Raw genomic sequence first — 55719 nt, 5'->3', positions numbered from 1 at the left:
TCGTCCTCTGATGCCATCCTCGGCGAAACCCCAATGCATCCCGTGTCGAATTACCCGTCCTCGGCCGTGCGGCTAACCACGGTGGCCGCCGTCGATTTTCTGAGAAGTTCGTCTGCGATGTCCTGGATTTTCGTGTCGTGATGCCGGGAGGCCACCTGCAGCAACGTCATTGCGGCCTCCCGGCTCAGACGGTTCTGGACCATCACCAGCGCAATGGCGGCATCCACCACAGCCCGTGACTTCATGACCGCGCGCAGGTCATCGGGATAGTGGTCGGCCGGGTGAACGCGCAGGGCCAACCTCAGGATCCTCGATAGCGAGACCGCGTGCTTCTCGATGGACGCAACCATGTTCACCGTGAAAACAGTGGTGTCAGGGGCATAACAGTTGAGTGCTGCCTTCGCTGTGCTGTCCGTGGGGATCGGCACGGCGAGGACGGCCCCGATTCCTTCGCCCGTCACAGCTTGCGCATACCGGCGCCAGCGTTGATCCCCGCCGAGGTCTGGAATCAGGACAGTATGTTGCCCGCGCAGAGCAGTGAGGCAGGGGCCGTCGTCGAACGCGTACTGCTGTTCATCCAGCCGCTGGGCTGTGGTGCTGCTGCTTGCGACGGTAGTGGGGCCCCCGTTACGTTCGACGGTGATGGCGCAGTGGACCGAACCGTCTGTGCTGAACAGAGACGCCGAGATGGTGCTGAGGCTCAGCAGGAACTCAGTGAAGCCGGGGCTTTTCAGGAGCAGATCCTGCAATTCCTCAGGTCCGGGTGCTGGATCGTTGGCGGCCAAGACGGCCTCGATTCTGTACAACGCCAGAGCATGGACCCCGACTGGCGGCCGTGCACTCGCTTCGCGCGCGGCCCGTGGTGGAAACCTGGAGTATCTCTGCCGAGCGGCTTCCTACTATCGAGCCTACGCTCGATGGTCCGCACTGGGCCGGTTTCGGCAGCACCAATACGGCTGTCAGTCCATAGAGGGCGGCAGCCGACGTGCGGCTACCGCCCCGAAATGTGAAAGCGTTGGTACTCGGCGGCGATCCGGTTACGGTGCAGGAACCAGTGCGGGATCGACCTCGCGAGCCGGTTCAGTGCCCGTGGCCCCAGCCGCAGTGGAAGCGGATGCTGATGCGGTTGCAGAGGCAGATGCGCACAGCTCTGAAGCCTTGATGGGTTTACCGGTCACCGGGTCGAGGACCGGCTCACCGGTGACCGGGTCCACCACAATGGCCTCGGGGTCAACCGCGGGATCGCAGGCCTCAAGCGGGTTCGTGACCGAGATTGTCGGTACCGGGGCCGGAACGGCGGGCGTGGGATCGGTAACTCCAGGCGCCGGTGTCGGATCGGGTACCACCACCACGGGCGCGGGTTCCGGTGCCGTTACCACCGGCGGAGGCGCGGGCGTGGTGTCGGTGACCGGGGGCGTGGGCTCGTTGACCGGCGGCGTAGGGGTGGTGTCGGTGACCGGTGGCGTCGGCGTGGGATCCGCTACCGGCGGTGCCGGTGCCGGATCGGTGGCTGTCAACGCCGGCGGAGTTGGAGTGGAAGGGGCGGACTCCGTGTCCCCGGAAGCCTTTGGTGGCGGTGGCGTAGTACTGGTTGTCGGAGTGGGTGAGCTGGTCCCCGGAGCTGGCGTCTTGGGTTTCGGAGACGTGGTGGTGGACTTCGTCCCGGACGGCGAGGGCGACGGGGTGGCGGCCACGGAGATGGATGAGGACGGCTTGCCCGGGCCCGTCGACTGGTTTCCACCGGCGGTGGTGGTCCGCGTGGATGACCGCGGGCCCTGGGCGGCCATGTCCGCATCGACCCGCGGAGGTGAGTTCACGGCCACCGGGTGGATAGCTTCGGCAGAAGCGAGGTAGGCGACCCAGGCGGTGTTACCGTCTTTGCTGCCATTTGTCCCGGGGGTGTAGTTCACCAGGGCGGGCATGTCGGCCGGGCCGCTGTTCTCAACCGGAATCAGCTTCCATGCAGCGGGGTCGGTGTGCTCGCCATCGAGTATGGTCTCGAAGTGCAGGTGGCAGCCCGTGGACAACCCGGAGGTGCCGATGGTGGCGATGACCTGACCCGCACCAACGCGGTCGCCGGTCTTCACAGCGATGCCCTCGAGGTGGTTGTAGGTGGTGACCAGGCCGTTGCCGTGGTCAACTTCCACGCGGTTTCCACCACCCCAGGGGTGCCAGCCGACAGCCCGCACAATACCGGCGTCGGCCGAGAAGACTCGGGTGCCGCAGGGCGCCGCGAAATCCTGTCCGGAGTGGAACTCGTTATTTTGCCCTGTGATGGGGCTGGTACGTACGCCGAAGGGGGAACTCGGCGAGAGGAACTGCAAGGGAGAGATGAGCATTCCCTTGTCGGGACGCTCCGCGCCGCCGTTCATCCCGGCAATACTGGTGCCACTTCCTTCCGTCGACCTGCCTGACGCGGCCTGGCCGGGGAGCTCGCGCCCGGGAACGAGGGAATCGGTTGTGCCGAACGGGAACGTTTGCGACGGCTGTCCGAGTACCTGCGCGCCGACGTATCCGGTATGCGGGAGACCTGCCTCCATTGTCAGGCCGCTGCCCTGCGCGAGGATGGTTCCGCTGGAGCTATCCAGGCCCGATGTCACGGCGCCGGTGACGCCCACGCCGGAGGTCAGTGGGGTGGATCCGGGATGGCCGAAGGAATAGATCACAGCCAGCGCAAGACACACGCTCATACCGGACCGGACCGCGCGCGGCCGGTTCTTCACAGCGCGGCGGCGGCCGGATACCGGCTTGACATCACTCACAAATCACTCCCCATTTGGTTCCCCTATCGAAGGTCGTCACGACCCGCCCAAGGGAAGGAACTTGAATAATCAGCCTCCGCTAGGTGCCCGCGAGGGGCACGTCATTGCTGTAGCTGACACTCAGCCTACGTGGCTGATTGCCATGGAAACAGAGTCCTCTCACTCTCTTGTGGAAACCTTGAGTGATTCCGGACTTGCCTGCAGAAACAGCGGAAAATCCGTGCCGATTACTGCGGCGCGATGACCTGCCAGGCATTACATTGCACTTCCCAGCGGCGGTGGGTGAAAGGGCCTAAAAGTTCGCCGTCATTGCTGATCCGGAAGCCGCAGCCGTCCACCGCCTTGATCTCCACGGTCCGTCCGCGGCCGATCCGCACGTCACTTCGGCGCGCATGGTCACCGTTCTTGAGCCCGAGGGCGTAGCCCACCCGCGCTGCCCTGCCCACCGATTCCCACAGCACGACGTCGACAAGCCCGTCATGCGGGTTGGCGTCCGGTATGAGGCGCGCACCTCCGCCAACGGTGCCGCCGAGGCCGAGCGCCGCCATCAGCAGGGGGCTGGAACCGTCATGGAGAACCTCACCATCCACCTGGACAGTGAGGTTCAGCCCGGGAGAACTGATGCCGGCTGCGAGGGCGCCCAGCGGATAGCCCAGCTTTCCGGCCTTCACCTTCCGCAGTTGCTTCTTCACCTCGGCACCCTTGTCAGCGGCATCCGCGCCGATTCCCATGTGAACGGCATTGACAGCGACGCGGTCCCCGCTCAGCAGCAGCTCCATGGACCGCGGCCGGCCGGACAGCACACAGTCCGCGGCCTGCAACGGCTCAAGCGGGATCTCCAGCGACCGGGCGAGGTCATTTCCGGTGCCCACGGGAATGATGCCGATCGGCCCCGCCGAGCCGAGGGTCCCTGCCTGATGGAGGCACTGGACCGCCGCGTGGATGGAGCCGTCACCGCCGAGCAGTATCAGCTGCCGCCCCTCGAGGCTTCGCAGTACGGCGTCGAGCCCGTCAAGGTCCTCGGTGTGGGCAAGATCGAAGGACGTGCGCCGCCTGACCGCCGCCGAGGCAAGGAAGGAGGCGACGGCGTCAACACTGCGCCGGTTCGCTGTTCCGGCGGACGCGTTAACGACCGCCAACATGCCTTGGTGATGCACGGGTGCTCTCGTCTGCCGGACGGATTAGGACAACTGGGCCTCACAATAGTACGTACGCTCAAGGAACGGCGAGGGGCGCCGTCGTACCGTCGGTGACGCGGAGGAGATCAGCCGGCGCCAACTCGATTTCAAGGCCCCTCCGCCCGCCGGAGACGAGGATGGTCCCGAAGGCCAGAGCGGACTCATCAAGAACCAGCGGGCTGGGGTGCCGCTGCCCGAGCGGTGAGATGCCGCCCAGGACGTAACCGGTCCTGCGCTCCGCGGCGGCGCGGTCGGCCAGAGCCACCCGCTTGCTTCCGCACGCGGCGCCCATCGCCTTCAGATTCAGTGACCGGTTGACGGGTACGACGGCGACGGCCAGGTGGGTGCCGGCGTCGACCATCAGTGTCTTGAAGACCCGCGCAGGATCCGTGGCCAGTTTTTCCGCGGCTTCGGTTCCGTAGGATTCGGACGCGGGATCAAGCACATAGCTGAAGGTTCGGAAGGGAATCCCGAGCTGTGCCAGCAGAACTGTGGCCGGAGTCCCGGTCGACGCTTCGCGCTTTCCCATCCGGCCCAGTATCCCATCCGTGCTTCCCCGCCGCCACGAAGTGCACGTGCCCCGAGTATCTTTAGGCAGGACCAATTTGGTGAGAGGCAACTGACGTGCTCAAGCTTTTCGAGGGACCGAGCATCATCTATACGGTTCTCGGCATCATCGTTTTTGCGGCAGCGCTCCTGCCGCGCCTGCTGCGGCGGGCGCCCGTTTCCATGCCCATGGTGTTCCTTTCCGCGGGAATCGTGGCGTTCGCCCTGATCAAGTACCTTCCGGACCCAGACCCGGTGAAGTACGACGTCGTCACCACGCACCTCACCGAGGTCTGCGTGATCATCTCGCTCATGGGCGCGGGGCTGGCCCTCGACCGGCCGCTCGGCTGGCGCTCGTGGTCCACCACCTGGCGGCTGCTGGGGATCGTGATGCCGCTCTGCATCCTGGCGTTCACTCTCATGGGGTATTTCTTCCTCGGTCTCGGGCTGGCGAGCGCCGTTCTCGTCGCCGCGGCACTGGCCCCCACCGACCCGGTGCTTGCCTCGGAAGTCCAGGTCGGTGAACCGGCTGACGGCGAGGAGGGCTTCGACCGTGAGGACGAGGTCCGCTTCGGGCTGACGAGCGAGGCGGGCCTCAATGACGGGCTCGCGTTCCCGTTCGTCTACCTCGCCATCACCATGAGCCTCCTCGGCACTTCGCCGGAGTGGTTTCCGCAGTGGTTTGCGGTGGACGTCCTGTGGCGGATCGGCTTCGGGGTGCTGATCGGTTACGGGACGGGCCGGCTGCTGGGCCGGCTCTTCTTCTCGTCGAGGAAGGACTCGTTCCGGCTCTCGAACCACTCGGAAGGCTTCGTCGCGCTGGCAGCGACCTTCCTGGCCTACGGGCTGGCCGAAACCTTCGAAGGGTATGGCTTCATCGCCGTCTTTGTCTGTGCCATCACGGTCCGGAACGAGGAACGCGACCACGGTTACCACCGCGTGCTCCACAGTTACGTTGAACAGCTTGAACGGCTTCTCTCGGTGGTCATCCTGGTGCTGCTCGGTGGAGCGATCGCGAGGGGACTGTTTGAAACGATCGGTTGGACCGACGTCGTTCTGGCCCTCGCCTTCCTGCTGCTGGTCCGCCCGCTGGCAGGCTTGCTCGGCTTGCTCGGGGGAGATACCGGTCTCAGGGAGAAAGTGGCGCTCGCCTTCTTCGGGGTCCGTGGAATCGGCTGTCTCTATTACATCGGGTACGGGCTCAGCAACGGTGAATTCGACGCCGAGGCGACCGAGGTCTGGGCGTTCGTGGGGCTCGTGGTCGCGCTCTCCATCCTGCTGCACGGCATCACCGCCACGCCGGTCATGGACGCGCTGGACCGCATCCGGAAACGGGAGACCGACGTCGAGGGCGGCGAAGAGGTGCCGAAGACCCATGTCTGATCCGGGACCGCAAGTGTCCTGGCCCCAGCCGCCACCCCTGCGCGGGCCGGCGCTCATGGACCAGTTCTGGGGCGACGCCGTCTTCCTGCACTGGCGGATCAGTACTGCCCAGGCGGCCCGCTTCATGCCGCCGGGCACTGGCCCGGACGAGTACGACGGCGATTCCTGGGTGGGACTCATCGGTTTCCGGATGCGCGGAGCAGGGTTTGGGCGCGGCGTGCCGGTCCGGTATTTCGGCACGTTCACGGAAGTCAACGTGCGGTTGTACTCACGGGGCAGGGACGGAGAGCGCGGCGTCGTGTTTCTCACCCTTGATGCGTCCCGCCTCGCCGTGGTGCTCGGTGCACGTGCCGCGGGCATTCCCTACGTCTGGTCCAGGTGCCGGACCTGGAACCGTCCGGACGGAATCGGGTACTCGGTCAACCGGTTCCGGGGCGCGTCGTCATCCTTCGCTGTCATCCCCGAGGACCGTGCGGCCGCTGATCCGCTCTCGGTTTTCCTGACCGCGCGGTTCGGTCTCCATTCCACCTTGGCAGGCCGGACCCTCTACATCCCCAACACCCACTCGCCCTGGCCGCTCCAGGCCGCCGCGCTGCAGCATTGCCACGACGGCCTCGTGCGTGCAGCGGGCCTCGACGTGGACGGCCCGCCCGAGTCCGTGCTCTACTCGCCGGGCGTCCAGACCCAGTTCGGGAAGCCGCGCGCGGTGGAGCCGGCCCGCTAGTCGGTGACGAAACCGCTCAGACCGCCGGCACCGTCGTCGTGCATTTCCGCCTCGACATTCTCAACGCGCCCTGGAGCATCTCCCGAGCGCAGCCAGCGCAGGAACTGCTGGACGGACGACGGCGGTCCGGCGGCCACCACGAGCACCGAGCCGTCGGAGCGGTTGGTGGCGGACCCCACCAGGCCGAGCTGTTCAGCCTGCTGACGTGTGCGGTACCGGAACCCGACGCCCTGGACCTCGCCGGTGACCCTGGCAACCAGGCGGACGGCGTTCATGCCATTCCCGAGGGCCGGATGCTGAGGGACTCCACTGTGGAATCACGGGGCGCGTCCACGGCGAGACGAACCGTCCTGGCGACCTGCTCGGGCTGGATCCAGGCGGTGGGGGAGTAGTCCTTGCCCTCGAACTCGTGCAGCTCAGCCTGCATGTCGGTGGCTACCCGGCCGGGGTGGATCGAGGAGACCCGGACGCCGTGGGGCCGCTCCTCCTCGCGGAGCGCGTCGGTGAGGGCCCGGAGCGCAAACTTGGTGCCGCTGTAGACCGCTGATCCTGCCCCGGAACTGTAGCCCGAGCCCGAGTTGATCGCGACCACCTGCCCCCGGGCGGCGCGCAGGGCGGGCAGCAGCAGCCGGGTCAGCTTTGCGACGGCGAAGACGTTGATCTCGAAGCTGGTCCGCCAGGCCTCGTCCTCAAGGTCGGCGATGGCGCCCATCTTGAGCACACCGGCGGAGTGCACCAGCACGTCCAGCCGGTCAATCCCCGCCACGTCAGTTCCGGACACCTCCCGCACATCCACCGCGAAGGGCTCGGCTGATGGGTACGACGAGGCCAGGGCCTCCAGCGCCGCCCGGTCCCGACCGCCGAGGAGGAGGTGATGGGTGGACGCGAGCTCATCGGCAATGGCACGGCCGATGCCCCGGGAGGCTCCGGTGATCAGCGCCACGGGCAGGGCGGAGGGAGAAGTCATGGATGAAATCCTAGGCGTCCGGCAACGTTTGTGCAGGTCTGGTGGGTTCTCCGCGGCCGGAGTCACCAGAGGTGTACAAAAAGTCACCTCTGGCGCTGGAGCCCCGGGCTTGGCAGGATGGAAAGCGAATTCCAGCTCGTCCCCGCACAAACCCGTTAGGAACTTCGCTGATGCAGTACACGCACCTCGGCCGCTCCGGCCTGACTGTTTCCCGGCTGTGCCTCGGCACCATGAACTTCGGACCCAAGACGGAGGAGGCTGACGCCCACTCGATCATGGATTCGGCCCACGCCTCGGGCATCAACTTCTTCGACACCGCGAACGTCTACGGCTGGGGAGTGAACAAGGGCCGCACCGAGGCGATTGTCGGCCGCTGGTTCGCCAAGGGAGGCGGGCGGCGCGAGAAGACGGTGCTGGCCACCAAGCTTTACGGCGACATGGACGAGTGGCCCAATAACGGCAAGCTGTCCGCGCTGAACGTCCGCCGCGCCCTCGATGCCAGCCTCCGCCGCCTCCAGACCGACTACATCGACCTCTACCAGTTCCACCACGTTGACCGGAACACACCCTGGGATGAGATCTGGCAGGCCATCGAGGTGGCCGTCCGGCAGGGCAAGATCCTCTACTCCGGCAGCAGCAACTTCGCCGGCTGGCATATCGCCCAGGCACAGGCCGCAGCGGCCCGCCGTAACTACACCGGTCTTATCAGCGAGCAGTCCATCTACAACCTGCTGACCCGGACGGTGGAACTCGAAGTCCTCCCCGCCGCGCAGGAGTACGGTCTCGGCATCCTCCCCTGGTCCCCGCTGCACGGCGGGCTGCTCAGTGGTGTCCTGAAGAAGGAAAACGAGGGCGTGCGCCGTCTCGAGGGACGTGCTGCGGACACGCTTCAGAAGCACCGCGACCAGATCCAGCGCTACGAGGACCTCGCGGACTCGCTCGGCCAAACACCGGCCGACCTCGGGCTGGCCTGGCTCCTCGCGCAGCCCGCAGTCACCGCGCCGATCATCGGACCGCGCACCCGGGAACAGCTCGACGGCGGCTTGCACGCCCTCGACATAAAGCTCGACGACGACACCCTGGCAGCGCTCGACGACATCTTCCCGGGCCACAAGACGGCGCCCGAGGATTACGCCTGGTGAGCACGCCGTGAGGATTCTGTGCATCGGCGGGACCGGAGTGATCAGCACCGCCGTCGTCGACCGGGCGCTCGCCTCCGGCCATTCGGTCACCCTGATGAACCGGGGGAGCAGTACCGGGCGCCCGGCAGCGCCGCGCGCAGAACTGGTGCAGGCGGATATCCGGAAGCCGGAGGACGTCCGGGCAGCCCTGGGCAACGGCACCTTTGACGTCGTCGTCGACTTCGTGGCGTTTACGCCCGACCATGTGGCGACCGATATCGAACTGTTCACCGGGCGCACCGGACAGTATGTGTTCATCAGTTCGGCCTCGGCCTACCAGAAGCCGCCGGCCGCACTGCCCATCCGTGAATCCACCCCGCTGCGCAACCCGTTCTGGCAGTACTCGCGGGACAAGATCGCCTGCGAGGACCTGCTCGTCGCCGAGTACCGGGAGCGGGGCTTCCCAATCACGATCGTCCGCCCCTCCCACACCTATGACCACACCAAGATCGCTCTGGCGGGAGGCTGGACGGATATTGCCCGGATGCGGGCCGGACGCCCGGTGTTGGTTCACGGTGACGGCACGTCCCTGTGGACGCTGACGCACAGCACCGACTTCGCGAAGGCCTTCGTGGGGCTGCTCGGGCTGCCTCAGGCGATCGGGGACAGTTTCACCATCACCTCTGACGAGGTGCTGCCCTGGAACCGTATCTACCAGCTGTTCGCCGAGGCCGCGGGAGCGCCGGAACCCGACCTGGTGCATGTTGCCTCCGAGGCGATCGCCGAATACCTTCCGGACCTCGGCCCGCAGCTCCTCGGCGACAAATCGCACTCCGTGATCTTCGACAACACCAAGGTGAAGGCCCTCGTCCCGGAGTTTGTCTGCACAACACCCTTTGCGCTCGGTGCGCGGGAGATTCTCGCCTGGTATGACGCGGATCCAGGCCGCCAACAGATCGACTCCGAACTGGATGGGGAATTCGACAGGATCATCGCCGCAGCGAGGAGGCCTTCTACCGGTAGCTGAATTGCTTGCGGGTGCGCTGACCGTCGAACTACCGTGAAAGCCACGCCCGCTGCCGAGGAGATACCGCATGGAAGTACCCACTACTGTCTGGATGTTCACGATCGTCGGCATTGTGGGGCTGCTGCTGTTCGACTTCTTCTTCCACGTACGGAAGGCGCACACACCCTCGCTGAAGGAAGCAGCGGTCTGGTCCTCCATCTATGTGGGCATCGCAATACTGTTCGGCTTCGGTGTGCTGATTTTCGGCGGCGGAGACATGGGGGCGGAGTACTTCGCCGGGTACATCACCGAGAAGGCCCTCTCCGTGGACAACCTCTTTGTCTTCCTCATCATCATGACCACGTTCAAGGTTCCGCGGGCCGATCAGCAGAAGGTGCTCCTGTTCGGCATCGTGTTCTCGCTGATTGCGCGGACCGGCTTCATCTTCCTGGGCGCGGCGCTGATCAACTCCTTCGCCTGGGTGTTCTACATCTTCGGACTCATCCTCCTGCTCACCGCAGGCAACATCCTGAAGCCGAAGAACGTCGAGGAGGAAGAGACCCTGGTAGTCCGCCTCGCTCGGCGCTTCCTTCCGGCCACGGAACACTACGACGGCGACAAGCTCTTCACCATCGAGGACGGCAAGAAGGTCCTCACGCCCATGCTCCTGGTGATGGTGGCGATCGGCGGCACGGACATCCTCTTTGCCCTGGACTCCATCCCGGCAATCTTCGGACTGACGCAGAGCGTCTTCATTGTCTTCACGGCCACGGCGTTCTCCCTGATGGGCCTGCGGCAGCTGTACTTCCTTATTGACGGCCTGCTCGACAGGCTCATCTACCTCTCCTACGGGCTGGCGGCGATCCTCGGCTTCATCGGAGTAAAGCTGATCCTCCACGCGCTGCATGAGAACACTGTTCCGTTCATCAACAACGGCGAGCACGTCGAGGTGGTGGAGATCCCCACCCTGCTGTCGCTCGGCGTGATCGTGGCCATCCTGTTCATCACCATCCTTGCGTCCCTCCTCAGCCCGAAGGGCAAGGTCAAGAACCTCGTCTCCGGTGCCCGCCGCCACGCCGTCCAGTACCTCGACCTCAACTACGAGACCGACATCAACGAGCGCGAGCGCATCTTCGACAAGATGTGCGCCGAGGAGAAGATGCTGCGGAGCCAGCCCGAGAAGTACAAGCGGCTCATCCGGAATGAAACCGAGTTCATGGCACTGCTCAAGCAGGCCCACGAGGAGCACGAGGCCGCGCTGGAACGCGAGCCCACCCGCTAGGCCGGCAGGCACCCCACAGCAGTACGACGGCGGTTCCCTCCCCGTAAGCGGGAGGGAACCGCCGTCGTCGTCGTGGCTTGATTCTTGTGGGCGCGGTTACGCGGCGATACCGGTCCGGGCTGGCGCCGTGCGAATCTGCCAGATGGCGTATTCCTCGGCGTGGAGGATGGCGCGGGTGCCATCGGAGGAATCACGGATCCACACCACGCCGATGCCGGGAGCGGTGTCCTCCACCCGGCCGCGGTAGTGGACTTCGTGACGGAGGTGGGCTTCGATCTCGTCCCCGCGGCGCAGGGCTGCGAGGTCGCGGATGCGGATTATTTCGGTGTGGGTGAGCAGAGACATTGCGGCTCCTGGAGTGCGGTGGAGACCCGGCTTTCCCGCCGGTGATTCAAGCGTCCCTCCCCGGTGTTGCCGTGCAGTTACGGCGGCGTTATTTCTGCGGGTACACCATGTTGCCTGTCAAGGGGGAAACGCGTTTATTACCCCGGGTTGCCTCGATCTCCTCCCGGCGGGGATTGGTTGCCTAAGCTACCCAGATGACCGAACCAACCGTGCCGGACCCGGCCTTCCTCCACGCCATCGCAGCCGAGACCCGGGTGCGCATGCAGACCGCAGAACCTGCACCCTCCCCGTACCGCGGCGCGCCGCAGGAGCTCACCGACGCCGTCAACCATCGCATAGCCGCCCTGGAGGGCGATCTCGCGCACATCGTCCACACGCTCCACGCCCATCCGGAAACGGCCTACCAGGAGCACGCCAGCGCCCGGGTCCTCGCCGACGTGATCGGCGCCCACGGTCCTGACGCGACGGTGGGGGCGCACGGCGTTGCCACAGCCATCCGCGCCGAGATCACCGGAAACGCGCCCGGACCCACCATCGCCGTCCTCAGCGAGTACGACGCCCTGCCGGGCATCGGCCACGCCTGCGGGCACAACGTCATCGCGGCCACCGGCGTCGGTGCCTTCCTCGCGCTGGCATCCGTTCGGGACCGCCTGCCGGGACGGGTGGTGTTCCTGGGGACCCCTGCCGAGGAGGGCCACTCCGGCAAGGAAGTGATGGCGCGCAACGGCGCTTTCGACGGCGTGGACGCCGCCATCATGGTCCATCCCTACGGCTATGACCTCGCGGACCAGGCCTGGCTCGGCCGCCGCCTGCTGACCATCACCTTCACGGGCGTCCCCGCCCACGCATCCGCCCAACCGTTCATGGGCCGCAACGCCCTCGACGCCGCCAGCCTCGCGTACCAGGGAATCGGCCTGCTGCGGCAGCAGCTTCCGCCGTCGGACCGCGTGCACGCCAACATCGTGGAGGGCGGACGAAGCCCAAACATCATCCCCGACCGCGCTGTCCTGAAACTGTATGCACGTTCGCGGCTTCCGGAGACGCTGAAGGACCTGAGCAGGCGCCTTGATGACATTGCCCGCGGCGCGGCGCTCATGACGGGCACCGCCGTCGAACTGTCCTGGGATGAGCATCCGCCGTCGCTGCCCATCCGCACCAACAGCGCCCTCACCGGACGATGGGTCCGCGCACAGCAGGGCCGCGGACGCGCGCCGCTGCCGGCCGGCGTTGTCTCCGACACCCTTGCCGCCTCCACGGACTTCGGCAACGTCAGCTACCGGATCCCCGGAATCCACCCGCTCATCAGCATCGCGTCCCCGGACACCGCCCTCCATACCAGCGGGTTTGCCGCCGCCGCCAACACGGAGGCCGCCGAGCAGGGCGCGTACGACGGCGCCGCCGGACTTGCGCTGACCGCACTGGATTACCTGTGTGACCCGGACCTGCAGCGCGCCGTCGCGGACGAGTTCGCCGCGCAGGGCGGGCCGATCGACGTACCCGCCTACTTCGACTGACACCCACCTGAACTTCCGCACTCCTAGGAGCACCCGTGTCAACAGCAACCACCGACTCCCGGCGCAGCCTCACCGACCGTTTCCTCAACGGCGTGGAGCGCGTAGGGAACAAGCTGCCCGAGCCGTTCACGCTCTTCCTGATCCTGTTCGGGATCACCGCCGTTGTCTCGACCGCCATGGCGTGGGCGAACGTCACCGTGCAGGTACCCGGCGCAACCGAAGTCACAATAATCCGCGGGCTCTTCACTGCAGAAGGCCTCACCTGGCTGACCGAGAATCTCGGGCCCAACTACCTCGGGTTCCCGCCGCTGGTCACGGTGCTGCCCATCCTGCTCGCGGTCGGCGTGGCTGAGAAGTCCGGCCTCCTCGCGGCGATGATCCGCAAGGCGTTCGGCTCCGCGCCGCGCTGGGCGCTCCCGTACGCCGTCGGCGTAGTCGGCGTTCTCGGCTCCATCATGTCCGACGCCGCCTTTGTGGTCATTCCACCCCTGGCCGCCCTGGTGTTCAAGGCGGCCGGGCGCCACCCCGTCGCCGGTCTCCTGGGCGGCTTCGCTGCCGCGGGCGCAGGCTACTCGACCAACCTGTTGGTCACCAGCCTGGATGCACTCTTCGCCGGAATTACGACGGCGGTCACCGAGACGCTGCCCAACGCCGGCTCTCCGGTCACACCGGTCTCGAACTACTACTTCAACGTAGCCTCCGCGCTGGTGCTCATGGCTCTGGCCGGATTCATCATCGACAGGGTGCTTGAGCCGCGACTGAACCGCCAGGGGGTGCCCCGCGATGAGGTGACCGGAGACGCTGACGCGGCGCCCAGCCGGGCCACGGACCTGCGGGCGGAACTGGAGCCGAAGGAAAGCAAAGCGCTGCGCTGGGCGATGATTGTCGGCGTCGTGCTCGCCGTGGTCATCGCCGTTGCGGTGAGCCTGCCCGGTTCGCCGTGGCGCAACGAGGAGGGTGACTACCTGCCCAGGTCGCCGCTGCTCAGTTCGATCGTCTTCATTGTGTTCACCATGTTTGTGGTGCCCGGCCTTGTGTACGGGAAGATCGTCGGAACCATCACAACGGGCCGGGACGTACCCCGGGTGATGGGCGAGGCGATCCGGGACATGGCTGGATTCCTGGTGCTGGCGTTCATCCTCGGCCAGTTCATCGCACTGTTCAACTGGTCCGGGATCGGCCAGTGGATTGCGGTGGCCGGTGCCACCGGACTGGAAACGATCGGCCTGACGGGATACCCCGCCATCCTGGGATTCATTGTGCTGGCCTCGCTGCTGAACCTCTTCATTATCTCGGGGTCTGCCATGTGGACCCTGATGGCGGCGGTGTTCGTGCCGCTGTTCGTGCTGCTCGGCTATGAGCCGGCGTTCATCCAGGGCGCCTTCCGGGTGGGCGATTCGGCCACCCAGGTGATCACCCCGCTCAACCCATACATGATCGTGCTGCTGGCGATGCTCCGGAAGTACGAGCCCGATGCCGGACTCGGCACGCTGATTGCGCGCATGCTGCCGTTCGTGATCCCGTTCTGGCTGGCGTGGGCAGCCATCCTCAGTATTTTCTTCTTCTTCGAGATCCCGATGGGTCCGGGGAACGGAATCTATCTGCCGGCGTCGGAGTAGGCGTGGGAACAGGAATAGCCCGCCGGAACGGAAGGTTGCACCGGACATGAGCCGCACAAAAATCTATGCCCTGCATGAGAACCCGGAGTGGTTCCCGCCGTTTGCCCGCGCCTTCGAGGAGGAGGGCCTGGAGTTCGAGGAGTGGCTGCTGACCGACGGGGTCCTCGACCTCGACTCGGTGCCGCCGGAGGGCATCTTCTGGTCGCGGATCAGCGCCTCCGCCCATACCCGGGACCACGGGCTGTCCAAGGATTACGCCCGGGCGGTGCTGTCCTGGCTCGAGGCGCACGGCCGCCGGGTCATCAACGGACGCCGCATCCTGGAACTCGAGATGAGCAAGGTGGATCAGCTGACGGCGCTGAAGGCGGCCGGGATCGACACACCGCGGACCGTGGCGGCGATCGGCCGGGACCGCATCCTCGAAGCGGCGAAGGACTTCCCGGTTCCGTTCATCACCAAGCACAACCAGGGTGGAAAAGGCCTCGGCGTCCGCAAGTTCGAGAGTCATGAGGAGCTGGCCGAGTACGTGGCGTCCAGCGAGTTCGAAGAGCCACAGGACGGAATCACGCTGATCCAGGAGTTCATCCAGGCCGCGGAGCCGATCATCACCCGCGTCGAGATTGTGGGCGGCGAGTTCATCTACGCCATCCAGGCTGACACCGCTAGGGGTGGGTTCCAGCTCTGCCCGGCGGACGCCTGTGCCATTGACCCGGATACCGGCAAGCCGATCATGCCTCCCGGCGCAACCATCGAACCCGAAGCCGACCAGCAGCTGTTCAGTCTGCGCCGCGGCTTTGACCACCCGATCATCGGGAAGTATCTCGAGTTTGCACGCCGGAACAGGATCGAGGTGTGCGGGATCGAGTTCATGGAGACAGCCGACGGGCGTGTGCTCACCTATGACGTGAACACCAACACCAACTACAACGCACGGGTGGAGTCAGAGGCACCGCGCTCGGCACCCGGCGCGCTCGCGAAGTACCTGGCGGGGGTGGCAGCCGGCCCGGCTCCGTCGTTCGTCTAAAGCCGCTGGGTGCGCAGATAAAACTTCCTGTCTATCTGCGCACGCAGCGGTAGTCTCGTTAAGTGCAATCCCTGCCCGTTGTGTGAAGAGGAGCAGATGCAATGCCCAAGGTGACGAAGTCAGGCAAGGTCAAGAAGGACGAGCTGCCCAGCACCCTGCAGCGGTCGAACAAAAAGGCGCAGGAAACCTTCGCCAAGACACTCGATTCGGCGGAGGAACAATACGGTGACGGCGAGCGGGCGCACCGCACCGCCTACAGCGCCCTGAAACACACCCACGAGAAGGTGGGGGACCACTGGGAGCAGAAGGGCAGGAAAGGCCCGTCGGACGAGCAGGCAAAAGGCGGGCGCGGAACGTCGAAGGAAACCGCCGGCGGTGTTGACGCCAATGCCACGAAGGAGCACCTGTACGAGGTCGCGAAGAAGCTGGATATCTCCGGACGCTCGAGCATGAGCAAGAAGGATCTGGTGGACGCCATCCAGAAGGCCAACGACAGGGAAACCCGCAAAGCGCGCGGCTGAGGGATTACGCAACATAAACATTTCGTAATCGGAGAAAGCGTAGGCTAACCTTACTTTCGTATCCATTCCGCGCGTCGTGGTCGACGCCGTTTCGAAAGTCAAGGAGCCCCCATGGCCCCCACACGCCTCCGTGGTCTGATCGCCGCGGCAGCGGTCGCCGCCCTGTCCCTCTCCGCCTGCTCCACGGGCCCGGCTGGAGGCGGTTCCGAAGCCGCAGGAGCCAACGACGCCGGTTCCGCAGAGGCCTTCCCCGTCACCATCGAGCATGCCTTCGGCGAGACCGTCCTCGAGGAGAAGCCCGAGCGCGTCGCCACCGTGTCCTGGGTCAACGCTGATGTGGCGCTCGCCCTCGGAGTGGTTCCCGTCGGTATGCCGGTGGACGAGTACGGCGGAAACGAGCAGGGGTCCACGCCCTGGAAGGACGCCAAGCTTGAAGAGCTCGATGCTGCGATCGGTACCGAGAACGCGCCGGTGCAGTACTCCGAAGCTGACGGCATCGCGTTCGACGAGATCGCGGCAACCAACCCGGACGTGATCCTCGCTGCCTATTCCGGCCTCACCGAGGAGGACTACAACACCCTGAGCGAGATTGCGCCGGTGGTGGCCTACCCGGAGGTGGCGTACGGCACCGCCTGGCAGGACTCCACCGCCATGATCGGTGAGGCGCTGGGGCTCGCTGAGGAAGCGGACCAGTTGATTGCGGAAACCGAGGAGCAGATCGCTGAAGCCGCAGCCGAATACCCGGCCATTGAGGGGAAGACCTTCATCTTCGGCAACCTGGAGCCGAACAGCGCCGAGGGCGTGAACATCTACACGGCCAGCGACAACCGCCCGCGGTTCCTGACCCAGATCGGCATGCAGATGGCCGACGTCGTCGCAGAGAACACCACCGGTGACGAGTTCTTCATTCCGTGGTCAGCCGAACGTGCCGATGAACTCGAGTCCGACGTCTTCGTGACCTGGGTTCCGGATGACGCCACCAGGGAAGCAATCGGCGAGGACCCGCTGCTCAGCCAGATTCCGGCGGTGGAGACCGGGGCGCTCGTGGCCGATGCGGACAACACGCTCACGCTGTCCATCTCCGCGGCCAGCCCGCTCTCGCTCGTCTGGGCACTGGACAAGTGGCTGCCGATGATCAACGAGGCGGCTGAAGCGGCCGACGCGGCGTAGCTGTTCGCTCACGCAGGCACGACGGCGGCAATCGCCGGTGAAGGAGCGCCCCCTTGAGTGGGGCGCTCCTTTCGTTGCCTTTGCGGCCCAGATGCACTGGAATGGTAAGGCTACTTGTTACCGGAATCGTGGAGGCGTCATGGATCACCTGGGAATGGAAGAACTGCAGACGGCTACGGCGTGGGATGCCGACGGCGAAAAACTCGGCAATGTGTCGCAGGTGCACCTTGACGGGATCTCGCGCAAGCCCGCCTGGGTGACGGTGGGGCTCGGCCTTTTGAACTCGAGGGAACACTTCATCCCCCTCGCCGGCGCACGGCTGGATGGTGACAACCTTTATGTTGCTGTCTCGGGAGACAAGATCAAGGATGCCCCCGACTTCACGGCGGAGGAGGGGCTCACCGCCGAGCAGGAAACCGAGCTGCGAAACTACTACGGAGTCTAGCGGCGGACCGCCCGGACACAGCAAAGCGGCCGTCCCCCACGGGTACGGCCGCTGTGCTTTCGCCTGCCCCGGTTAGCTGAACAGCCCACCGATGTAGCCGACAAACAGGAGGATCCCCAGCAGCACAAAGACACCGATCGCAGCCAGCCACACAAACGAGGCGCCCCTGCCTGAGGGGGCCTCTTCGTCATGCCCCTGCGGTGCGGCGGTGCTCGCCTCGCCCGGAGGCGTCTCGCCCGGGGGCACGCCGCCTCCGGGTTCGAGGCCGGCGACCTTGTCCTGCTCGGGATCCGGGTTCGGCGCACTCATTACTGGTCCTCGTCTGCGGGTCCGCGTGAAGGCGAAGTGCTCGGCGTCCACGACATGGTGATGTTGGCACCGTGGTCTGTCTCAGTGACGTACAGGTGCAGGTCCTCACCATAAAGATTCTCGTCTTCGACGACATCGCCCGCCTCGTGCGCCAGCTCGACCAGACGGCTCATGGCCACGGCCATGGCACGCCCCCAATCGCTCGGGTGCTTGCTGTCCGACTCTTCGGTGGCCGAAAACTTCTTCTCTGCGCTGCCCATGGCTACTCCTCACTGCGCCTATACCGGCGCCGGGACGGAAGTGCCCACGGCGGGTACGGTGATAAGCAAGCTTTGTAGTGATCCTGATCCCACACTAGCAGTCCGGCCACCAGGAGTCCCCTCACTTCCTAGGTGGAGGGGACGCCCGGAATCCGGTTCTCACGGAAGGCGTCGACAAAGAGCGCGTGGTCAGCCCGGACCGTCTTCGCATACTCGAGGGAGAACTCAAGGATGTCACCGATGAACTCTTCGCGGCGTCCCTCGATCACCCCCATGATGGCGCGTTCCGTCTGGAAGGTCACCAGATCCTGGTCGCTGTCCTCGTCAGAGGCGCAGTGCACCTTGGCTGTCGCCCGGCCGAGGTCCACCAGGACAGGCTCGATCTCATCCGGCTCGGTGAGGTTGTCCCAGCGGAGGTCCGCCTTGTACGGGGAAAGCTCGTCGACCACAAAACCCACGCCGTCCACTGTGGTGTAGCCGAGGAAAGTGTCAGTGTGGACCTGGAGCGCGCGCTGGCTGATGACCGTGCGGTGCCCGTCATGCTTGAAGTACGAGGCCACCTGTTCATCGGTGACCACCCGGCTGGGCGCGGCAACGTTGCCCTGTTTCATGGAGATGATGATGTCGTTCTCCAGCGCCTCGTTGTAGCCCTCAATGAGCACGTTGTAGGCAGGCAGGCCTGCGCTCCCGATCCCGAAACCGGTGCTGCCGACAATGTCCTTGACGTGGTAGAAGACCTCCCGCTCGGACCGCTTGTCGCTGGGGATGGTTCCGAGATAATCGTCGAACGCGCGTGCCACCATCGCGTGCTCGTCCGCCTCCAGCCGCCGGGTCTTCCCGTTGTCCTGGAAATGCCGCTCATGGTTTTCCACGACGGTCATCCCGTCGAGCAGGTCGGTGCGCCGGGACGCGCGCGCGGCCAGCAGCACGGCGTGGATGGATCCGGATGTGTTGTCCAGATGCAGCGCGAAATCCGTCTGGCCGGCGTCGTCGTAATGGTTCACCTGGTCCAGGTAGGAGGAGAGATAGGTGCGCGTGAGGGAACGCACCGCATCCTCGGGGAGGGCCTTCTGCCAGCACATCAGGGCCAGCGAGGTGGTGAACCGCCGCAGATCCCAGGAGAAGTGGCCGAGGTACGCCTCATCGAAGTCGTTGATGTCGAACGTGAGTTGGCCGGTGCTGCTCATATAGGTTCCGAAGTTCTCCGCGTGGAGGTCGCCGTGGATCCATACCCGGCTGGTCTGCTCGTTGGCCCACTGGTCCGTCAGATCCCGCATGTCCGCGTAGAACAGGCACGCGCTGCCGCGGAAGAACGCGAACGGATCAGCGGCCATCTTGCGGAACTTGGTGCGGAATCCATGCGGATCCGCCTCCATGAGCGGCTTGAATGCTTCGACGAGGGTGCCGGCGATGTGTGATTCGCGTGCTTCGCTGTGGGCAGTAGTGTTCACCATTGCGCAAGTCTAGGCGCGGGCACCGCCCGCCGTGCAGGCGTAAGCTCGAACCATGACCACCACAACGGTGAGCCGTGACGCGCGCCCCCGGGTGCTGCCGCTCCTGTCCGCCGCCCTGGTTTCAGGCTCCGGCTTCCTCCTGTTTGCCCTTGAGCAGCGTTTGTTCGGCTATCTGGCCCTCGCGGCCGCACTGGCAACCGCCTACTTCACCCGCAGGCCGATCTCGGGAAACCCGCTATTCAGGGACCTGCTGCTGCTCGCCATCGGACTGGTGATCATCAGTGCGGTGCCCATCACCACCGACATCAGTTTCAGCCACATGATGATCATGGGCGCGGCGATGATCCTGGCCGTCGGAGTGCCCTACTCACTGTCCCGGTTTGTCTTCAAGGACCACGCCATCCGTTTCCCGGTTCTGACCGGGCAGAAGTGGAACCGGACGGAGCGCTGGTACCTGCTTGCCGTCGTCGTCATCGGGTACCTCCTCCTGCCGGTGTACATGATCCCTACGGGGGTCTATGAGAACTGGCCGGCGGCCTCGGATCCCGGGACCATCGCGCGGCTGTTCCTGGGAACCAACGTCCTCGGTATCTGGGATGAGCTGTTCTTCATCTGCACGGCGTTCACGCTGCTGCGCCGCCATCTTCCCGACTGGCAGGCCAACGTGCTGCAGGCGGTGCTATTCACGTCCTTCCTCTGGGAACTGGGGTTCCACGCCTGGGGGCCGGTGCTCATTTACCCGTTCGCCCTGATTCAGGCGTGGATCTTCTCGAAGACCAAGTCGTTGAGCTACATCGTGAGCGTGCACCTGCTGTTCGACTTCGTGCTGTTCCTGGTGCTCCTCCATGCGCACAACCGCGAGTGGTTCGCGATCTTCCTGTACTGACCCTGCTGACTCGAGGGGGGGGCGGGATTGGACTGACCCCCGGGGCCATCTGAGACCGTAGGATCATGGACTTTCTTGAGGCGCTCACTCCCTTTCTTGCCGTCGCGGGTGCGGTTCTTGCCGCCGTCGTGCTCGCCTGGATCCTGCGCAGGATCGCCGCCCGGACCCTGCGGAAAGTCCCGCAGATCCACGAGGTCACCCGCAAGTCCCGCGCCCCGCTCCAGGCCGTACTGGCCGTCCTTGGCATCCGGATAGCGCTCGGCGCCACAGCCCGGGACGCCGCGTGGTTTCCGCCCGTGGACTACGTGCTGGTGCTGGCGCTCATCGTCTCCCTCGCGTGGCTCCTGGTGGCCGTACTCTCCATCATCGAGACCGTGGTGCTGCGCCACTATGAGAGCTCGGGCCGGGACAACCGGCGCGCACGCCGGCTGAAGACGCAGATCATGCTCGCCCGGCGGGTGGCCGTCGCCGTGATCATCACCCTCGCCCTGGCGAGCGTGCTGCTGACCATCGACGAGGTGCGAGCGCTGGGTGCAGGGATCCTGGCCTCGGCGGGGCTCATCTCGATCGTTGCCGGCCTTGCCGTGCAGAGTTCGCTGAGCAACGTCTTCGCCGGCGTGCAGCTGGCCTTCACCGACGCAATCCGGGTGGACGACGTTGTCCTCGTGGAAGGCGAAATGGGAACCATCGAGGAAATCACCATGACCTACGTGGTGGTCCAGTCCTGGGACGAGCGCCGCATCATCCTGCCATCGACGTACTTCACCTCGACCCCGTTCGAGAACTGGACGCGGCGCCGCTCCGAGCTCCTGGGAACCGTGGAACTCGACCTGGACTGGCGCGTGCCGATCGAGCAGATGCGCGTAAAGCTCAAGGAGATCCTCGACGGATCCGAGCTGTGGGACGGCCGTACCGGCACCCTGCAGATCACCAGCGCGACGGACGGCATGGTCCGCGCCCGCATCCTGGTCAGCGCGGCGGACAGCGGTGCCCGTTGGGACCTTCAGTGCCTCGTCCGCGAGGAGATGGTCGGGTTCATCCAGAGCCGCTTCCCGGAGGCGCTGCCGCGCCAGCGCTGGGAGGCAGTGCCGCCGTCGTCGTCTGCTTCCAGTTCACAGGAGACCGACGACGACGCCCGCCGGCACCCACGCGACGCCCGCCTCTTCACCGGCTCCCCGGACGCAGAGCGGCGGCGGAAGGACTTCAGCGGGCCGGGTGAGGACGTGCTTGAAGAGCGGGAAACCCGCAGGATTTCCTGACACCGGGCGCGCGGCGTGGGTTACATTGACTTATCGGCAGCCGACGGCGGGAGAAAAATGAACGGGACGGACGCTGACAGCCGTTTTTCCCTCACCCGGGAAAACGGTTACGTCCGGGTTGAGTGGAATGAGGACATCAGCGTCACGGAGCAGGACGCGCTGGACCTCCTCGACCGGCTGGATCAGGAATGCCCGGGGGTGTGTAAGCCGATGCTCGCGAACCTCAACTCCATGGTGACGGTCCACGCCCCTGCCCTGGCGATCTTTGCGTCGCGGCTGAATGTCGCAGCGTTGGCGATAGTAGGCCCGACGGCAGTTGACCGCACCATCGCCACCTTCTTCAGCGAGGTCCACGAACCCGCCTACCCCACCCGCTATTTCACCGAGCCTGCAGCGGCGCTCGACTGGCTTCTGACACCGGGACACGGCGCCCCGGGCACTGAGGGATAGCCGGACAATGGCACTGTTATCGGGGGGCAGTCCGCGCTTTGAACTGGACGACGAGGGTTCCTACCTGCGCCTCCGGTGGCATGCCGGAATTGTGATGGAACTGCATGACGTGGAGGCGAGCGTGAGTGCCGTCATCGCGATGTCACCGACGTGCAAACGACCACTGCTGGTGCATATCGACCTCGTGGATGGCATCAGTGCCCCGGCCAGGGACCTGCTCCTGGAGGAAACCTGCTCCAGCCGCACCGCTGTTCTCGGCAGCGACGAGGTGGCGCGGGTGATGACGGCCTTCAACTACCGCGCCGCGACGCCCAGCCGGTACTTCACCGATGAGGCTGCGGCGGTTCAGTGGCTCATTTCCGGGCACGCGGAACGCGTCGGGGCCGCCGGGCCCGGCAGCGCCTGAACCCCGATCGCGGTTCAGGCGCCGACGGTCCACGGGGCCCGACGGCGGTCTAAAGCCCGCCGAGCGCCTGCGCGATCGGAACTGACGACGCCGCAGCCCACGCCTGCGGCCGGCACGACGCCGGGTACGGAACCGGCGGCCACACCTCGCTTGCGGGGTGCCCGGAGAACAGCTCGGGCAGGCGCCAGTCGAACCCTTCCGCGGCGCGCAGCAGCCCACCGGCCAGCCGCGAAGCCTCCTCGGTGAAACCGTCCTTGAGCAGGCCGCTGATGATCATGCCGGTGTCATGGCTCCATACCGAACCCGCGTGGTAACGGGTCGGCCAGAACCCGCCGTTGGTGGTGGACACCGTCCGGATGCCGTAGCCGGAGAACATGGTGGGATCCATCAGACGCCCGGCAATGGCGCGGGCCTCATCATCATTGAGGATCCCGGTTCCGAGCAGGTGGCCCATGTTGCTGGTGACGCCGTCGACTGCCCGCTTGGACGAGTCCAGGGCGATGGCCGGGTACGGTCCCAGCTCATCGGTGCACCAGAAGGCATCCCGGAACCGTTCCTGCAGATCAGCTGCATATCGCCGCCATTCGTCGCCGCCGCTGCGCCCGAAAGCGTCCAGCAGAGCGGCTCCTCCAAGGGCTGCCTCATAGGCATAGCCCTGCACTTCTGCCAGGGCAATGGGCCCGTCGGCGAGTGAGCCGTCGTGCCAGCGGATGGAATCGCCGGAGTCCTTCCAGCCCTGGTTGGCCAGGCCGTGCCCGCTCTCGTCCTTGTACTCGAGGAACCCGTCGCCGTCGGAATCGCCGTGGTCCCGCAGCCACACCAGTGCTGCCTCAAGCTGGTCCAGCAGCCCTTCCACCTGCTTCTCCGGCAGTCCTGCCCGCCAGGCGTCATGCAGGAGGCTGATCCACAGGGGAGTGGCGTCGATGGTGCCGAAATACACCGGTGGGAGGGATATACCCGAGCCGCCTTCGCTGAAGGACAGTGTGCCGCGGCGTACCTCGTGGAGGATCTTTCCGGGTTGTTCGGCGGTGTCCGGATCGGTGCACTCGCCCTGGCGGGACGCCAGCGCCCGCAGGGTGCTGCCCGCCAGGGAGGTGTCCACCGGGAGCAGGAGCCGTGCCGCGATGAGCGAGTCGCGGCCGAACATGGTGAAGAACCAGGGTGCTCCGGCAGCAAGGAACGCGTCCTCCGGGCGGTCCGCGGTGGCCATGCGCAGGCCGTTCAGGTCGGAGATCGAGCGGTCCAGCAGCTGCTGCAGCTCCTCACCCTCGACCGTCGGAGCAGTAAGAACAGGGCCCGACGGCGCCACCATGGGTGCGCCGGCATCGGCGACTCCCAGCCTCCAGCCGAGCTCGACGGCGCCGCCCGGCTCTACCTCCACCAGCCAGGTGAGGGTGATCCGGCCGCCGTCGTAGCTGATCTGCGCCTCCGGGGCTTCCAGCCGGGCGGTAGTGTCTCCGTCCCGCCAGTTCCAATCGGGGCCGGCCACGGTAAGGCCCGAGTTTCCCGCTGCGCCCGACTTCACCTGCTCCATCGGGGTGTTGTCCGCCTCCAGCACCAGCCGGATTTCCTGACGGGAGGGGAAGTCGTAGGCCGATTCGAGGCGGATCTGTTCCGAGATTCCGGTGGCTTCCGCCGAGCGCGCCCGGGTCAGGTACATCAGCGGATCCGCAACGTTCGACTCCACCCGGACAAAGTGCAGGTAATCAACCCGCTGGGCTGAGCGGACCTGGGTGGATACCCAGTCCGGCTCTGCGCCGTTGACCGTAAGGACAGCGGAACGAATGACGCGGTCATCACCGCAGTGGACGCCCTGGGCGCCCGAGTCCCGGATCTGCCCGTAGGGGTCAGCCCAGGCCTGGACGGGGGCGCTGAACACGCCGGTGAGGTTGTGGAGGAAGGGCTGGAGGTACGCCACTGGTTTCTCCTAGGGAGGTTCGGATTTTTAGATCGTTCAAACTTTTCGTTGACAACACTATTTGAACGTTCATATTCTGTAAACACCCCGTAACGGTTCGGGGCACCACGAGGCCCGAGAGGAAGAGCATGTCGAAGACCACCCTGGTCAGCCTTGCCGAGTCCCTCGGCGTGTCCCGGCAGACCGTCTCCAACGTGATCAACGCTCCGCACCGTGTGAAGCCCGAGACCCGGATGCGGGTGCAGCACGCAATCGTCGAGAGCGGCTACCGGCCCAGCGCAGCCGCCCGTCAGCTGCGTACGCGCCGCTCCATGAACTTCGGCATCCGCATGATGCCCGTGGTCGACGGAATCAACGGCTCCATCCTGGACCGCTTCCTGCATGCGCTGACCGAGGCGGCGCAGGAGGAGGGTTACCGGGTCACGCTGTTCTGCGCCGATACGGATGCCGGGGAGATCCGCCAGTATGAGGAACTCCTCAAGGTGGCGGACCTGGACGGGTTTGTCCTCACCGGCACCCACCATGGCGACCACCGCACCGCATGGTTGCTGGAGCACGGGATCCCCTTCGCCGCGTTCGGCCGTCCGTGGAGCAGCATCGAGGACCCGTTCGGCTCCCTGCACCCCTGGGTGGATGTCGATGGCGGCGCGGGCACCGAGCAGGCCACCCGCACGCTGATCGAACAGGGACACACTGCCGTCGGCTTCCTCGGCTGGCCGGGAGGCTCCGGCGCCGGCGATGACCGCCGGGCAGGCTGGGCGCGCGCCATGCGCGCGGCGAAGCTTCCCACCGACAGCCTTGACATCCAGGCCGACGACGGCGTCCCCGCCGGTGCGCAGGGTGCAGAACAGCTCGCTTCCAAGGGAGCGACGGCGGTGGTCTGTGCCAGTGATTCCCTCGCCCTTGGTGCCCTGGCCAAACTGCGCCAGCTGCACCCGGAGCAGGCCTCGCCCGCTCTGATCGGGTTCGACGACACACCGGTGGCTGCCGCAGTCGGTCTTTCAAGTGTTTCCCAGCCAACGGAAGACGCGGCACGGCACATTGTTGCCGTCCTCGCCCACCAGTTGGCCGGGAGCAGTTCCCCGCACGGGGACGAGGAGCCGGCACCGGAGCGGCATCTGCTGCTGCCGCCGACGCTCATCCAGCGCACGCCGTACTCCTTCAGCAGCAGTACCTGACCACATCCGCAAGAAAAGCAACAACATGAGGAAACAGACAATGAAGACTGCACATCCCCGGCGGCTCGCCGTCGCCATCACCGCGGCATCAATGCTTGCCCTCACCGCCTGTGGAGGCTCCGGCTTCTCGGAATCCGCTGAGGAAGGCGGCGGGCAGGCCGAGGCAACGGACGCTCCCATCAGCGTGCTCATCGGATCATCCGGCGACGCCGAAACCCAGGCCGTCACCAGCACCGTCGATGCCTGGGCCAGCGAGTCCGGCATCGATGCCTCCGTGATCGCCGCCTCGGACCTCACCCAGCAGTTGAGCCAGGGCTTCGCCTCGGGTGAGCCGGCCGACGTGTTTTACCTGTCCACCGACGCTTTTGCCGGTTACGCCGCCAACGGCTCCCTCGAGCCGTACGGCGAGGACCTCGAGAACAAGGACGACTACTACCCGGCGCTCCGCGAGGCCTTCACCTACGAGGACCAGCTCTACTGCGCGCCCAAGGATTTCTCCACCCTCGGCCTGATCATCAACACGGCCAAGTGGGAGGAAGCGGGCCTCACGGAGGACGACATCCCCACCACCTGGGAAGAACTGGCCGCTGTGGCTGAGCAGCTGACCACCGAGGACACCGTCGGACTCGGCTTCAGCCCAGAATTCCAGCGCCTCGGCGTCTTCACCGCACAGGCCGGCGGCGGACTCGTCACCGACGGCGAGGCAACGGCAGCCAGCCCAGAGAACGTCGAGGGCCTGAACTTCGTCAAGCAGATGATGACCGACGGCGTGGCGGACTACTCCTCCAACCTCGGCGCAGGCTGGGGCGGCGAGGCCTTCGGCAAGGGTCTGGCGGCGATGGTCATCGAGGGCAACTGGATTGCCGGAGCCATGACGGCCGACTTCCCGGACGTCGAGTACCAGGTTGCCGAACTTCCTGAAGGTCCGGGCGGCAAGGGCACGCTGCAGTTCACCAACTGCTGGGGTATCGCTGCAGACAGTGACAACATCGAGGGCGCCAAGGCGCTCGTGGAGTACCTGACCTCTGCCGAGAGCCAGCTGGCCTTCGCCGAAGCGTTCGGTCCCATGCCGTCGCTGCAGTCAGCGGCCGGCGACTGGGCCGCCCAGTACCCCGAGCTGGAAGCCTTCATCGCCGGCGGTGAGTACGCGCAGAACCTGCCCGCACAGCAGGGCGCAGCGGACGTACTCGGCGAACTGAACTCGCAGTTGGAGTCCCTCGAGTCCTCGGACCCGCAGCAGATCCTCGAGTCGGTTCAGCCGCTCCTGGAATCCGTAGTCACCCAGTAACGCCCCACCGACCCCGGACCGGCGCGCCACTGCAGGCGCGCCGGTCCAGGCCCCAAAAAGCGTTCCAAACCGAGGAATCCCATGCCATCCACACCAGCAGCCGCTCCGAAGGCGACCGGAACAACCAGCCCACGGCGCGGCAACATCCGCGGCAGGCAGGGGCTCGCCGGCTGGCTCTTCATCGCCCCCGTCGTTGTGATCCTGGGACTCTTCCTCGTGGTCCCGGTGCTCATGGCCGCCTGGGTGAGCATGTCCGACTGGACAGGCAGGGGAAGCCCCTTCTCCGGCAACGTCAGCTTCGTCGGCGCTGAGAACTATGCGGGGATCCTCGGGGGCGAGGGGCTGATCGGGCGCGACTTCGGAACCGCGATCCGGAACAACCTCTACTACGTGCTGCTGGTTGTCCCGCTGCAGACGGCATTATCCCTCTTTTTGGCGGTCATGGTGAACCGCCAGATCCTGCGCGGCAGAGGCGTCTTCCGGACAGCGTTCTACTTCCCCTCCGTCACCAGCTCCGTGGCCATCACGGTGCTGTGGCTCTTCCTCTTCAGCGCGACCGGCGTAGTGAACAAGGTCCTTTCCTTCTTCGCCATCGAAGGGCCCAACTGGTTCCAGGACCCCCGCGGAGTGCTGTACATCCTGCTCGGCCTTGTTGGCCTGGACCAGGCGCCGGATGCACTCCAGACCCCTGGATTCCTCGGCATCACCGGGTGGGACTGGCTCGCCGGGCCCTCCGTGGCCATGAGCGCCTTCATCCTCATGGCCGTCTTCACCACCTCCGGAACCTTCATGCTGCTCTTCATCGCCGCGCTGCAGAACATCAGCGGCGAAGTGCAGGAAGCCGCCATGATGGATGGAACCACCGGCTGGCAGCGGTTCTGGAACGTCACCCTGCCGATGCTGCGGCCCACTCTCTTCACCGTCCTGACCCTGGGGCTGATCGGCACCTGGCAGGTGTTCGACCAGATCTATACCGGCACCCAGGGCGGCCCCGCGAAGACAACCCTGACACCCGCCTACCTCTCCTTCAACGCCGCCTTCGTGGACCAGCAGTGGGGAGTCGGCGCCGCCATCGCCTTTGTCCTGTTCGCAATCATCGTTGTCCTCACCCTCCTCCAGCGCTGGGCGCTGCAGGAACGGGATGTACCACGACGACGGCGCATGGTTCCGGCCGGCGTCAGCGCTGGTTCCAGCGCGGCAGGAGCCACCGGCACTGCCGCACGCAAAAACGAAGAGCGAGGATCCAGCCGATGAGTACCTCAACAGCACCGGCCCCGGAACAGACGCGCCGCCGTCGTCCGCAGTCCGAGGGGCGGCGACGGGCAGTCCGCCGGGCCTGGCTCACCTACCTGCTGCTGATCGCGCTCGCGATCATCTACATTTTCCCGTTCCTGGTGCAGGTGGCCACGTCCTTCAAGACCGAACCCGAAGCGGCGCAGAACCCGCTCGGCATCATTCCGCAGAACTGGACCGTTGCCGCCTACATTGGCCTCTTCGCCAACTCCGACTTCCCGCAGTGGGGGATGAACTCCTTTATTGTCACGCTGTTCGTGACGCTCGGCAGGGTGTTTTTCAACTCACTCGCAGGGTATGCGCTGGCCCGCATCCCCTTCCGGGGCCGAGGCCTGGTGTTCGCACTGCTGGTGGCAGTGATGGCGGTGCCCGGCGTCGTGCTGCTGATCCCGAAATTCCTGGTGATCAACCAGCTCGGAATCTACGACTCCTATGCGGGCATGATCCTGCCGCTGCTGGCGGACGCCGCGGGGGTGTTCATCATGAAGAACTTCTTCGAATCCATCCCTGCCAGCGTGGAGGAACAGGCGCGGATCGACGGCGCCGGTACGTTCCGCACGTTCTGGTCGGTGGTGCTGCCGATGGCCCGGCCGGCCGTGATGACGATCGTGATTCTGTCCTTCCAGGGGTCCTGGAACGAGCTGAACCACTTCATCATCTCGACCCAGAGCCCTGATCTGACCACGCTGACCAAGGGCGTTGCGCAGCTTGCCTCCGGTGCCCTCAGTCAGGGAACGCAGTACCCGCTCAAGCTCGCCGCGGCCGCGCTCATGACCGTGCCGGTTGCCATTGTGTTCTTCATCTTCCAGAAGCGCATCATGAACGCCTCGGCCGGCGCCGTGAAGGAGTAGCAGGCACACACATCGAGTGGGCGGAAATGACGTCCTCGTGGAGGAAATCTGGGTGATTTCCGCCCGCTCGATGCCAGTGATGGAGCGCTCAGCCGCCCGGTCGCAGGCTGGGGGAGCCGTGTACGCCGGAGCCGCCCGCCATGCCGTCGATCACCTCTCGCATCGCCGCGACCGAGGAGCGGGTCGGTTCCCAGCCGAGCAGCGTCCGCGCCCGGTCCGTGTTCATCACGGGGGCCTGCGAGGCCATGTCGATCCAGCCCGGATCGGTGGCCTGGAGGTGCAGTGCCCACGACGCCGCGACGGCCGCCCGCAGGACCGACACCGGCAGGTTGAACACACGCTTTGCGCCGAGCAGTCCGCCCACCAGGGGCGGCGTCAGAATGGGATCAGCGGCAATGTTGAACGCCCCGGAGGCGCGCTGGTCAACGATGCGCCAGTACGCGTCCGCCATGTCCGCAGCATGCACCGCCTGGAACACCAGCTGTGACGGGATGGGCAGAATCGGCAGGCTCAACTTGTTGAGGATGGACTTGGGGATGAGCGGGCCGAGGAAGTAGCGACCGATCTCCTCGCCGGCGTCGGCCTGGAAGATGAGCCCGGGGCGCACCCTCGCAACGGGGATCTCGGGGAAATCCCGTTCGAAGGCGTCGAGCAGATCCTCCTGCGCGGCCTTGTGCCGGCTGTAGTGGGATGACGCGATGCCGCCGGTAGGCCAGCCCTCGGTGACCTGCCGGTCCTTGGGTGCGGGACTGTACGCGCCGACGGAGGAGGCGCAGACAAAGTGGCGGACTCCGGCGTCGGCAGCGGCCTGGAGGGCGTTCTGCGTCCCGATGACGTTGGTGCGGTGCATCGCATCCTCATCCCGGTTGGGCTGGATGGCCCAGGCAAGATGGACGACGGCGTCAGTCCCCTTCAGCGTGGCGGTGAGGCTTTCCCTGCCGGTGTCAGTGCCGACGTCGGCCGTGTGCCACTCGACGCCGCTGTACGGAGCGTGGTCCTGGGAGGGCTTGCGACGGGAAATACCGACGAGTTCGAGGGCCGGGTTCTCCGCGCGGGCCTGCTGGAGCCGGCGGAGAAGCGCCGTCCCCACATTGCCGGTTGCCCCGATAACTGCAATGCGCATGTGGAACCCTTCAATCGATGTGGCGGCCTGAAATCCACACTAAGGGGTCGACCACTTATTGCAATACTAAGTATCCTTATGGTTCGGTTGGGGGAGGTAATTCTGAACCGGAGGTAGAAACGTGACCACTAAAGACCCCGCGAAGGCGGACTCGGCGGAGGAAGCTACGCAGGCGAAGGCGGCCTCAAGTCCGCACCCGGACGATTCGCGGAAGCCGGATGATCCGACCGACCTTGCAAAACCGGCCTGGGGATACGTTTTCAAGCGGACCGTCAGCGAGTTCGGCAAGGATCAGTGCACCGATTTGGCTGCGGCGCTGACCTACTACGCAGTGCTGGCCATCTTCCCGGCGCTGTTGGCGCTGGTGTCCATCCTTGGATTCTTCGGGCAGGCCGAAGCGACCACCGAGACAGTCCTGAATATCCTGTCCAACGTTTCATCCCAGGCCAGTGAAACCGTGGGGCCGGCGATCGAGCAGCTGGCCTCCTCCGAGACGGCCGGCCTGACGTTCGTGGTCGGCCTGCTCGGTGCGCTCTGGTCCGCCTCCGGCTTTGTCAACGCCTTCTCCCGGGCGATGAACCGAATCTACGAGGTGGAGGAGGGGCGCCCATTCTGGAAGCTCCGCCCGGTAATGCTGGCGATCACCGTCGTCGTGCTTCTCCTGGTTGTCCTCATGGCGCTCCTGCTGGTCCTCTCCGGGCCGGTTGCCGAGGCAATCGGCGGGGTGATTGGCCTGGGTTCCACGGCACTCACCGTCTGGAACATCGCGAAGTGGCCTGTGATGGTGTTCTTCGCCGTCCTCATGGTTGCTGTGCTGTATTACGCAACACCCAACCTGCAGCAGCCCAAGTTCAAGTGGGTGAGCATCGGCTCGCTCATCGCGCTGATCGTCCTCGCCCTGACCACCGTTGCGTTCTCCTTCTATGTGGCCAATTTCGGCAGCTATCAGCAGACCTACGGTGCCATTGCAGGCGTCATCATCTTCCTGCTGTGGCTCTGGCTGGCCAACCTCTCCCTGCTCTTCGGGGCAGAGTTCGATGCCGAACTCGAGCGCGGCCGCGAGCTGCAGGCCGGCATCGAGGCAGAGGAGACCGTACAGCTTCCCCCGCGGGACACCAAGGCTGCACAGAAGAAGCGCGACAAGCAGCTCGAACTGGTGGATCGGGGCCGTGAATTGCGGCAGAAATACGGCCGTGACCGCGACGACCGGCGTTCCTCCAGGTCGAAGAACTAGGGTGACACCCATGAGCCAAACCGAACACAGCACCAAGGGCGCCTATGTGGACTCCGGCAAGGAGTTCACCCGCGACACCAACTACATCGAGACGCGGATTACGCGTGACGGCGCGGACGGGTTCCCGGTGGAACCGGGCCGCTACCGGCTGATCGCGGCCCGCGCCTGCCCCTGGGCCAACCGGGCAATCATCGTCCGCCGGCTCCTGGGGCTGGAGGATGCCATTTCGCTCGGCACGCCGGGTCCCACTCATGACAAACGGTCCTGGACGTTTGACCTCGACCCGGGCGGCAAGGACCCGGTGCTGGGAATCGAGCGGCTGCAGGAGGCGTACTTCAAGCGGGACCCCGAGTACCCCCGCGGCATCACGGTGCCGGCGATCGTGGACATTCCGACCGGTGCGGTGGTGACCAACAACTTCCCCCAGATCACCCTGGACCTCTCCACGGAATGGAAGGAATACCACCGCCAGGGCGCTCCGGACCTCTACCCGGAAGACCTTCGGGAGGAAATCGACGGCGTCAACAAGCGGGTCTTCACCGAGGTCAACAACGGGGTCTACCGGTGCGGGTTCGCCGGGTCACAGGATGCCTACAATGCCGCCTATGACCGGCTCTTCACCGCCCTGGACTGGCTCGAGGAGCGGCTGACAAACCAGCGGTACCTCGTGGGGGATTCGATCACCGAGGCGGACGTCCGGCTTTTCACCACGCTGGTGCGGTTCGATCCGGTCTACCACGGGCACTTCAAGTGCAACCGGAACAAGCTCACCGAGATGCCGGCCCTGTGGGGGTACGCCCGGGACCTGTTCCAGACCCCGGGTTTCGGTGACACCATCGACTTCGACCAGATCAAGAAGCACTACTACATCGTCCACGAGGACATCAACCCGACGCAGATTGTTCCGAAGGGGCCCGCGCTGGAGAACTGGCACACCGACCACCAGCGCGAGCGCCTGGGCGGCAGCCCGTTTGGGCGGGGCACCCCGCCGGCTGCGGCCCCTGATGGAACTTTCGTGCAGCTATGGCGGCTTCTCCGGCCCGGAACCCGCCAGAGCTGCACAAAAGTTCCCGGGGAAAGGGGAGTAGGAGTGTCGGGCGCGTTCGGGAATAGGATACATAACCGTTTCCTAATGCAGGCATGCATAGGCTAGCCTTACTTAAGTCCGTTTCGGTTGGCTCAAGGAGGCATGCATGGCCGCCCTCGATGCGCCTGCCTCCCCGGCACTCTCCGCACCCCGGGCGCCAAGGCGTCCGGCCGCCCGCGGACTGAAACTGGTCCTGGCGATTGCGGTCCTCGCGCTCGCTGGTGTTGCATCCCTCGCGATCGGCGCGCGTCCCATCAATCCGGAAACACTGGTCCAGGCTCTAACCGCGTACAACCCCGCCAACGGAGACCACGCCGTGGTCGTCTCGCGGATCCCGCGCACGCTCGTCGGCCTGCTCGCCGGCGCCGCCCTCGGCCTCGCAGGTGCCGCCATGCAGGGCGTCGCACGCAACCCGCTCGCCGACCCGGGGATCCTCGGCGTCAATTCCGGCGCAGCGCTCGCCGTGGTGATCGGCATCTTCGTTTTCGGCGTCACCAACTTCACGGGCTACATCTGGTTCGCGTTCCTCGGGGCGGGGGCCGCAGCCGTGCTGGTCTACGCGGTGGCGAGCCTCGGCCGTGACGGTGCCACACCCATCAAACTGGCACTGGCCGGCGCGGCCCTCTCCGCCGGCATGGTCTCGCTCCTGAACGCGGTGCTCGTCTCCAGCCAGCAGACCTTTGACACCTTCCGGTTCTGGCAGGTGGGCTCGGTCGCCGGCCGCGGTTGGGACGTGATCGTTCCGGTACTGCCCTTCCTCGCGTTCGGTTTCGCCCTGACCCTGCTGACCGGCAAGGTCCTCAACAGCCTGTCCCTCGGTGACGACATCGCACGCGGCCTGGGCCAGAACGTGACTGCCGCCCGCGCGCTCACGGCGCTCGGCGTCGTCGTGCTCTGCGGTGCGGCGACAGCGGCCGCCGGGCCGATCGCCTTCATAGGCCTGGTCATCCCGCACGTGGTGCGCGCCTTCACCGGCCCCGACTACCGCTGGATCCTGCCGTTCTCCATGGTGCTGGCACCCGTTCTGCTGCTCGCGGCGGACATCCTCGGGCGGGTCATCCTCCCTCCCGGTGAGGTGCAGGTGGGAATCCTCACCGCCGTGATCGGGGCTCCGGTGTTCATCTGGCTGGTACGACGCCGGAAGATGGCCGAGCTGTGAGCCTCGGAACCCGGCCGGCCGCAAACGCCGCTGAGCGCGCAGACAACGGGGCCATGGTGCTCCCGGGACGCTCGCACCTTCGCGCCCAGCGGGCTGTGAAGATCGGCAGCCTCGCGTTCCTCATTCTCGCGCTCAGTGCCGCCACACTGCTGCTGGGCCGCTACACCGTCACCATCCCCGACTTCTTCCACATCGTTGCGGGCGCTGACATCCCCGGCGCCAGCTTCATCGTGATGGAGAACCGGATTCCGCGGGTGCTCATCGGCATCCTGGTCGGGGGAGCGTTCGGCGCGGCCGGAGCCGTCTTCCAGACCATGCTCCGCAATCCGCTCGCCAGCCCGGATATCATCGGCATCAGCTACGGTGCCAGCGCCTCGGCCGTCTTCGCCATCGCGTTCCTCGGCGCTTCCGGTCTTGCACTTTCAGGGTTTGCGATGGCCGGAGCACTGGCGGTTGCGCTCGCGATCTACGTCATCTCCCGCCGCGGTTCGGTGGCCGGATACCGGCTCATCCTGGTGGGTATCGGGTTCTCCGCTGTCCTGCAGGCGGTGGTCAGCTTCCTGCTGACGCGCACCGACATCAACGTCGCCACCGACGCCCTCGCCTGGCTGAACGGATCGCTCAACTCGAGCAACTGGGACCGGGTGACCGTTCTGTCGATGGCGCTGGCAGTGCTGGCGCCCGCCGTCGTCGTGCTCTCCCGTCCGCTGCGCGGTCTGGAACTGGGAGACGACGCCGCTGCGGGCCTCGGCGTGAACGTCGAGCGGTCACGGCTCGCGCTCATCGTCACCGGCGTGCTGCTCGCGGCAGTGGCGACGGCGGCGGCCGGGCCGGTTGCCTTCATCGCCTTCCTCTCCGGGCCCATCGCCCGGCGCCTCCTCGGCGGCTACCGCCCGCTGGGAACGGCGGCCCTCGTGGGAATGGTGATTGTCCTCGCCGGCGATTTTGCGGGGGCAAACCTGATCCCGGGGGTTTCCCTGCCGGTCGGAGTGATCACGGGCGTCCTCGGGGCGCCGTTCCTCCTCTGGCTCCTTGCCACCGCCAACCGATCCGGCCAGGGAGGCTGACATGAGGTTGAACGCCCAGAATCTGACCCTCGCGTATGACAAGCGCCGGGTGGTCGAGGACCTCACGGTGGAGCTGCCTGCGGGCAAGGTCACCGTCATCGTCGGCGCAAACGCCTGTGGCAAGTCCACGCTGCTCCGCGGGCTGGCCCGGCTCCTCAAGCCGGCGGCCGGGACCGTCCTGCTGGACGGCAAGGATATCCATTCGCTGTCCACCCGCGCCGTGGCGAAGACCCTGGGTCTGCTGCCGCAGACGCCGGTCGCCCCGGACGGGATCGCCGTGGCGGATCTTGTGGGCCGCGGCCGCTACCCCCACCAGGGCTGGTTCCGCCAGTGGAACACCGACGACGACGCCGCCGTGGCGTCCGCGCTGCGCCTCACCGACACGCTGGAACTGTCCGACCGCAACGTCGACGAACTTTCCGGCGGCCAGCGCCAGCGCGTGTGGATTGCGATGGCTCTCGCCCAGCAGACCGACATCCTTCTCCTGGATGAGCCCACCACCTTCCTGGATGTCACCCACCAGATCGAGGTCCTGGACCTCATCACCGACCTGAACCGGAGGGCCGGCACCACCGTCGCGATCGTCCTGCATGACCTGAATCTTGCCGCGCGGTACGCGGACCACCTCATTGCCATGAAGGACGGACGCATCGTCGCCGAGGGGGCGCCGCTGGACGTTGTCACGGAAAAAACGGTGGCCGACGTCTTTGGTCTGGAGTCCCGGGTGATCCCGGATCCGGTAGCAGGCACGCCCATGGTGGTTCCCGTGGGACGGCATCACTCTGCTCGCCGCCCGGAAGCATCCACGACGGCGAAGACGCCGGGTTTCTTAGCCAACCCGCAGGACGGGTTATCCGCACTGAGCATGGAGGCAGCATCGTGACAGAAGTCAGCACCACCCGCCGGGCGGCGCGGAACACCTCTGCGCAGGGGGCGGTATCAGCCGTCCGCGCCTTCGACGTGGTGATCAGCCGCACGGAGCGCATCAGCTCCAACTTCCTCCGCATCACCTTCGGGGGTGCGTGCCTTTCCGATTTCGGCGTGCAGGGGTCCACCCTCGATCTCCGCATCAAGGTGGTGATTCCGCCGGTGAGCGGCCGGTGCGCCGACCTCGGCGCCCTGATGGACGGTGCAGGCAGCGGCTGGTACCAGCAGTGGCTGTCCCTCGACCCCGCCGAGCGCGGAACCATGCGCACCTACACGGTCCGCGCTTCCCGGTGTGATGCCGTGGTCCCCGAACTGGATGTCGACTTCGTGATGCATTTCGATGCGGACGGCAAGGGCGGACCTGCTTCACAGTGGGCTGCCGCGGCACAGCCGGGGGACCGGGTGTGGCTGATCGGGCCCAACATCCACGCCGCGAGCTGCACCACCGCCGGCTCGTACGGCGGAATCGAGTGGCGCCCCGGCCTGGCCCAGAATGTTCTGCTGGCCGGTGATGAAACTGCTGTCCCGGCCATCAGTGCCATCCTCGAGTCGCTGCCCGAAGACATCAGCGGCCACGCCTTCCTGGAGGTCCCCGACGGTTCCGACTGCCAGGAGATCCGGACCCGCTCCAGGGTCGGCGTCAGCTGGCTGGCACGCGGCGGGCGTCCGCACGGTGAGCTGCTCGACGCCGCCGTCCGCCAAGCGGTAAGGGTGCCTGGCTGGGTGTCACTGGCCGCGCCGTTCCGGGTCAGCCTCGGAAGCGACACCCCGACGGGGCAGGCGCTTGCCGCTGCCGCCGGCGCCGGGGGGCCTTCCCGTGCAGCCGGGCCCGAGCCCGAAGAGATCGACATCGACCGGACCGTTCTGTGGGAAACGCCGCAACTGCTCGACGCCGCGGCCCTGGACGGTTCCCTGAACCCGGACAAGCCCTCCGGTGCCCTGCCCTTCTATGCCTGGATTGCCGGTGAGGCCGCCGTGGTCCGCGGCCTTCGCCGCTACCTGGTGCGCGACGTCGGCATCGACCGCAAGCAGGTGGCGTTCATGGGCTACTGGCGTCAGGGAAAATCGGAACTCGCTTAGCATGGCGTGATGCAATTCATGCGGAGGTTCGCATAACGGAATTGTAACTATTGTGCGGATGCCGTAGCGTTGAACCCGGTCATTCGTACCGTGACCGCCGGTCTGTACGCTCAACCCTGTCAGCAGCCCGGCCCCGTTCTTCTTCAAAGACAGGGGCGGAGAACCCAATACCAGGCAGCGTGTCTGCCTTGGGGTGAAGCCTGCATACCTCGTCCCGCCGCCGCGGTCACTTCGAGGTCAGGCCGAGTCAACTCTTGCTCGAACCCGACAGCTAACTTCGCCGGCGTAAAAGAGAGGCACCCCCTTGTCCCAGCACGCCCACGCGCCCACATCCTCCCCCCACCGGCCGTCAACCGGTGCCGAAAACCGGACCCGCAGCGCAGCACGGCGCCGCGACCGCTTCCACCGCCGCGTCCGCACCCTGCTGCTCACGGGCGGAGCGCTCACCGCTGCAGCCGGCGTCGCGCTGACCGCCGTGGCGGGGAACCCCACCCTCACGCAGGCCGGACTCGTGACTCCGAACGCCACCCAGGGCGTCACCGTGCCCGAGGACGCAGCAGTGGACTTCAGCCGCGAACCGATTGCACCGTCGTCGCAGGGGAGTACCCAGGGCGGCACACCGGCCACCGAGGAAACGAAGGTTTCAACCCTTTCCAGCGGAAAGCCCGACGTCGCGGCAGCGCCGGCCAGGGAGCCGGTGGAGCGCGACCGGGAGCCGGAGAAGCCGGCCGAGGAGCCCGCCGAGCCCGCAAAGCCGGTGGAGAAGCCCGTCGAGGAGCCGTTGCTCGGCCCGCCGCTGACCGAGCTTTCGGTGGCTTCCCCCTACGGGAACCGGGTCAATCCAATGGGCGGGTACGGCCAGGAACTGCACACCGGAACGGATTACTCCGGGGCCTGCGGTACGCCGGTCCTCGCCTCAAGCGCAGGGACGGTCACCGAGTCCGGCTGGCACCCCTATGGCGGGGGGCAGCGCATTGTCATCGACCACGGCGGCGGACTGAAGACCACCTACAACCACCTGAGTTCGCTGGGAATCCCGGTGGGCGGGAAGGTCGAGCGGGGCCAGACCATCGGCGCGGTGGGCACCACCGGCAACTCCACAGGCTGCCACCTGCACTTCGAAGTGGTTGTCGATGACCTGACCGTGGACCCGAGCGGCTACCTCTGAGTCCGGGGCTTACGGCTCCGGGTCGGTGAGGATCGCCGGATCCTTGCGCCCGTAGGGCATCCGAACCTTCAGCGAGTTGGGTTCAACCCTGAACGCCATGTGCGTGCCCTCGCCGAGGGCGTCGCCGTCCAGCTCGATCTCCAGCGGAGTGTCCGACTCCACTTCCGCCGTCTTGCATTGGTAGTACTCCACTGACGGGTCCTTGCCCTTGCCCCGTGCAAGGAGCTTCGCGACAACGGCGAACCATCCCAGCTTGCCGCTCGGTGCGATGGTCATGATGTCCAGGAGGCCGTCGTTGAGCCTGGCGCCCGGAAAAATCTCCAGGCCGCCCATGATTTTTCCGCAGTTGCCGCCCATGACGCTGCGCAGTCGGCGGGTGACCCGCTTGCCGCCGTCGATCGAGAGGTGCACCTTCGCCGGCTTGCCGGGAAGGTTGCGGATACCGGCGTCCACGTAGGCGAGCCAGCCCACCTTGTCCTTGAGGTCATCGCGGGTGTCCGCCATGACCGAGGCATCGAATCCGAGCCCGGCCATCACCAGGAATACGTGCGCATCCTGGGCCCGGTCCACGTTCACATGCACAACATCAATGAGCCGCTCGGTGCCTCCAAGGGCCGCCTCGACCGCGCCGCGCGGATCATCGACGTCGATATCCAGGTTGCGGGCCAGCAGGTTGCCGGTGCCCAGCGGCAGGAGGCCGAGTGCGGTGCCGGTGCCCGCCAGCTCCTCGGCCACGCAGCGCACTGTGCCGTCGCCCCCGGCAGCGATCACGACGTCGACGCCGGCCTTGAGCGCCTTCTGAGTCTGTCCGTGCCCCGGATCATCCTTGGAGGTCTCCAGGAAAAGCGGCTCCTGCCAGCCCTGCTCGAGGCTCAATTCCGTGACGATTGCGCGGATGTCCTCCTCGGTGGGCTTGACTGGGTTGAGGATCAGGGCCGCACGCCTGGTGCGCGCATCCGGCTGCGTTTCGACCTGCGGTTCAGACTCGGTGTCCTGCAATGAAGCCATGTGTGTACTCCTGACGAGAGCGGTTCGTCATCGAGCTTAGCGTCTGGGTCCCGTGGGGCGTGCGCAGGAATTGCACCGCAACTATGCTGGGTGGTCGAACCACAAGGAGGAGCCATGACCGAGGACCAGCCCAACGCACCGGAGGGGCGCGGCGAAACGAAGGACCCGAGCGAGGGCAACCCGTTCGGCGGATCGCCGACGTTCCCTGACCCGTCCGGCGTACGTCCCACCGGAAATGCCACCGGCTTCAACGGCACCTACACGGAAACCGAACATCACACGCAGCATGAATATGATGCGGAGCACCAGCGCGGCGGCACGCCCCCGGAAACCTCCGAGGAGGAGCAGGCGGATTGAGCAGCCGGTACACCCATCGTTATGTCGCCCTCGGCGACTCCTTTACCGAGGGCGTAGGTGACTGGGACCAGCGCAGCCCCAACGGTGTCCGCGGCTGGGCTGACCGCGTCGCGGAGCAGCTGGTTCTCGCCGATCCTTCCTGGGGCTATGCGAACCTTGCCATCCGCGGCCGCAAGATGCGGCAGATCCTGGGTGAGCAGGTGGACGCGGCGCTCGCGCTCCAGCCGACCCTTGTCACCATCTATGCAGGGGCGAATGACATCCTGCGTCCCTCCATTGATCTTGATGAACTGCTGGCGGAGTACGACGCCGGAATCGCCCGCCTGCGCGCCGGCGGTGCCGCCGTGGTGCTGTTCACCGGATTCGATTCGGTGAAGTCGGCAGTCTTCGGCAAGACCCGCGGGCGTACCGCTATCTACAACGAGCTGGTCCGCGAAATCGTGGACCGCCACGACGCCGAGCTGGTCGACTACTGGCGGATGCGCGAATTCCAGAACTGGGGTTACTGGGACGTGGACCGCATGCACATGGCAGCTTCCGGACACACGCTCATGGCGGTGAAGGTGCTGGAAGTCCTGAAGTCGGCGCACAGCATCGAGGTGCCGGAACTTGAGGCCCGCCCGGCACTTTCCCGGCTGACGCAGCTGCGCAAGGATGCCCTCTGGGCCCGCGAGTACCTCGGACCATGGGTGGGCAGGCGGCTGCGCGGGCAGTCCTCCGGAGACGCACTGCCGGTGAAGTATCCCGAGCTGACACATCCGGTGTGGACGCGGCAGGCAACATCCCCGTGACGGCCGCGGTTCTGCAAGAATGATTCGCATGACTGGCACGCGATGGCTGAATCCTGCTCAGAGGCAAGCGTGGCTGGCTCTCTACGCGGTGGCAACGATGCTCCCGGGCGCCCTCGACGCCGAGCTCAACCGGCGGGCCAGGATCACCCTGTTCGACTACCACGTGCTCGCGATGCTCTCCGAGGCTGATGACCGCACCCTCCCCATGAGCGAGCTGGCCGGCCGCTCCAATGCTTCACTGTCCAGGCTCAGCCATGTGGTCACCAAACTTGAGTCCCGCGGTTGGGTACAGCGGAGCCAGAGCACCCGCGACCTTCGCGTCACCACGGCGTCCATCACGGTGGAGGGCCTGGACAACCTGCAGGATCTGGCGGTGGAACACGTGGAACATGTCCGTCGGCTGGTTTTCGACGGGCTCGATGAGCGGGATGTTGCCGACCTGGAAAGGGTGGGCAAGAAAATCCTCGCCCGGCTCGATGAAACGCACTGGATCCTGAAGCAGTCCCAGCCGGTGGCGTCGGCGTGACCGAACCGTCCATTCTGGCGGTGATCCTGGCCGGCGGCACCGGCGGGCGGCTCGGGGCGCTCACGGACAGCAAGGCCAAGCCGGTGGTGCCGGTGGGCGGAACGTACCGGCTCATCGACATTCCGCTGTCCAACCTGCACCACAGCCATATTTCGGACGTCTGGGTGGTGGAGCAGTACCAGCCGAAATCGATCAACGACCACCTGGCGAACGGCCGGCCCTGGGACCTCGACCGCACCAACGGCGGTCTGCGGGTCCTGCCGCCCTTCCAGGGGGAGCACGGTGCAGGATTTGCCGCCGGAAACGCCGATGGTCTGTACCGGCAGGCGGAATTCATCCGCGAATTCGACCCCGAGCTGGTGCTGGTGCTCAGTGCCGATCATCTGTACCGCCTGGACTACCGGGATGTGGTCAGCACCCACCGGAAAGCAGGGGCGGCACTGACCATGGTGACGGTGGAGTACGACGGCGATGCCTCCCAGCATGGCGTAGTCGAGTCCGAGCGCGGCCTGGTTACAGGCTTCCAGTACAAGCCCGAGGACCCGCGCAGCAGCGTGGTGGCGGCGGAGATCTTCCTGTATTCGACAGACGTGCTGCTGGACACGCTCGCGTATCTGCACGAGCGCGACGGCGAGCTGCAGGACTACGGCGACCAGCTCATTCCGCACCTCGTGGAGAACGGGACGGTCGCTGACCACCGGCTGGACTCCTACTGGCTGGACCTCGGCACCCCCGAGAACTACCACCGCGCACACATGGACCTGCTGTCGGGTGCCGGTCTGGCCTTCGACGATCCGGCCTGGCCGATTCTCAGCGCCAGCCCGCGCCGCCTGCCTGCCTTTGTTGCTGACTCCGCAAGGGTGGCGAGCAGCCTGCTCTCGCCGGGCGCACGCATCGCGGGCGCCGTCACCAACAGCGTGATCGGACCGGACGTGGTCGTGGAGGAGGGGGCCGTCGTCGAACATTCAGTGGTGCTGGACCGGGCCCGCATCCCGGCCGGTGCGGTGCTGCGCTCGGTGATTGTCGACGCCGACGCGCAGCTGGATCCCGGCGCGGCGATCGGTGAGGCCGGCAGCGTGACGGTTGTCGACGCCAACGGTAAGGCCACGCACCCAAGCGGGTGAGGCGGCGGCTGAGACCGGCCGCGATTGGTCTTAAAGCCGCCTCCCTCCTAGAATGGAAAGGCATCAGTTGGCGGAGCGTGCGCAATTGCTCCGGTTTTCGGGAGTTTATCTCGCCCGAGGGCCGGTAGTTAGGGGCTCAGGTTGCGCTCACATCGCGAACACCGCAGATGGCCGTTGTAGCCGTCAGGACGGTGACGCCGCTGAAGCATTCCATGGCAGGTAGCACTGTCTGTTACCTGTTTTATTCAATCTTTGGAGGATCATCATGGCAGCTCACTGCCAAGTGACTGGGGCCGAGCCGGGCTTCGGGCACAGTATTTCGCACTCGCACCGCCGCACCAAGCGCAGGTTCGACCCGAACATTCAGAAGAAGCGCTACTGGGTTCCGTCCCTGCGCCGTAACGTAACGCTGCAGGTTTCCGCCCGCGGCATCAAGACCATCGACGTGCGCGGTATTGACGCCGTCGTCGCTGAAATCCAGGCGCGGGGAGTGAAGCTCTAATGGCAAAGGACAAAGACGTACGTCCGATCATCAAGCTGAAGTCCACGGCAGGCACCGGGTACACCTACGTGACCCGCAAGAACCGCCGTAATGACCCGGACCGTATGGTTCTGATGAAGTACGACCCCAAGATCCGCAAGCACGTCGAATTCCGAGAGGAGCGCTAAACACATGGCTAAGAAGTCAAAGATTGCTCGCAACGAGCAGCGCAAGGTCATTGTTGAGCGCTACGCGGCCAAGCGCCTCGAGCTCAAGAAGACGCTGGTTGATGAAAACGCAACCGACGAGGCACGCGAGGCTGCACGCCTCGGCCTCCAGAAGCTGCCCCGCAACGCGTCGCCGGTCCGCCTGCGCAACCGCGACCAGATCGACGGGCGCCCCCGCGGCACCCTCCAGAAGTTCGGCATCTCGCGTGTCCGCTTCCGCGACATGGCGCACCGCGGCGAACTGCCCGGCGTAACCAAGTCAAGCTGGTAGACCCGGCAGCTGGCTGAAACTGACAACAGGACGGTGGCCATACGGCCGCCGTCCTGTTGCGTTTAACGCCGTCCCGCGGGGTTTTTGGGGTCCCCGAACCCCGAAAAAGCCCTGAATTCCCCGGAAATCCGGGCAATAATGCCCGAATCTACGGGACATCCCTGTTGAAGCTGGTAGGTTTTCCTCCAGAAGCTTTGCCGGCACGGTGAAGTTCTGAATAATCCGCACAAGTCCAGGAGGACATACATTGGCTAAGAAAGAGACCAAGAACCGCAGCGAACTGGTGGCCGAGGTAGCAGCAAAGGCTGACACCAGCCAGACTGCCGTGAACAGCGTGCTGGACGCCCTGTTCGACGTTCTCGCTTCCTCTGCCAAGGACGACGTCAAGGTGACCATCCCGGGCTGGCTCGCAGTTGAGCGCACGGAGCGTGCAGCGCGCACCGGCCGCAACCCGCAGACCGGCGAGACCATCGAGATTGCAGCAGGCAGCAGCGTCAAGCTGACCGCCGGCTCCAAGCTCAAGGCTGCCGTCAAGTAGCTCAGCTGACGCAGGGACTGCCACCACGCGGTGGCAGTCCCTGCTTCGTTTAACACCCGTTCCTTTCAGCGTCCGGCCCGCTCTCACCAGTGCGGCACGTTACGTTAGTTGGCCGTTGTTCTACTGCGGGTAGACAATGGAAGGCGTGGCCACAACAACCAACCAGTCGAAGTCCGGGCGCGCCGGCGCCGCCGGGGGAACCGGGATCGGACCCGGCTGGCTGATCGCCGCGGGGGCTGCCGTCCTCGCAGCAGTGGTTCTCGCACTGGCCTTCTCCGGGGCAGCGGCTCCCCGCCAGCTGAGCGACCCGGGCGTCCTCACCCGCTGGGGCCTGCCCGTGGCCAAAGCCGCACACAACCTCTCGGTGGCCGCCGTCGTCGGCTCCCTCGTTTTCGCGGTGGTGATCCTGCCCCGCCGCGTCCGGTCCGGAACCGGCACAGGACGTGCGGCGGGAGAAGATCCGGAGGAAACGCCTGCCTTTTCCCGGGTGATGTCGCTGGCGTCCTGGGCGGCGGTAGCCTGGACGCTTTCCGCCCTTGCCGTCATGGTGCTCACCTACTCGGACGCCGCAGGCCTGCCGCTCAGCGGCGACCCCGTCTACACCCAGGGCCTGGCGTCCTACCTGACGGACTTCGACACCGGCAGGGCCTGGCTGGCCACCACCATGATTGCCGCTGTCGCCGCAACCATGACGTTCGGCGCCCGCTCGAGCCTCTGGCTTGCCCTCACGCTGGTGCTCTCACTCGGCGGTCTGCTGCCGATGGCCCTGATCGGCCACTCGGCAAGCGGCGATGACCACAACGCCGCCGTGAACTCCATCCTGCTGCACCTGGTGGGCGTCTGCCTCTGGGTCGGCGGGATCATTGTCCTGGCCGTGATCGGCGGAAAACTCGGAACCCAGACTGCGGCGGTCCTGAAGCGTTTCTCCGCCCTCGCCGGGTTTGCCTTCGCCCTCGTGTTCCTGTCCGGCATCGTCAACGCCAGCCTGCGCATCGGCAGCCTCTCCCAGCTCAGTTCCGAGTGGGGCCTGCTGGTGACCTTCAAGGCGATCGCCACAATCTTCCTCGGCGGAATCGGCCTCATGCACCGCCAGTGGGTCATCCCTCAACTGGAAACCAACCTGTCCGCCCGCCGGGTGCTCTGGCAGCTCATCGCCGTCGAACTCGCCATCATGGGGGCCGTCTCCGGGGTGGCCGTCGCGCTGGCCCGGACCGCGCCGCCGCGCCTGGAGGAACTGCAGCCCGACGCGAGTCCGGCACGCATCCTTACCGGCTATGAACTGCCTCCGGAGCCGACGCCGATGCGCTGGCTGACGGAATGGCGCCCGGACTGGCTGTGGATCGCCTTCGCCGTCACGGTCGCTGCCGCGTACATCCTCGGCATGGCCAAGCTGCACCGGCGCGGTGATTCCTGGTCGGTTCTCCGGCTGATCTCCTGGCTGACCGGACTGACCGCGCTGACATACTTCACCTCCGGGGCCCCCGCCGTCTACGGCATGGTGCTGTTCAGCGCACACATGATCGACCATATGGCGCTGACCATGGTGGTCCCGCTGTTCCTGGTCATCGGGGCGCCGGTCACACTGGCATTGAAGGCGCTGACCCCGCGCCGGGACGGCAGCAGGGGTATCCGCGAGTGGATCCTGGTGATCGTCCATTCGAAGTTCTCCGCCCTGGTCACCCACCCGCTGTTCGCTGCGGCGAACTTCGCGGGGTCGATCGTGATCTTCTACTACTCGCCGCTGTTCGGGTTCGCCCTGCGTGAGCACGTGGGGCATGAGCTCATGAACCTGCACTTCCTGCTCACCGGTTACATCTTTGTGCTGACCATGATCGGCACCGACCCCATCCCGCGGCGTGCACCCTACCCGCTGCGGCTGCTGCTCCTCTTCGCCACCATGGCCTTCCATGCGTTCTTCGGTGTGGCACTGACCGGAGGAACCTCCCTGCTGCAGGCCTCCTGGTTCGGCAACATGGGCCGGGACTGGGGCCCGTCGGCCCTCGCCGACCAGCAGATCGGCGGTGCGGTCACCTGGGGGATCGGTGAGATACCCACGCTCCTGCTCGCCATCGGCGTCGCGGTCATGTGGTCCCGCAGCGATGCCAGGGAGACCCGCCGCAAGGACCGCGCGGCGGAACGGAATAACGACGCCGAACTTTCGGCTTATAACAACATGTTCGCCTCGCTCGCGGAACGGGACCGCACCCGGTCCTCCGCCGGGCACCCCCCGCATGGCACTCGCCAAGGACAGCGCCCAACCCCACCAGGAGATCCTGAATGACCGAAACCTCGCTCCGCGTCGGCTACCGCGTCCGCGCCTCCGAACTCGTTGGACGGAACTGGCTCAACACGGGAGGGCGGCAGCTGACCCTTGAGGATCTCCGCGGGAAGATCGTCCTGCTCGACTTCTGGACGTTCTGCTGCATCAACTGCCTCCACGTGCTCGACGAGCTCCGGCCGCTTGAGGAGAAGTACTCGGATGTCTTCGTGACGGTCGGCGTCCACTCACCCAAGTTCGAGCATGAGGCCGATCCCGTGGCCCTTGCGGCGGCCGTGGAACGCTATGAAATCCACCACCCGGTGCTCGATGACCCGGAGCTGGATACCTGGCAGGCGTACACGGCCCGCGCCTGGCCCACCCTCGTGGTGATCGACCCCGAGGGCTACATCGTTGCGCACCTCTCCGGTGAGGGCCACGCCGCCGGACTGGAGTCCCTCGTCGAGGAACTCGTAGCGGAGCACGAGGCGAAGGGCACGCTGCACCGGGGGGACGGCCCCTACGTACCCGCAGAGCCCACCGCCGGGGACCTCCGCTTCCCAGGCAAGGTGCTTGCACTGCCCGCCAGCAATACCTTCCTCGTGGGCGACACCGGCCACCACCGGCTGGTGGAGCTGGAAGCCGATCTCACCACCGTGCGGCGTATCATCGGCTCCGGCACCCGCGGTTTCGCGGACGGCGGTCCTGACACAGCCCAGTTCAACGAACCGCAGGGACTGACGCTCCTTCCAGCGCAGATCGCACGGCGGGTGGGATACGACGTCGTTCTCGCCGACACGGTCAACCACCGCCTGCGCGCCCTCAGCCTGGAGACCGGGGCAGTGACCACCGTTGCCGGGAACGGTGTGCAGCGGCTGCTCGACGCCGGTAACCAGGTCAAGGCCCGCCCGGTCGAGCTGGAGGAGGTTTCCCTGGATCTCGGCGGCGACGCCGAGGACATCCCGGAGGACGCAGCACCGCGCCTGGAGGACACGTTCCTGGGCACCGACGCATTGAACATCTCCCTGTCCTCACCCTGGGACGTTATCTGGTCCACCACGCTGGAGCGGGTGGTCGTGGCCATGGCCGGCACCCACCAGATCTTCACCTTCGATCCACTGACCGGCGGCGTGGACATCCTTGCCGGCACCGGACTGGAAGGGCTGCTCGACGGCGACGCCACCGCCGCGTGGTTCGCACAGTCCTCGGGCCTGGCGGAGGACGCGCATGGGAACATCTGGGTTGCTGATTCGGAGACCTCCGCGCTGCGGGTCCTGAGCTTCGTCACGGTCAACGGCCGGAGCCGCACCCAGGTGCAGTCCGCGATCGGCACCGGCCTGTTCGACTTCGGGTTCCGCGACGGCGAGGCGGGGCAGGCACGCCTCCAGCACCCGCTGGGAGTTACGGCACTGCCGGACGGGTCGATCGCCGTCGCCGACACCTACAACGGCGCCGTCCGTCGGTACGACCCGGCGACGCGGCAGGTCTCCACCCTCATCCGCGGGCTTGCCGAGCCGTCCGACGTGCTGGTGGACCAGGCGCCGGTGGAATCAGGCGGCGAACCGCTCCTCATCGTGGTGGAGGCAAACAAGCACCAGCTGGTGCGGGTGCCCATCCCCAAGGAGGCACTTGCCGTCGATGAGGGCGCCTCGCAGACGCAGCGGCCCAAGACCACCGTCGCAGCCGGCGGGTTCGGTGTCACCGTCAGGTTCAGTGCGCCGAAGGGGCAGAAGCTGGACGACCGCTGGGGCGATCCCACGCAGCTGAAGATCTCCTCCTCGCCGGAGGCGCTGCTCGTCTCCGGTGGAGGCACCGGCGTAGGGCTGCAGCGCCGGCTGGTGCTCTCCGACGAGGTTCCCGAGGGCGTCCTGCACATCACCGCGCGCGCGGCGGCCTGCGACGGCGAACCGGGCGGAGAGATCCCGGACCATGCGGCCTGCCACCTGTACCAGCAGGACTGGGGGATCCCGGTCATCCTCAACGCGGACGGGGAGACCGAACTGATCCTCGACCTGCGCGGTCTGGACTAGCCCTAGTACTCCACCACGGGGGTGACCGTGATGCCTTCTTCGGTCACGGCGAGGCGGGCGGTGAAACCGAACTCCTGCGGGACGCTGACAGGCTCGATGATTCCCGTGAACAGGTCCTGCAGCCGGGTCTCCAGGAGAACGGTGCCTGTGAGCGGTGAGATGATCCAGTCGCCGTTGAACGGTTCGATGCGGACTTCCGGGTACTCCGTGATGGACCAGTCGATCGGTCCGGCCACCCGGTTCTCCGTCTCGAACCCGAAGGGACAATTGGCGGGCTGGAACACGGTCTGTTCCGCACACCTGTCGAGGAAGGTCTTGAGCTGTGCGGCCACCGCGTCACTCAGGGCGGGAGTGGCGGCGGTGGCGAGGTTGATCCGGGTGGGCGCCTGCCGGCGGTCCGTCACCGCAGCGGTCTGGGCTGGCGCCGCGAAGTACTCGCTCGTGTAGTGGGCTTCCACCTCCGCCGGGTAGAAAACGGCGAAGCGGTTGCGTCCTTCCGGCATCAGGACACGGGTGCCGTTGAGCGTCGCCTCGTTCTGGTTGATCACAGAGACTTCCAGGGTGGGCAAAGCGGACGGCACAAATTCCCACCGGTTGAAAAAAAGCCACTCGGTGCCGGTCCTCTCGAGGAGGAACGCCGTGGTGTGTTGGGTATCGGCGATGGTGTAGGAGACATCCACCTCAACCCGGTTGTCCCCTGCCGGCCGGGGCGTGCCGACCTCGACATTCTCTACTCCGCGTGTGGCCCGCTGCAGCGCAGGGCCGTCGAGGAGCGCGGCGTTGGCGTCCGGAACGGTGGCGTTCAGCAGCCCCAGCGCCCGTTCTCCCTCACCCTGGCGCAGCGCCTCAAGGTAACTTTCCACCTGCTGGTGAGGGCCGTAGACGTGGGTGTTGACCAGCGTCACGGTAGTGATTGCAGCCGCCACCGCGAGCATGAGCCCGCCCAGCCAGGCGGCCAGGACTCGGATCAGGCGGGACGAATTCACCCTCTTACGTTACCCAATGACCGTGCCGGACCTACCAACGACGACGACGGCGCCTCCGTTGCGTCCCGAAAAGACCCCGGACCAGCTCAACACCGATGGTCCCGGCAGCCTTGAGGGCAAAGTCCATCATTTCATTCCTGTCCGGCTGATTCCCGTCGGGCTGATTCCTGTCGGGCTGATTCCCGCCGGTGCGGGGAGCCGGAGGCGGGTTTGTCCCGGAGTCAGGCGCGGGCTGCTCCCTGCGTGCACTGGGCGGACGGTTGCTGGGCCGGCCGAGGATTTCCTCCTCGATACGGCGTGCATCGGCGTCGATCTCGGCCTGGGTGGGAAGCCGCCCTGCAGCGGGAGGTTCGTCCGCAGTGGATGGGGGAGCCGCCGTCGTCGTTGTTGGAGTTTCTGCTTCCGCCTGTCCGGAGAGTTTCTCGAAGGCGGAGTGGCTGTCGATGGGGGTTCCGTAGTCCGCGAGGAGTGGAGAACTCTTCACGATGTCCTCGACGACGCCGGCAGGAGACGGTCCCATGGTGGACTGCGGGGAGAACATGCGGGTCCAGGCGACGGGAGTGGGGGCGCCCTTCTCGTTCATGACGGTGACGACGGCCTCGCCGATGCCGGCCGTGGTGAGGACCTCCTCGAGGTCGTAGGGGCTGATGGGGAAGGTGGAGACGGTCGACTTCAGCGCTTTGGCATCATCCGGGGTGAAGGCGCGCAGCGCGTGCTGGACGCGGTTCGCGAGCTGGCCGAGGACCTCCGCGGGAACGTCACGGGGGGTCTGGGTGACAAAGAAGATGCCGACGCCCTTGGAACGGATCAGCCGGACGGTGGTCTGGATGGACTGCAGGAACGCCTTCGATGCGCCATTGAACAGCAGGTGCGCTTCGTCGAGGAAGAACACGAGTTTCGGTTTGTCGAGATCGCCGACCTCGGGCAGGTCTGCGAAAAGATCGGCGACCAGCCACATGAGGAAGGTCGAAAACAGCTGTGGCTTCTGCTGGAGCGTGGGAAGTTCGAGGCAGTTGATGATGCCGCGGCCGTCAGCACCGGTACGCAGCAGATCCCCGGTGTCGAATTCGGGTTCGCCGAAGAACCGGTCCATGCCCTGCGCCTCGAGGGTGATGAGCTCGCGGAGAATCACGCCGGCGGTTGCTTTCGACAGGCCGCCGAGCTGTTCGAGCGCGTCCTTGCCCTCATCGGAGACCAGGAAGGTGATCACAGCCCGGAGGTCTGCGAGGTTGAACAGTTCCAGGCCGGCCTTGTCCGCGTAGTGGAACACCAGTTGCAGGCTGGACTCCTGGGTCTCGTTGAGATCCAGCACCCGGGCCAGGAGCAGCGGACCGAAATCGGAGATGGTCGCCCGGATGGGTACCCCCACGCCGTCGCCGCCGAGCGAGAAGTACTCCACCGGGAAGCTCGCCGCAGACCAGGACTGGCCTACGGACTGTGTGCGTTTGAGGAGCTTCTCTGCGCCCGCTCCGGGCGTGGACAGTCCGGTGAGGTCACCCTTGATGTCGGCAAGGAACACAGGCACCCCGCCGATGCTCAGTTGCTCGGCGAGGACCTGGAGCGTGATGGTCTTCCCGGTTCCGGTTGCCCCCGAGACGAGGCCATGACGGTTCATCATGGCCAGCGGCAGGCGCACGGCAGCCTCGGGATGGACGGTGCCGCCCACCACCGCGGCTCCCAGCTGGATGGAAGGTTCCTCGAAGGTGTACCCGGCCGTGATCAGGGAAATGTGATCGGCCGATGTTGTCTCAGCGTCTGCTGCGTCTTTGCTCGCCATAGCCATCAGCGTACAACCCGGTCACCGTCAGCTTGCTGCCGCGTGGCTCCCTCCTGAGCCGGCCGAGCCGGTACCCGATTCCATGTCGCGGTCGGCCGCATGTGCGCTGGCGATTTCCTCGGCACGTTCCTGGCTGGCCTCAGCGGTGAGCGCAGCGCCGGCTTCGGCATCACGGGTGAGGTTCTCGCCTGTCTCGGGATCGAAGAGGTGCAGCTTGCGGGTATCCAGCCAGATCTCCGATTCGCGGCCACCGCGGATGCGGCTGACGGCATCAAGGGTCACCACAACCTGCGGCCGCAACTCATCAGCGTCCATGTCCCGGGCAAGGTTGTCGAGCAGTTCGCGGACCTCCGGGGCGGGATCGAAGTTGATGTACCCGTACTGTTCGTTCCCCAGCCACTCCGTGTGGGTCAGGGTTGCCTTGAACGTTGAGCCGTGGGGCTTCTTGGCGTCATCGACGAGCTTGGCGTCTTCGAAGAATTCCGGGCGGACACCGACCAGGACAATCTTCCGGCCTTCCGCCTTTGCCGCTTTCTCGGCGGGGACGTCCAGCGCCCCAAGGGAGGTCTGGAGCTTCCCGTTCTCGATTGTGGCCGGAAGAAAGTTCATCGACGGGCTCCCGATGAACCCGGCAACAAAAAGGTTGACCGGCTGTTCATACAACTCCCGCGGCGATGCGATCTGCTGCAGTTCGCCCTTCTTCAGAACTGCCACCCGGTCGCCGAGCGTCATGGCCTCGGTCTGGTCATGGGTCACGTACACCGACGTGGTTCCCAGCCGCCGCTGCATCTGGGAGATCTCCGAGCGCATCTGCCCGCGCAGCTTCGCGTCGAGGTTGGACAGCGGCTCGTCGAACAGGAAGGCATCCGCCTGACGCACGATCGCCCGCCCCATCGCCACGCGCTGCCGCTGGCCGCCGGAGAGATTGGCCGGCTTGCGCTGCAGGTGGTCTGTCAGTTCCAGGGTGGCGGCCGCCCCGTTGACGAGGCGCTGCACTTCCTCCTCGCTGTGCCTGCCCTTGGCCAGACGCAGCGGGAAGGCGATGTTCTCGAAGACCGTCAGGTGCGGGTACAGCGCATAGTTCTGGAAGACCATCGCGAGGTTTCTCTCTCGCGGCGCCTTGGAGTTCACCCGCTCGTCATTGATGTAGAGATCACCGGACGTGATGTCCTCGAGCCCCACGATCATGCGCAGCAGGGTGGACTTGCCGCAGCCCGAGGGGCCCACCAGGATGATGAACTCGCCGTCCTCGATGTCGATGCTGATGTCATTGACGGCGGGAAACCCATCCCCGTACTTCTTGACGAGATTCTTCAGCGTGATAGAAGCCATGTTCTGGATCCTCTTCCTTCGGTTCTCAACCCTTGACTGCGCCCTGGGTCAGGCCTGAAACGATTTGCCGCTGGAACAGCAATACCAGCAGCACAACCGGAATGGTGACAATGATGGCCGCCGCCGAGATGGCGCCGGTGGGGGACTCGAACTGCGAAGCCCCGGTGAAGAACGCCAACGCTGCAGGCACCGGGCGGGCTGCTTCTGTGGACGTCAGCGATATCCCATAGACGAAGTCGTTCCACGCGATGAAAAAGGCAATGATCGCGGTGGTGAACACTCCCGGAGCGGCAAGCGGAACGATCGCCTTGCGGAAGGCCTGCCAGGTGGTGGCGCCGTCAACCTGTGCCGCCTGCTCAAGTTCCCACGGAATCTGGCGGAAGAACGCTGCCAGGGTCCAGATCGAGATGGGGAGAGTCAGGGACAGGTACGGGATGATGAGCCCCAGCCAGGTGTCGTACAGCCCGATGTTCCGCCAGAGGTTGAACAGCGGGGTGACGATCGAGATGACCGGGAAGATCGACACGGCGAGCGCCGTCGTCAGGATGACCTTCTTGCCGGGGAAGTCCAACCGCGCAATCGCGTAGGCACACAGCGTAGCGAGCACAACGGCGATGAACGTCGCGATCAGCGAGATTCCAATGGAGTTCCGCAGCGCCGACAGGAACAGTTCCTGCGCGTCGCCGACCAGGATCTGCTCATAGTTGCTGAGCGTGGCCAGGCCGGGGGAGGGGAGGAACTTGCCGTTGGTCAGATCTCCGGGTGACTTGAACGAGGTGGCAAGGATGGATGCCACGGGGAACAGTGCATAGATCAGAACTGCAATGGAAATGAGCGTCCACACGAGTTTTTCGCGTCCGGATGACTTCATCGCTTTCCTCCTGTCGAGCCGGCGAGATCAACCTTGAAGATCTTGATCGCAATGAAGCTGATCAGGAGAACGCAGGCGAAGAGCAGAACCGACACCGCTGAACCCAGCCCGATCTCCAGCCTGCTGATAGACGTTCGGTACGCGAGCAGCGAGAGCACTTCCGTGCCGTACTGCCCGTTGGTCATGATGAACACGTTGTCGAAGATGCGGAAGGCATCGAGTGCCCGGAACAGGACAGCAACCATGATGGCTGCCTTCATGTTCGGGATGATGACCTTGCGCATCTGTTCCCACCAGGTGGCGCCGTCGACCTTTGCGGCTTCCGTCAGCTCGTCCGGTACCTGCGCCAGACCGGCGAGGAGAAGGAGCGAAATGAAAGGCGTGGTCTTCCAGATCTCCGAAGCCATGATGACGGGCAGCGCCGTGCTCGCCTGCGCAAACCAGTTCAGGTCCTGATCAATGCCCGGTACCCAGTTGAACCAGGAGTTGACGTAGCCGGAGCTGATGTCGAACGCATAGAACCAGGCGTAGGCGGAAACCACGGTGATGATCCCGTAGGGCACCAGGATGGCTGTGCGGAGCCAACCCCGGACTGCCTTGAGTGCCCGGTGCATCACCAGGGCAAGCGCAAAACCGAGGACAAGCTCGACGGCGACCGTCACCACGGTGATCAGGAGGGTGACGAGCAGGTCCCGCCACCAGACCGGGTCGCTCAGAATGGTCACGTAATTCTGGAAGAAGATGAACTGCCGCTCATCCGGTGCGGTCAGGCGGAACGCGTAGAGGGAGTCGAAGAAGGCCTGGATGATCGGATAGAGGGTGACCGCCAGCATGATGATGAATGCAGGCCCCGCGAGAATCCAGCCCAGGCGCCGCTCCGCTTTGGCCCTGTCGCTGTAATCGTTGTTCCGGCGGCCGTTGGTCTTCATGGCCTCCGGGTTCTCGGTGGTCGCCCTGGTCACAACAGCCTCTCCCCTCTCAGCACAGCGGTGATGAACTCCGCGGATTCTTCCGGCGTGGTTTCCGGCTCCACTCCCTCTGGTGGGGTCCAGGTCTGCTGCAAGCCGCTCGAGATCTCGTTATAGAAGGGGGTCTGCGGGCGGGGTGCTGCGTTCTCCAGTGATTCACGGATCGTTTCCGCCATCGGGAACTGCTCCTCGATGCGCGGATCCTCGTAAGCCTCGGAATTGGATGGCGGATTGCCGTTGGTCAGGAAGTACTCGGTCTGGTTTTCCGGCTGGACGATGCACTCGACAGCCTGGTACGCGAGTTCGGGGTTATCGCTGCTCGCCCCGACACCGAGGTTGATTCCCCCGAGCGGCGCCGCCGCCTCCTGGTCCTCGCTGACCCGTGGGTAGAGCGCCCAGCCGATGTCATCGAGCAGCGCCTGATCCAGGCTGCCGCCTTCGACGGCGCCCTGCGTGGCCGGCCAGACAAACGGATAGTTCACCATGAAGGAGCCGGTATCACCCTGGAACTCCGTCAGCGAGGTGCCTTCCGTGGACGTTGCCAGGCCCGGGCCGCCGAGCCCTTCGTCGCCGATGGTGCCGATGATCCGGGCGGCCTCCCGGCCGGCCTCACTGTCCAGTCCCAGCTCGATTTCGTCAGCCGGGGCCTCCGGATTCTCCAGGATGGTGCCCCCGGCCGATTCGATCAACGAATTGATCCACACGGTCATGGACTCGGCCTGCGAACCCTGGACACCAAGTTCAACGTCCTGTTCCGCGGCCACTTCCATCAGCTGGTCCCAGGTCACGGGCTGTGACATGTCGAGTCCGGCTTCCTCAGCCACTGATTCCCGGTACCAGAGAATCTGGGTGTTCGCCCAGAACGGTACGGTGACCAGTCGGTCCTCGTACATGGCTCCCGCCAATGCGCCTTCCAGGGTGTTCTCGGTGGTGCTATCGGCAATGTCCTCGGGAACCGGGGCGAGGAAGGTTGCCAGCTCGGGGACAAACGGAGGATCGATGCTCATGATGTCGAGCGAAGAGTCATTGGCCGCGAGCCGCCGCGCAAGCTGCTCGCGCTGCGCCGCTGCGTCATTGGGGAGGAGTGATGTTTCGATCCGGTATTCCCCGTCTGCCTCCTCGGTACAGCGCTGCGCGATGTCAGCCTGGCCGCCGGCGTCGGGGTTGATGTACCAGGTGAGAGTCGGTGGACCGGAATCCGCCGGTCCGCATCCGGTGAGTAGGAGGGAAGTGAGGCCCAGCGAGGTGACTGCCACTGCGACACGGCGTTCCCGTACCCGCTCTCGCTGCTGAATAATCCTGCGATTTCCCGGCATACGTACCTCGCCTCCACATCGAGTTTGGACTGCTTCCAGCCCTCCGGTTGTTCCAACCGGAGAATACGAAGCACCCTTTGTGTTCTCGACACTAAGCCCTGGGCGGCGATTCCGCTAGGAGGCGCAGTTCGCGCGGTGCGCCGGTGCCCGGGTACGGCAATGGCCCCGCAGAAACTGCGGGGCCATTCGAAGGTTTGCCGGGTGGGTTTGCCGGGAGCGTGCTAGAGAAGCGCTGCGTTGTTCAGTGCGAACGGCGGACGCTGCAGGCCCTCCGTCAAGCCTTCAGCTGGGTCATTGCCCAACTCGATGATCTTGTTGGCGGAATCGACGTGCACGATGGTGGGCACATAGGAGCGCGCCTCTTCGGTGGTCATTGCCGCATAGGTGATGAGAATGACGGTGTCGCCCTGGTGAACCAGGTGCGCTGCGGGACCGTTGATGCCGAGGACACCCGAACCGCGCTCGCCGGCGATGGTGTAGGTCTCCAGACGGGCACCGTTGGTGACGTCCACGATGGAGACCATTTCGCCGGGAAGGATGTCCGCGGCGTCCAGCAGGTCCAGGTCGACCGTCACCGAACCCACGTAGTGGAGGTCCGCGTGGGTCACCGTGGCGCGGTGGATCTTGGACTTGAACATTGTGCGATTCATCGCGTCAAGTCTACGCTGGCTGCCGCCGGTGTGCGATGTGGGGTTGGGCACGCCGCCGGCACCCGGCCGGCTCAGGAGTCAGCCGATTTCCGCAGCGCCCGGCCGAGGATGGCGCTGCTCAGTGTCTCCACCAGTTCCTGGTTTGCCAGCGGGTTGCTCTGTAGGGTGAAATCCACATCCCCGAGCGGCGGCAGGTCAAACCGGT

At 65.7% G+C, this 55719-nt stretch carries 57 protein-coding genes and 1 riboswitch (1 of these 58 only partly in view); of the genes, 36 read left to right on the top strand and 21 right to left on the bottom strand.

Annotated elements, in window-relative coordinates; translation table 11 throughout:
• Positions 1–50: 50 nt before the first annotated feature.
• From BLS52_RS03195 to ybaK, 4 genes are all read right to left on the bottom strand, one after another.
• Positions 51–806: a GAF and ANTAR domain-containing protein gene (locus tag BLS52_RS03195; protein ID WP_245702664.1), complete on the bottom strand. Its 756-nt coding sequence runs from the start codon at positions 804–806 to the stop codon at positions 51–53.
• A gap of 231 nt (positions 807–1037) precedes the next feature.
• Positions 1038–2762, bottom strand: coding sequence for a M23 family metallopeptidase (locus BLS52_RS18255; protein ID WP_245702663.1), 1725 nt, complete (start codon positions 2760–2762; stop codon positions 1038–1040).
• Positions 2763–2989: 227 nt separating this feature from the next.
• On the bottom strand, positions 2990–3904 hold the full coding sequence (locus tag BLS52_RS03185; RefSeq protein ID WP_090584453.1) for a diacylglycerol/lipid kinase family protein: 915 nt from the start codon (positions 3902–3904) through the stop codon (positions 2990–2992).
• Between the two features lie 73 nt (positions 3905–3977).
• Positions 3978–4469 (bottom strand): Cys-tRNA(Pro) deacylase, encoded by a 492-nt coding sequence (gene ybaK, locus BLS52_RS03180; protein ID WP_090584452.1) that lies wholly within the window; start codon positions 4467–4469, stop codon positions 3978–3980.
• 95 nt (positions 4470–4564) lie between these two features.
• Between ybaK and BLS52_RS03175 the strand changes: the two genes are divergently transcribed.
• Together BLS52_RS03175 and BLS52_RS03170 are read left to right on the top strand one after the other, a co-directional pair.
• Positions 4565–5869 (top strand): cation:proton antiporter, encoded by a 1305-nt coding sequence (locus BLS52_RS03175; protein WP_245702662.1) that lies wholly within the window; start codon positions 4565–4567, stop codon positions 5867–5869.
• Positions 5862–6593: a YqjF family protein gene (locus BLS52_RS03170; RefSeq protein WP_175460069.1), complete on the top strand. Its 732-nt coding sequence runs from the start codon at positions 5862–5864 to the stop codon at positions 6591–6593. The genes BLS52_RS03175 and BLS52_RS03170 overlap by 8 nt, the downstream gene beginning before the upstream one ends.
• Here the strand turns inward: BLS52_RS03170 and BLS52_RS03165 are convergent.
• On the bottom strand, positions 6590–6868 hold the full coding sequence (locus BLS52_RS03165; RefSeq protein WP_090584450.1) for an acylphosphatase: 279 nt from the start codon (positions 6866–6868) through the stop codon (positions 6590–6592). The two genes, BLS52_RS03170 and BLS52_RS03165, sit on opposite strands and share 4 nt — an antisense overlap.
• Entirely contained in the window at positions 6865–7560 is a 696-nt protein-coding gene (locus tag BLS52_RS03160) for an SDR family oxidoreductase (RefSeq protein WP_090584449.1), read from the bottom strand. The genes BLS52_RS03165 and BLS52_RS03160 overlap by 4 nt, the downstream gene beginning before the upstream one ends.
• A 170-nt stretch (positions 7561–7730) precedes the next feature.
• Here BLS52_RS03160 and BLS52_RS03155 point away from each other — a divergent pair, with 170 nt between their 5' ends.
• The 3 genes from BLS52_RS03155 to BLS52_RS03145 all read left to right on the top strand — a co-directional run bounded on the left by BLS52_RS03155 (position 7731) and on the right by BLS52_RS03145 (position 10969).
• Positions 7731–8702, top strand: coding sequence for an aldo/keto reductase (locus BLS52_RS03155; protein ID WP_090584448.1), 972 nt, complete (start codon positions 7731–7733; stop codon positions 8700–8702).
• 7 nt (positions 8703–8709) lie between these two features.
• Positions 8710–9708 carry an SDR family oxidoreductase gene (locus BLS52_RS03150; protein WP_245702661.1) on the top strand — a complete coding sequence of 333 codons (999 nt, stop codon included), beginning with the start codon at positions 8710–8712 and terminating at the stop codon, positions 9706–9708.
• A 67-nt stretch (positions 9709–9775) separates the two neighbouring features.
• Positions 9776–10969, top strand: coding sequence for a TerC family protein (locus BLS52_RS03145; RefSeq protein ID WP_090584446.1), 1194 nt, complete (start codon positions 9776–9778; stop codon positions 10967–10969).
• Between the two features lie 96 nt (positions 10970–11065).
• Here the strand turns inward: BLS52_RS03145 and BLS52_RS03140 are convergent, their stop codons facing one another.
• Positions 11066–11314: a hypothetical protein gene (locus BLS52_RS03140; protein WP_090584445.1), complete on the bottom strand. Its 249-nt coding sequence runs from the start codon at positions 11312–11314 to the stop codon at positions 11066–11068.
• A gap of 194 nt (positions 11315–11508) precedes the next feature.
• Between BLS52_RS03140 and BLS52_RS03135 the strand changes: the two genes are divergently transcribed.
• From BLS52_RS03135 to BLS52_RS03110, 6 genes are all read left to right on the top strand, one after another.
• Positions 11509–12828 carry a M20 family metallopeptidase gene (locus BLS52_RS03135; protein WP_090584444.1) on the top strand — a complete coding sequence of 440 codons (1320 nt, stop codon included), beginning with the start codon at positions 11509–11511 and terminating at the stop codon, positions 12826–12828.
• Between the two features lie 35 nt (positions 12829–12863).
• Positions 12864–14447: an AbgT family transporter gene (locus BLS52_RS03130; RefSeq protein ID WP_090584443.1), complete on the top strand. Its 1584-nt coding sequence runs from the start codon at positions 12864–12866 to the stop codon at positions 14445–14447.
• A 46-nt stretch (positions 14448–14493) separates the two neighbouring features.
• Positions 14494–15471, top strand: coding sequence for an ATP-grasp domain-containing protein (locus BLS52_RS03125; protein WP_090584442.1), 978 nt, complete (start codon positions 14494–14496; stop codon positions 15469–15471).
• Between the two features lie 101 nt (positions 15472–15572).
• Positions 15573–15992 carry a ChaB family protein gene (locus BLS52_RS03120; RefSeq protein ID WP_090584441.1) on the top strand — a complete coding sequence of 140 codons (420 nt, stop codon included), beginning with the start codon at positions 15573–15575 and terminating at the stop codon, positions 15990–15992.
• A gap of 111 nt (positions 15993–16103) precedes the next feature.
• Positions 16104–17162 carry an iron-siderophore ABC transporter substrate-binding protein gene (locus BLS52_RS03115; protein ID WP_090584440.1) on the top strand — a complete coding sequence of 353 codons (1059 nt, stop codon included), beginning with the start codon at positions 16104–16106 and terminating at the stop codon, positions 17160–17162.
• A 139-nt stretch (positions 17163–17301) separates the two neighbouring features.
• Positions 17302–17607: a PRC-barrel domain-containing protein gene (locus tag BLS52_RS03110; protein ID WP_090584439.1), complete on the top strand. Its 306-nt coding sequence runs from the start codon at positions 17302–17304 to the stop codon at positions 17605–17607.
• A gap of 72 nt (positions 17608–17679) precedes the next feature.
• On the opposite strand, the gene BLS52_RS03105 is transcribed toward BLS52_RS03110, so the two are convergent.
• The 3 genes from BLS52_RS03105 to BLS52_RS03095 all read right to left on the bottom strand — a co-directional run bounded on the left by BLS52_RS03105 (position 17680) and on the right by BLS52_RS03095 (position 19630).
• Positions 17680–17916: a DUF6480 family protein gene (locus tag BLS52_RS03105; RefSeq protein ID WP_090584438.1), complete on the bottom strand. Its 237-nt coding sequence runs from the start codon at positions 17914–17916 to the stop codon at positions 17680–17682.
• Complete coding sequence (locus tag BLS52_RS03100) at positions 17916–18176, bottom strand: hypothetical protein (RefSeq protein WP_090584437.1); 261 nt, start codon at positions 18174–18176, stop codon at positions 17916–17918. The genes BLS52_RS03105 and BLS52_RS03100 overlap by 1 nt, the downstream gene beginning before the upstream one ends.
• Positions 18177–18304: 128 nt before the next feature.
• Positions 18305–19630: a DUF2252 domain-containing protein gene (locus tag BLS52_RS03095; protein ID WP_090584436.1), complete on the bottom strand. Its 1326-nt coding sequence runs from the start codon at positions 19628–19630 to the stop codon at positions 18305–18307.
• Between the two features lie 52 nt (positions 19631–19682).
• Here BLS52_RS03095 and BLS52_RS03090 point away from each other — a divergent pair, with 52 nt between their 5' ends.
• The 4 genes from BLS52_RS03090 (at position 19683) to BLS52_RS03075 (ending at position 22631) form a co-directional block, all read left to right on the top strand.
• Entirely contained in the window at positions 19683–20516 is an 834-nt protein-coding gene (locus tag BLS52_RS03090) for a CPBP family glutamic-type intramembrane protease (protein ID WP_090584435.1), read from the top strand.
• Positions 20517–20581: 65 nt separating this feature from the next.
• Positions 20582–21775 (top strand): mechanosensitive ion channel family protein, encoded by a 1194-nt coding sequence (locus tag BLS52_RS03085; RefSeq protein ID WP_090584434.1) that lies wholly within the window; start codon positions 20582–20584, stop codon positions 21773–21775.
• Between the two features lie 57 nt (positions 21776–21832).
• Complete coding sequence (locus BLS52_RS03080) at positions 21833–22225, top strand: DUF7793 family protein (protein ID WP_090584433.1); 393 nt, start codon at positions 21833–21835, stop codon at positions 22223–22225.
• A 7-nt stretch (positions 22226–22232) separates the two neighbouring features.
• The gene (locus tag BLS52_RS03075) at positions 22233–22631 is read left to right on the top strand and encodes a DUF7793 family protein (protein ID WP_090584432.1); all 399 of its coding nucleotides are present in this window, start codon (positions 22233–22235) and stop codon (positions 22629–22631) included.
• A 49-nt stretch (positions 22632–22680) separates the two neighbouring features.
• On the opposite strand, the gene BLS52_RS03070 is transcribed toward BLS52_RS03075, so the two are convergent.
• On the bottom strand, positions 22681–24549 hold the full coding sequence (locus BLS52_RS03070) for a glycogen debranching N-terminal domain-containing protein (RefSeq protein ID WP_090584431.1): 1869 nt from the start codon (positions 24547–24549) through the stop codon (positions 22681–22683).
• A gap of 128 nt (positions 24550–24677) precedes the next feature.
• Between BLS52_RS03070 and BLS52_RS03065 the strand changes: the two genes are divergently transcribed.
• The 4 genes from BLS52_RS03065 (at position 24678) to BLS52_RS03050 (ending at position 29159) form a co-directional block, all read left to right on the top strand.
• Entirely contained in the window at positions 24678–25727 is a 1050-nt protein-coding gene (locus tag BLS52_RS03065) for a LacI family DNA-binding transcriptional regulator (RefSeq protein ID WP_090584430.1), read from the top strand.
• A gap of 40 nt (positions 25728–25767) precedes the next feature.
• The gene (locus tag BLS52_RS03060) at positions 25768–27015 is read left to right on the top strand and encodes a sugar ABC transporter substrate-binding protein (RefSeq protein WP_090584429.1); all 1248 of its coding nucleotides are present in this window, start codon (positions 25768–25770) and stop codon (positions 27013–27015) included.
• A gap of 81 nt (positions 27016–27096) precedes the next feature.
• Entirely contained in the window at positions 27097–28269 is a 1173-nt protein-coding gene (locus tag BLS52_RS03055) for a carbohydrate ABC transporter permease (protein ID WP_090584428.1), read from the top strand.
• Positions 28266–29159, top strand: coding sequence for a carbohydrate ABC transporter permease (locus BLS52_RS03050; protein WP_090584427.1), 894 nt, complete (start codon positions 28266–28268; stop codon positions 29157–29159). Before BLS52_RS03055 ends, BLS52_RS03050 begins: the two co-directional genes overlap by 4 nt.
• An 88-nt stretch (positions 29160–29247) precedes the next feature.
• Here the strand turns inward: BLS52_RS03050 and BLS52_RS03045 are convergent, their stop codons facing one another.
• Positions 29248–30282, bottom strand: coding sequence for an NAD-dependent epimerase/dehydratase family protein (locus BLS52_RS03045; RefSeq protein WP_090584426.1), 1035 nt, complete (start codon positions 30280–30282; stop codon positions 29248–29250).
• Between the two features lie 121 nt (positions 30283–30403).
• Here BLS52_RS03045 and BLS52_RS03040 point away from each other — a divergent pair, with 121 nt between their 5' ends.
• The 7 genes from BLS52_RS03040 to BLS52_RS18765 all read left to right on the top strand — a co-directional run bounded on the left by BLS52_RS03040 (position 30404) and on the right by BLS52_RS18765 (position 38004).
• Positions 30404–31516, top strand: coding sequence for a YihY/virulence factor BrkB family protein (locus tag BLS52_RS03040; protein ID WP_090584425.1), 1113 nt, complete (start codon positions 30404–30406; stop codon positions 31514–31516).
• 10 nt (positions 31517–31526) lie between these two features.
• Positions 31527–32669, top strand: coding sequence for a glutathione S-transferase family protein (locus tag BLS52_RS03035; protein WP_090584424.1), 1143 nt, complete (start codon positions 31527–31529; stop codon positions 32667–32669).
• 40 nt (positions 32670–32709) lie between these two features.
• The gene (locus BLS52_RS03030; protein WP_090584423.1) at positions 32710–33762 is read left to right on the top strand and encodes a FecCD family ABC transporter permease; all 1053 of its coding nucleotides are present in this window, start codon (positions 32710–32712) and stop codon (positions 33760–33762) included.
• A 53-nt stretch (positions 33763–33815) separates the two neighbouring features.
• On the top strand, positions 33816–34829 hold the full coding sequence (locus BLS52_RS03025) for a FecCD family ABC transporter permease (protein ID WP_090584520.1): 1014 nt from the start codon (positions 33816–33818) through the stop codon (positions 34827–34829).
• A gap of 1 nt (position 34830) precedes the next feature.
• Positions 34831–35712: an ABC transporter ATP-binding protein gene (locus BLS52_RS03020; protein WP_026545369.1), complete on the top strand. Its 882-nt coding sequence runs from the start codon at positions 34831–34833 to the stop codon at positions 35710–35712.
• Positions 35709–36836, top strand: a complete 1128-nt coding sequence (locus BLS52_RS03015; RefSeq protein ID WP_090584422.1) for a siderophore-interacting protein — start codon at positions 35709–35711, stop codon at positions 36834–36836. The genes BLS52_RS03020 and BLS52_RS03015 overlap by 4 nt, the downstream gene beginning before the upstream one ends.
• A 114-nt stretch (positions 36837–36950) precedes the next feature.
• Positions 36951–37137, top strand: a riboswitch (cyclic di-AMP (ydaO/yuaA leader).
• 3 nt (positions 37138–37140) lie between these two features.
• Positions 37141–38004 (top strand): M23 family metallopeptidase, encoded by an 864-nt coding sequence (locus BLS52_RS18765; RefSeq protein WP_245702660.1) that lies wholly within the window; start codon positions 37141–37143, stop codon positions 38002–38004.
• A 9-nt stretch (positions 38005–38013) separates the two neighbouring features.
• Here BLS52_RS18765 and BLS52_RS03005 read toward each other — a convergent pair whose 3' ends face one another.
• On the bottom strand, positions 38014–39012 hold the full coding sequence (locus BLS52_RS03005) for a diacylglycerol/lipid kinase family protein (protein ID WP_090584421.1): 999 nt from the start codon (positions 39010–39012) through the stop codon (positions 38014–38016).
• Between the two features lie 114 nt (positions 39013–39126).
• Between BLS52_RS03005 and BLS52_RS03000 the strand changes: the two genes are divergently transcribed.
• The 10 genes from BLS52_RS03000 to BLS52_RS02955 all read left to right on the top strand — a co-directional run bounded on the left by BLS52_RS03000 (position 39127) and on the right by BLS52_RS02955 (position 47614).
• The gene (locus BLS52_RS03000; RefSeq protein ID WP_090584420.1) at positions 39127–39369 is read left to right on the top strand and encodes a hypothetical protein; all 243 of its coding nucleotides are present in this window, start codon (positions 39127–39129) and stop codon (positions 39367–39369) included.
• Positions 39366–40160 carry an SGNH/GDSL hydrolase family protein gene (locus tag BLS52_RS02995; RefSeq protein ID WP_090584419.1) on the top strand — a complete coding sequence of 265 codons (795 nt, stop codon included), beginning with the start codon at positions 39366–39368 and terminating at the stop codon, positions 40158–40160. The genes BLS52_RS03000 and BLS52_RS02995 overlap by 4 nt, the downstream gene beginning before the upstream one ends.
• A 28-nt stretch (positions 40161–40188) precedes the next feature.
• The gene (locus tag BLS52_RS02990; RefSeq protein WP_026545365.1) at positions 40189–40686 is read left to right on the top strand and encodes a MarR family winged helix-turn-helix transcriptional regulator; all 498 of its coding nucleotides are present in this window, start codon (positions 40189–40191) and stop codon (positions 40684–40686) included.
• Entirely contained in the window at positions 40683–41810 is a 1128-nt protein-coding gene (locus BLS52_RS02985) for a glucose-1-phosphate adenylyltransferase family protein (RefSeq protein WP_090584418.1), read from the top strand. The genes BLS52_RS02990 and BLS52_RS02985 overlap by 4 nt, the downstream gene beginning before the upstream one ends.
• A gap of 265 nt (positions 41811–42075) precedes the next feature.
• Entirely contained in the window at positions 42076–42312 is a 237-nt protein-coding gene (rpmB, locus tag BLS52_RS02980) for a 50S ribosomal protein L28 (RefSeq protein WP_026545364.1), read from the top strand.
• Positions 42312–42479, top strand: a complete 168-nt coding sequence (gene rpmG, locus BLS52_RS02975) for a 50S ribosomal protein L33 (protein WP_019481734.1) — start codon at positions 42312–42314, stop codon at positions 42477–42479. The genes rpmB and rpmG overlap by 1 nt, the downstream gene beginning before the upstream one ends.
• 4 nt (positions 42480–42483) lie before the next feature.
• Positions 42484–42789 carry a 30S ribosomal protein S14 gene (gene rpsN / locus BLS52_RS02970; protein WP_026545363.1) on the top strand — a complete coding sequence of 102 codons (306 nt, stop codon included), beginning with the start codon at positions 42484–42486 and terminating at the stop codon, positions 42787–42789.
• A gap of 247 nt (positions 42790–43036) precedes the next feature.
• Positions 43037–43327 (top strand): HU family DNA-binding protein, encoded by a 291-nt coding sequence (locus tag BLS52_RS02965; RefSeq protein WP_026545362.1) that lies wholly within the window; start codon positions 43037–43039, stop codon positions 43325–43327.
• 136 nt (positions 43328–43463) lie between these two features.
• The gene (locus BLS52_RS02960; protein ID WP_090584417.1) at positions 43464–45608 is read left to right on the top strand and encodes a bifunctional copper resistance protein CopD/cytochrome c oxidase assembly protein; all 2145 of its coding nucleotides are present in this window, start codon (positions 43464–43466) and stop codon (positions 45606–45608) included.
• Positions 45605–47614, top strand: coding sequence for an NHL domain-containing thioredoxin family protein (locus tag BLS52_RS02955; RefSeq protein ID WP_090584416.1), 2010 nt, complete (start codon positions 45605–45607; stop codon positions 47612–47614). Before BLS52_RS02960 ends, BLS52_RS02955 begins: the two co-directional genes overlap by 4 nt.
• Positions 47615–47616: 2 nt before the next feature.
• Here the strand turns inward: BLS52_RS02955 and BLS52_RS02950 are convergent, their stop codons facing one another.
• From BLS52_RS02950 to BLS52_RS02915, 8 genes are all read right to left on the bottom strand, one after another.
• Positions 47617–48600, bottom strand: coding sequence for a hypothetical protein (locus tag BLS52_RS02950; RefSeq protein ID WP_245702659.1), 984 nt, complete (start codon positions 48598–48600; stop codon positions 47617–47619).
• A gap of 31 nt (positions 48601–48631) precedes the next feature.
• Positions 48632–50383, bottom strand: coding sequence for a helicase HerA-like domain-containing protein (locus tag BLS52_RS02945; RefSeq protein ID WP_090584415.1), 1752 nt, complete (start codon positions 50381–50383; stop codon positions 48632–48634).
• Between the two features lie 21 nt (positions 50384–50404).
• Complete coding sequence (locus tag BLS52_RS02940) at positions 50405–51709, bottom strand: ABC transporter ATP-binding protein (RefSeq protein ID WP_090584414.1); 1305 nt, start codon at positions 51707–51709, stop codon at positions 50405–50407.
• Positions 51710–51734: 25 nt separating this feature from the next.
• Positions 51735–52580, bottom strand: a complete 846-nt coding sequence (locus BLS52_RS02935) for a carbohydrate ABC transporter permease (RefSeq protein ID WP_026545297.1) — start codon at positions 52578–52580, stop codon at positions 51735–51737.
• Positions 52577–53509 (bottom strand): carbohydrate ABC transporter permease, encoded by a 933-nt coding sequence (locus BLS52_RS02930; protein WP_051470719.1) that lies wholly within the window; start codon positions 53507–53509, stop codon positions 52577–52579. Before BLS52_RS02930 ends, BLS52_RS02935 begins: the two co-directional genes overlap by 4 nt.
• 29 nt (positions 53510–53538) lie before the next feature.
• Positions 53539–54864, bottom strand: a complete 1326-nt coding sequence (locus BLS52_RS02925) for an extracellular solute-binding protein (RefSeq protein ID WP_051470718.1) — start codon at positions 54862–54864, stop codon at positions 53539–53541.
• A gap of 221 nt (positions 54865–55085) precedes the next feature.
• Positions 55086–55514 (bottom strand): aspartate 1-decarboxylase, encoded by a 429-nt coding sequence (panD, locus tag BLS52_RS02920; protein ID WP_026545294.1) that lies wholly within the window; start codon positions 55512–55514, stop codon positions 55086–55088.
• Positions 55515–55585: 71 nt separating this feature from the next.
• Positions 55586–55719 carry the 3' end of a LysR substrate-binding domain-containing protein gene (locus BLS52_RS02915; protein ID WP_026545293.1) on the bottom strand. The gene runs 727 nt beyond the window's last position, so 134 of the gene's 861 nt are visible here — the last part of the coding sequence; its start codon lies beyond the right edge, outside the window; it ends in the stop codon at positions 55586–55588.

The organism is Arthrobacter subterraneus, assembly GCF_900099735.1.
Classification (GTDB): domain Bacteria; phylum Actinomycetota; class Actinomycetes; order Actinomycetales; family Micrococcaceae; genus Arthrobacter_D; species Arthrobacter_D subterraneus.
The sequence above is the reverse complement of the archived record's forward strand: the minus strand, read 5'-3'. Positions and strand labels throughout refer to the sequence as shown.

What these genes read in the sequence shown, in the direction of transcription:
- BLS52_RS03090 (WP_090584435.1), top strand. Translation starts at nt 19,683, where the DNA reads ATGACCACCACAACGGTGAGCCGTGACGCGCGCCCCCGGGTGCTGCCG.
- BLS52_RS03075 (WP_090584432.1), top strand. Translation starts at nt 22,233, where the DNA reads ATGGCACTGTTATCGGGGGGCAGTCCGCGCTTTGAACTGGACGACGAG.
- BLS52_RS03135 (WP_090584444.1), top strand. Translation starts at nt 11,509, where the DNA reads ATGACCGAACCAACCGTGCCGGACCCGGCCTTCCTCCACGCCATCGCA.
- BLS52_RS03170 (WP_175460069.1), top strand. Translation starts at nt 5,862, where the DNA reads ATGTCTGATCCGGGACCGCAAGTGTCCTGGCCCCAGCCGCCACCCCTG.
- BLS52_RS02940 (WP_090584414.1), bottom strand. Translation starts at nt 51,709, where the DNA reads ATGGCTTCTATCACGCTGAAGAATCTCGTCAAGAAGTACGGGGATGGG.
- BLS52_RS03095 (WP_090584436.1), bottom strand. Translation starts at nt 19,630, where the DNA reads ATGGTGAACACTACTGCCCACAGCGAAGCACGCGAATCACACATCGCC.
- rpmG (WP_019481734.1), top strand. Translation starts at nt 42,312, where the DNA reads ATGGCAAAGGACAAAGACGTACGTCCGATCATCAAGCTGAAGTCCACG.
- BLS52_RS03185 (WP_090584453.1), bottom strand. Translation starts at nt 3,904, where the DNA reads ATGTTGGCGGTCGTTAACGCGTCCGCCGGAACAGCGAACCGGCGCAGT.
- BLS52_RS03120 (WP_090584441.1), top strand. Translation starts at nt 15,573, where the DNA reads ATGCCCAAGGTGACGAAGTCAGGCAAGGTCAAGAAGGACGAGCTGCCC.
- BLS52_RS03160 (WP_090584449.1), bottom strand. Translation starts at nt 7,560, where the DNA reads ATGACTTCTCCCTCCGCCCTGCCCGTGGCGCTGATCACCGGAGCCTCC.
- BLS52_RS03035 (WP_090584424.1), top strand. Translation starts at nt 31,527, where the DNA reads ATGAGCCAAACCGAACACAGCACCAAGGGCGCCTATGTGGACTCCGGC.
- BLS52_RS03050 (WP_090584427.1), top strand. Translation starts at nt 28,266, where the DNA reads ATGAGTACCTCAACAGCACCGGCCCCGGAACAGACGCGCCGCCGTCGT.
- panD (WP_026545294.1), bottom strand. Translation starts at nt 55,514, where the DNA reads ATGAATCGCACAATGTTCAAGTCCAAGATCCACCGCGCCACGGTGACC.
- BLS52_RS03065 (WP_090584430.1), top strand. Translation starts at nt 24,678, where the DNA reads ATGTCGAAGACCACCCTGGTCAGCCTTGCCGAGTCCCTCGGCGTGTCC.
- BLS52_RS03000 (WP_090584420.1), top strand. Translation starts at nt 39,127, where the DNA reads ATGACCGAGGACCAGCCCAACGCACCGGAGGGGCGCGGCGAAACGAAG.
- BLS52_RS03085 (WP_090584434.1), top strand. Translation starts at nt 20,582, where the DNA reads ATGGACTTTCTTGAGGCGCTCACTCCCTTTCTTGCCGTCGCGGGTGCG.
- BLS52_RS03100 (WP_090584437.1), bottom strand. Translation starts at nt 18,176, where the DNA reads ATGGGCAGCGCAGAGAAGAAGTTTTCGGCCACCGAAGAGTCGGACAGC.
- BLS52_RS02990 (WP_026545365.1), top strand. Translation starts at nt 40,189, where the DNA reads ATGACTGGCACGCGATGGCTGAATCCTGCTCAGAGGCAAGCGTGGCTG.
- rpsN (WP_026545363.1), top strand. Translation starts at nt 42,484, where the DNA reads ATGGCTAAGAAGTCAAAGATTGCTCGCAACGAGCAGCGCAAGGTCATT.
- BLS52_RS03025 (WP_090584520.1), top strand. Translation starts at nt 33,816, where the DNA reads ATGGTGCTCCCGGGACGCTCGCACCTTCGCGCCCAGCGGGCTGTGAAG.
- rpmB (WP_026545364.1), top strand. Translation starts at nt 42,076, where the DNA reads ATGGCAGCTCACTGCCAAGTGACTGGGGCCGAGCCGGGCTTCGGGCAC.
- BLS52_RS03045 (WP_090584426.1), bottom strand. Translation starts at nt 30,282, where the DNA reads ATGCGCATTGCAGTTATCGGGGCAACCGGCAATGTGGGGACGGCGCTT.
- BLS52_RS03060 (WP_090584429.1), top strand. Translation starts at nt 25,768, where the DNA reads ATGAAGACTGCACATCCCCGGCGGCTCGCCGTCGCCATCACCGCGGCA.
- BLS52_RS03110 (WP_090584439.1), top strand. Translation starts at nt 17,302, where the DNA reads ATGGATCACCTGGGAATGGAAGAACTGCAGACGGCTACGGCGTGGGAT.
- BLS52_RS02960 (WP_090584417.1), top strand. Translation starts at nt 43,464, where the DNA reads ATGGAAGGCGTGGCCACAACAACCAACCAGTCGAAGTCCGGGCGCGCC.
- BLS52_RS02955 (WP_090584416.1), top strand. Translation starts at nt 45,605, where the DNA reads ATGACCGAAACCTCGCTCCGCGTCGGCTACCGCGTCCGCGCCTCCGAA.
- BLS52_RS02930 (WP_051470719.1), bottom strand. Translation starts at nt 53,509, where the DNA reads ATGAAGACCAACGGCCGCCGGAACAACGATTACAGCGACAGGGCCAAA.
- BLS52_RS03125 (WP_090584442.1), top strand. Translation starts at nt 14,494, where the DNA reads ATGAGCCGCACAAAAATCTATGCCCTGCATGAGAACCCGGAGTGGTTC.
- BLS52_RS03055 (WP_090584428.1), top strand. Translation starts at nt 27,097, where the DNA reads ATGCCATCCACACCAGCAGCCGCTCCGAAGGCGACCGGAACAACCAGC.
- BLS52_RS02925 (WP_051470718.1), bottom strand. Translation starts at nt 54,864, where the DNA reads ATGCCGGGAAATCGCAGGATTATTCAGCAGCGAGAGCGGGTACGGGAA.
- BLS52_RS03145 (WP_090584446.1), top strand. Translation starts at nt 9,776, where the DNA reads ATGGAAGTACCCACTACTGTCTGGATGTTCACGATCGTCGGCATTGTG.
- BLS52_RS02935 (WP_026545297.1), bottom strand. Translation starts at nt 52,580, where the DNA reads ATGAAGTCATCCGGACGCGAAAAACTCGTGTGGACGCTCATTTCCATT.
- BLS52_RS03155 (WP_090584448.1), top strand. Translation starts at nt 7,731, where the DNA reads ATGCAGTACACGCACCTCGGCCGCTCCGGCCTGACTGTTTCCCGGCTG.
- BLS52_RS02945 (WP_090584415.1), bottom strand. Translation starts at nt 50,383, where the DNA reads ATGGCTATGGCGAGCAAAGACGCAGCAGACGCTGAGACAACATCGGCC.
- BLS52_RS03005 (WP_090584421.1), bottom strand. Translation starts at nt 39,012, where the DNA reads ATGGCTTCATTGCAGGACACCGAGTCTGAACCGCAGGTCGAAACGCAG.
- BLS52_RS03020 (WP_026545369.1), top strand. Translation starts at nt 34,831, where the DNA reads ATGAGGTTGAACGCCCAGAATCTGACCCTCGCGTATGACAAGCGCCGG.
- BLS52_RS03030 (WP_090584423.1), top strand. Translation starts at nt 32,710, where the DNA reads ATGGCCGCCCTCGATGCGCCTGCCTCCCCGGCACTCTCCGCACCCCGG.
- BLS52_RS03080 (WP_090584433.1), top strand. Translation starts at nt 21,833, where the DNA reads ATGAACGGGACGGACGCTGACAGCCGTTTTTCCCTCACCCGGGAAAAC.
- ybaK (WP_090584452.1), bottom strand. Translation starts at nt 4,469, where the DNA reads ATGGGAAAGCGCGAAGCGTCGACCGGGACTCCGGCCACAGTTCTGCTG.
- BLS52_RS03105 (WP_090584438.1), bottom strand. Translation starts at nt 17,916, where the DNA reads ATGAGTGCGCCGAACCCGGATCCCGAGCAGGACAAGGTCGCCGGCCTC.
- BLS52_RS03165 (WP_090584450.1), bottom strand. Translation starts at nt 6,868, where the DNA reads ATGAACGCCGTCCGCCTGGTTGCCAGGGTCACCGGCGAGGTCCAGGGC.
- BLS52_RS03115 (WP_090584440.1), top strand. Translation starts at nt 16,104, where the DNA reads ATGGCCCCCACACGCCTCCGTGGTCTGATCGCCGCGGCAGCGGTCGCC.
- BLS52_RS03140 (WP_090584445.1), bottom strand. Translation starts at nt 11,314, where the DNA reads ATGTCTCTGCTCACCCACACCGAAATAATCCGCATCCGCGACCTCGCA.